Annotated in this window: 56 protein-coding genes, 3 tRNA genes and 3 pseudogenes (2 of these 62 running past the window's edge); 28 read left to right on the top strand and 34 right to left on the bottom strand. The window is 68.6% G+C overall.

Features of this window, described 5'->3' with window-relative positions; all coding sequences use genetic code 11:
* Positions 1-1,798, top strand: partial view of a phosphomethylpyrimidine synthase ThiC gene (thiC, locus tag C4T42_RS22760; RefSeq protein WP_020092827.1) — the 3' portion only. The gene continues 89 nt to the left of window position 1, outside the view; only the last 1,798 of its 1,887 coding nucleotides appear in the window; its start codon lies off the left edge, out of view; it ends in the stop codon at positions 1,796-1,798.
* A gap of 22 nt (positions 1,799-1,820) precedes the next feature.
* Here the strand turns inward: thiC and C4T42_RS22765 are convergent, their stop codons facing one another.
* The gene (locus C4T42_RS22765; protein WP_049961948.1) at positions 1,821-2,357 is read right to left on the bottom strand and encodes a hypothetical protein; all 537 of its coding nucleotides are present in this window, start codon (positions 2,355-2,357) and stop codon (positions 1,821-1,823) included.
* Positions 2,358-2,593: 236 nt separating this feature from the next.
* On the opposite strand from C4T42_RS22765, the gene C4T42_RS22770 reads away from it, so the two are divergent.
* Entirely contained in the window at positions 2,594-2,932 is a 339-nt protein-coding gene (locus tag C4T42_RS22770) for a flagellar protein FlaG (protein WP_020092829.1), read from the top strand.
* Between the two features lie 10 nt (positions 2,933-2,942).
* On the opposite strand, the gene C4T42_RS22775 is transcribed toward C4T42_RS22770, so the two are convergent.
* A complete protein-coding gene (locus C4T42_RS22775; RefSeq protein ID WP_020092830.1) occupies positions 2,943-3,767 on the bottom strand; it encodes a class II glutamine amidotransferase in 825 nt (274 codons plus the stop codon).
* Positions 3,768-3,885: 118 nt separating this feature from the next.
* Positions 3,886-5,655: an N-acetylglutaminylglutamine amidotransferase gene (locus C4T42_RS22780; protein WP_103985899.1), complete on the bottom strand. Its 1,770-nt coding sequence runs from the start codon at positions 5,653-5,655 to the stop codon at positions 3,886-3,888.
* Positions 5,656-5,909: 254 nt separating this feature from the next.
* On the opposite strand from C4T42_RS22780, the gene C4T42_RS22785 reads away from it, so the two are divergent.
* Positions 5,910-5,984 (top strand) — tRNA-Gly (locus tag C4T42_RS22785).
* 183 nt (positions 5,985-6,167) lie between these two features.
* Here C4T42_RS22785 and C4T42_RS22790 read toward each other — a convergent pair.
* The 3 genes and pseudogenes from C4T42_RS22790 to C4T42_RS22800 all read right to left on the bottom strand — a co-directional run bounded on the left by C4T42_RS22790 (position 6,168) and on the right by C4T42_RS22800 (position 8,527).
* Positions 6,168-7,332 (bottom strand): annotated as a pseudogene (locus C4T42_RS22790) (IS3 family transposase).
* Between the two features lie 58 nt (positions 7,333-7,390).
* Positions 7,391-7,783 carry a hypothetical protein gene (locus tag C4T42_RS31555; protein ID WP_128083336.1) on the bottom strand — a complete coding sequence of 131 codons (393 nt, stop codon included), beginning with the start codon at positions 7,781-7,783 and terminating at the stop codon, positions 7,391-7,393.
* Between the two features lie 138 nt (positions 7,784-7,921).
* A complete protein-coding gene (locus C4T42_RS22800) occupies positions 7,922-8,527 on the bottom strand; it encodes a DUF2239 family protein (RefSeq protein ID WP_042672030.1) in 606 nt (201 codons plus the stop codon).
* Positions 8,528-8,645: 118 nt separating this feature from the next.
* Between C4T42_RS22800 and C4T42_RS22805 the strand changes: the two genes are divergently transcribed.
* Together C4T42_RS22805 and C4T42_RS22810 are read left to right on the top strand one after the other, a co-directional pair.
* Positions 8,646-8,981 (top strand): GIY-YIG nuclease family protein, encoded by a 336-nt coding sequence (locus tag C4T42_RS22805; protein WP_026604874.1) that lies wholly within the window; start codon positions 8,646-8,648, stop codon positions 8,979-8,981.
* 23 nt (positions 8,982-9,004) lie between these two features.
* Positions 9,005-9,907 carry an alpha/beta hydrolase gene (locus tag C4T42_RS22810; protein ID WP_234082256.1) on the top strand — a complete coding sequence of 301 codons (903 nt, stop codon included), beginning with the start codon at positions 9,005-9,007 and terminating at the stop codon, positions 9,905-9,907.
* A 215-nt stretch (positions 9,908-10,122) separates the two neighbouring features.
* Here the strand turns inward: C4T42_RS22810 and C4T42_RS22815 are convergent, their stop codons facing one another.
* Positions 10,123-10,761: a TetR/AcrR family transcriptional regulator gene (locus C4T42_RS22815; RefSeq protein ID WP_042672028.1), complete on the bottom strand. Its 639-nt coding sequence runs from the start codon at positions 10,759-10,761 to the stop codon at positions 10,123-10,125.
* Positions 10,762-11,147: 386 nt separating this feature from the next.
* Here C4T42_RS22815 and C4T42_RS22820 point away from each other — a divergent pair, with 386 nt between their 5' ends.
* From C4T42_RS22820 to C4T42_RS22830, 3 genes are all read left to right on the top strand, one after another.
* Positions 11,148-11,996 carry an FAD-dependent monooxygenase gene (locus C4T42_RS22820; protein WP_049961871.1) on the top strand — a complete coding sequence of 283 codons (849 nt, stop codon included), beginning with the start codon at positions 11,148-11,150 and terminating at the stop codon, positions 11,994-11,996.
* Between the two features lie 210 nt (positions 11,997-12,206).
* The gene (locus tag C4T42_RS22825) at positions 12,207-12,428 is read left to right on the top strand and encodes a hypothetical protein (RefSeq protein WP_103985900.1); all 222 of its coding nucleotides are present in this window, start codon (positions 12,207-12,209) and stop codon (positions 12,426-12,428) included.
* Positions 12,425-12,685 (top strand): hypothetical protein, encoded by a 261-nt coding sequence (locus C4T42_RS22830; RefSeq protein ID WP_020092840.1) that lies wholly within the window; start codon positions 12,425-12,427, stop codon positions 12,683-12,685. The genes C4T42_RS22825 and C4T42_RS22830 overlap by 4 nt, the downstream gene beginning before the upstream one ends.
* A gap of 229 nt (positions 12,686-12,914) precedes the next feature.
* On the opposite strand, the gene C4T42_RS32485 is transcribed toward C4T42_RS22830, so the two are convergent.
* Positions 12,915-13,100: a hypothetical protein gene (locus tag C4T42_RS32485; protein ID WP_234082252.1), complete on the bottom strand. Its 186-nt coding sequence runs from the start codon at positions 13,098-13,100 to the stop codon at positions 12,915-12,917.
* Between the two features lie 28 nt (positions 13,101-13,128).
* On the opposite strand from C4T42_RS32485, the gene C4T42_RS32490 reads away from it, so the two are divergent.
* Positions 13,129-13,848: a tyrosine-type recombinase/integrase gene (locus C4T42_RS32490; RefSeq protein ID WP_234082963.1), complete on the top strand. Its 720-nt coding sequence runs from the start codon at positions 13,129-13,131 to the stop codon at positions 13,846-13,848.
* Here C4T42_RS32490 and C4T42_RS22840 read toward each other — a convergent pair.
* Positions 13,808-13,883 (bottom strand) — tRNA-Glu (locus C4T42_RS22840). The genes C4T42_RS32490 and C4T42_RS22840 overlap by 41 nt on opposite strands.
* A gap of 103 nt (positions 13,884-13,986) precedes the next feature.
* Here C4T42_RS22840 and C4T42_RS22845 point away from each other — a divergent pair.
* Both C4T42_RS22845 and rpoH read left to right on the top strand, forming a co-directional pair.
* Complete coding sequence (locus C4T42_RS22845) at positions 13,987-14,991, top strand: RluA family pseudouridine synthase (protein WP_020092841.1); 1,005 nt, start codon at positions 13,987-13,989, stop codon at positions 14,989-14,991.
* Positions 14,992-15,228: 237 nt separating this feature from the next.
* On the top strand, positions 15,229-16,122 hold the full coding sequence (rpoH, locus tag C4T42_RS22850) for an RNA polymerase sigma factor RpoH (RefSeq protein ID WP_042672026.1): 894 nt from the start codon (positions 15,229-15,231) through the stop codon (positions 16,120-16,122).
* A gap of 75 nt (positions 16,123-16,197) precedes the next feature.
* Here the strand turns inward: rpoH and C4T42_RS22855 are convergent, their stop codons facing one another.
* The 9 genes from C4T42_RS22855 to hemB all read right to left on the bottom strand — a co-directional run bounded on the left by C4T42_RS22855 (position 16,198) and on the right by hemB (position 25,103).
* Positions 16,198-17,712, bottom strand: a complete 1,515-nt coding sequence (locus tag C4T42_RS22855) for a histidine kinase (protein ID WP_103985901.1) — start codon at positions 17,710-17,712, stop codon at positions 16,198-16,200.
* A 280-nt stretch (positions 17,713-17,992) separates the two neighbouring features.
* Complete coding sequence (locus C4T42_RS22860) at positions 17,993-19,285, bottom strand: adenylosuccinate synthase (RefSeq protein ID WP_020092844.1); 1,293 nt, start codon at positions 19,283-19,285, stop codon at positions 17,993-17,995.
* 157 nt (positions 19,286-19,442) lie between these two features.
* A complete protein-coding gene (locus tag C4T42_RS22865) occupies positions 19,443-19,745 on the bottom strand; it encodes a hypothetical protein (protein ID WP_020092845.1) in 303 nt (100 codons plus the stop codon).
* A gap of 112 nt (positions 19,746-19,857) precedes the next feature.
* Positions 19,858-20,715 (bottom strand): D-amino-acid transaminase, encoded by an 858-nt coding sequence (locus C4T42_RS22870; protein WP_103985902.1) that lies wholly within the window; start codon positions 20,713-20,715, stop codon positions 19,858-19,860.
* A gap of 79 nt (positions 20,716-20,794) precedes the next feature.
* Entirely contained in the window at positions 20,795-22,102 is a 1,308-nt protein-coding gene (gene purB / locus C4T42_RS22875) for an adenylosuccinate lyase (protein WP_026604876.1), read from the bottom strand.
* Between the two features lie 119 nt (positions 22,103-22,221).
* Positions 22,222-22,968, bottom strand: a complete 747-nt coding sequence (locus C4T42_RS22880) for an arginyltransferase (protein WP_020092848.1) — start codon at positions 22,966-22,968, stop codon at positions 22,222-22,224.
* A gap of 124 nt (positions 22,969-23,092) precedes the next feature.
* A complete protein-coding gene (locus C4T42_RS22885; protein ID WP_042672022.1) occupies positions 23,093-23,581 on the bottom strand; it encodes an RDD family protein in 489 nt (162 codons plus the stop codon).
* 98 nt (positions 23,582-23,679) lie between these two features.
* Entirely contained in the window at positions 23,680-24,048 is a 369-nt protein-coding gene (locus C4T42_RS22890) for a hypothetical protein (protein WP_020092850.1), read from the bottom strand.
* On the bottom strand, positions 24,045-25,103 hold the full coding sequence (hemB, locus tag C4T42_RS22895) for a porphobilinogen synthase (protein WP_026604877.1): 1,059 nt from the start codon (positions 25,101-25,103) through the stop codon (positions 24,045-24,047). Before hemB ends, C4T42_RS22890 begins: the two co-directional genes overlap by 4 nt.
* Positions 25,104-25,362: 259 nt before the next feature.
* Here hemB and C4T42_RS32880 point away from each other — a divergent pair, with 259 nt between their 5' ends.
* Positions 25,363-25,773 carry a DUF6163 family protein gene (locus C4T42_RS32880; protein WP_042672025.1) on the top strand — a complete coding sequence of 137 codons (411 nt, stop codon included), beginning with the start codon at positions 25,363-25,365 and terminating at the stop codon, positions 25,771-25,773.
* A 160-nt stretch (positions 25,774-25,933) separates the two neighbouring features.
* The gene (locus C4T42_RS22905) at positions 25,934-26,446 is read left to right on the top strand and encodes a winged helix DNA-binding protein (RefSeq protein ID WP_020092854.1); all 513 of its coding nucleotides are present in this window, start codon (positions 25,934-25,936) and stop codon (positions 26,444-26,446) included.
* 9 nt (positions 26,447-26,455) lie between these two features.
* Here C4T42_RS22905 and C4T42_RS22910 read toward each other — a convergent pair whose 3' ends face one another.
* Entirely contained in the window at positions 26,456-27,058 is a 603-nt protein-coding gene (locus tag C4T42_RS22910; RefSeq protein WP_267965786.1) for an exopolysaccharide biosynthesis protein, read from the bottom strand.
* 293 nt (positions 27,059-27,351) lie between these two features.
* Here C4T42_RS22910 and bcsS point away from each other — a divergent pair, with 293 nt between their 5' ends.
* A complete protein-coding gene (gene bcsS / locus C4T42_RS22915; protein WP_020092856.1) occupies positions 27,352-28,077 on the top strand; it encodes a cellulose biosynthesis protein BcsS in 726 nt (241 codons plus the stop codon).
* On the opposite strand, the gene C4T42_RS22920 is transcribed toward bcsS, so the two are convergent.
* Positions 28,044-29,642 carry a cryptochrome/photolyase family protein gene (locus C4T42_RS22920; RefSeq protein ID WP_020092857.1) on the bottom strand — a complete coding sequence of 533 codons (1,599 nt, stop codon included), beginning with the start codon at positions 29,640-29,642 and terminating at the stop codon, positions 28,044-28,046. The two genes, bcsS and C4T42_RS22920, sit on opposite strands and share 34 nt — an antisense overlap.
* Before the next feature lie 199 nt (positions 29,643-29,841).
* Here C4T42_RS22920 and C4T42_RS22925 point away from each other — a divergent pair, with 199 nt between their 5' ends.
* Together C4T42_RS22925 and C4T42_RS22930 are read left to right on the top strand one after the other, a co-directional pair.
* A complete protein-coding gene (locus tag C4T42_RS22925) occupies positions 29,842-30,705 on the top strand; it encodes a formyltransferase family protein (protein ID WP_042672019.1) in 864 nt (287 codons plus the stop codon).
* Positions 30,706-30,787: 82 nt separating this feature from the next.
* Positions 30,788-31,129: a hypothetical protein gene (locus C4T42_RS22930; RefSeq protein WP_042672018.1), complete on the top strand. Its 342-nt coding sequence runs from the start codon at positions 30,788-30,790 to the stop codon at positions 31,127-31,129.
* 16 nt (positions 31,130-31,145) lie between these two features.
* Here C4T42_RS22930 and C4T42_RS22935 read toward each other — a convergent pair whose 3' ends face one another.
* A complete protein-coding gene (locus tag C4T42_RS22935; protein ID WP_042672017.1) occupies positions 31,146-32,189 on the bottom strand; it encodes a hypothetical protein in 1,044 nt (347 codons plus the stop codon).
* Positions 32,190-32,596: 407 nt separating this feature from the next.
* Here C4T42_RS22935 and C4T42_RS22940 point away from each other — a divergent pair, with 407 nt between their 5' ends.
* The gene (locus C4T42_RS22940) at positions 32,597-32,887 is read left to right on the top strand and encodes a PilZ domain-containing protein (protein ID WP_020092862.1); all 291 of its coding nucleotides are present in this window, start codon (positions 32,597-32,599) and stop codon (positions 32,885-32,887) included.
* Between the two features lie 18 nt (positions 32,888-32,905).
* Here the strand turns inward: C4T42_RS22940 and C4T42_RS22945 are convergent, their stop codons facing one another.
* On the bottom strand, positions 32,906-33,085 hold the full coding sequence (locus C4T42_RS22945; protein WP_103985903.1) for a hypothetical protein: 180 nt from the start codon (positions 33,083-33,085) through the stop codon (positions 32,906-32,908).
* Positions 33,086-33,347: 262 nt separating this feature from the next.
* On the opposite strand from C4T42_RS22945, the gene C4T42_RS22950 reads away from it, so the two are divergent.
* Complete coding sequence (locus C4T42_RS22950) at positions 33,348-34,286, top strand: hypothetical protein (protein ID WP_244603260.1); 939 nt, start codon at positions 33,348-33,350, stop codon at positions 34,284-34,286.
* A 73-nt stretch (positions 34,287-34,359) separates the two neighbouring features.
* On the opposite strand, the gene C4T42_RS22955 is transcribed toward C4T42_RS22950, so the two are convergent.
* Both C4T42_RS22955 and C4T42_RS32050 read right to left on the bottom strand, forming a co-directional pair.
* Positions 34,360-34,647, bottom strand: a complete 288-nt coding sequence (locus tag C4T42_RS22955; protein ID WP_012322505.1) for a hypothetical protein — start codon at positions 34,645-34,647, stop codon at positions 34,360-34,362.
* Between the two features lie 116 nt (positions 34,648-34,763).
* Positions 34,764-34,825: transfer RNA gene (locus tag C4T42_RS32050), tRNA-Ser, on the bottom strand.
* Between the two features lie 141 nt (positions 34,826-34,966).
* Between C4T42_RS32050 and C4T42_RS22960 the strand changes: the two genes are divergently transcribed.
* On the top strand, positions 34,967-36,232 hold the full coding sequence (locus tag C4T42_RS22960; RefSeq protein WP_103985905.1) for a site-specific integrase: 1,266 nt from the start codon (positions 34,967-34,969) through the stop codon (positions 36,230-36,232).
* A 100-nt stretch (positions 36,233-36,332) separates the two neighbouring features.
* Positions 36,333-36,668, top strand: coding sequence for a helix-turn-helix transcriptional regulator (locus C4T42_RS22965; protein ID WP_103985906.1), 336 nt, complete (start codon positions 36,333-36,335; stop codon positions 36,666-36,668).
* Between the two features lie 650 nt (positions 36,669-37,318).
* On the opposite strand, the gene C4T42_RS22970 is transcribed toward C4T42_RS22965, so the two are convergent.
* The 6 genes from C4T42_RS22970 to C4T42_RS22995 all read right to left on the bottom strand — a co-directional run bounded on the left by C4T42_RS22970 (position 37,319) and on the right by C4T42_RS22995 (position 42,075).
* Entirely contained in the window at positions 37,319-37,615 is a 297-nt protein-coding gene (locus C4T42_RS22970; RefSeq protein WP_103985907.1) for an SH3-like domain-containing protein, read from the bottom strand.
* A gap of 35 nt (positions 37,616-37,650) precedes the next feature.
* Positions 37,651-38,445, bottom strand: coding sequence for an MBL fold metallo-hydrolase (locus C4T42_RS22975; RefSeq protein ID WP_181049203.1), 795 nt, complete (start codon positions 38,443-38,445; stop codon positions 37,651-37,653).
* A 146-nt stretch (positions 38,446-38,591) separates the two neighbouring features.
* On the bottom strand, positions 38,592-39,251 hold the full coding sequence (locus C4T42_RS22980) for a pyridoxamine 5'-phosphate oxidase family protein (RefSeq protein WP_075381795.1): 660 nt from the start codon (positions 39,249-39,251) through the stop codon (positions 38,592-38,594).
* Positions 39,252-39,334: 83 nt separating this feature from the next.
* Positions 39,335-40,303, bottom strand: coding sequence for an MBL fold metallo-hydrolase (locus C4T42_RS22985; protein WP_103985909.1), 969 nt, complete (start codon positions 40,301-40,303; stop codon positions 39,335-39,337).
* Positions 40,304-40,333: 30 nt separating this feature from the next.
* Positions 40,334-41,158, bottom strand: a complete 825-nt coding sequence (locus C4T42_RS22990) for an alpha/beta hydrolase (RefSeq protein ID WP_103985910.1) — start codon at positions 41,156-41,158, stop codon at positions 40,334-40,336.
* A 29-nt stretch (positions 41,159-41,187) separates the two neighbouring features.
* Positions 41,188-42,075 (bottom strand): alpha/beta hydrolase, encoded by an 888-nt coding sequence (locus C4T42_RS22995; protein WP_103985911.1) that lies wholly within the window; start codon positions 42,073-42,075, stop codon positions 41,188-41,190.
* Between the two features lie 100 nt (positions 42,076-42,175).
* Here C4T42_RS22995 and C4T42_RS23000 point away from each other — a divergent pair, with 100 nt between their 5' ends.
* Positions 42,176-43,198 (top strand): LysR family transcriptional regulator, encoded by a 1,023-nt coding sequence (locus C4T42_RS23000; protein WP_170861864.1) that lies wholly within the window; start codon positions 42,176-42,178, stop codon positions 43,196-43,198.
* 36 nt (positions 43,199-43,234) lie between these two features.
* On the opposite strand, the gene C4T42_RS23005 is transcribed toward C4T42_RS23000, so the two are convergent.
* A complete protein-coding gene (locus C4T42_RS23005; RefSeq protein ID WP_103985924.1) occupies positions 43,235-44,737 on the bottom strand; it encodes an aldehyde dehydrogenase family protein in 1,503 nt (500 codons plus the stop codon).
* 214 nt (positions 44,738-44,951) lie between these two features.
* A complete protein-coding gene (locus C4T42_RS23010; RefSeq protein WP_103985912.1) occupies positions 44,952-45,611 on the bottom strand; it encodes a TetR/AcrR family transcriptional regulator in 660 nt (219 codons plus the stop codon).
* A 135-nt stretch (positions 45,612-45,746) separates the two neighbouring features.
* Between C4T42_RS23010 and C4T42_RS23015 the strand changes: the two genes are divergently transcribed.
* The 4 genes and pseudogenes from C4T42_RS23015 to C4T42_RS23030 all read left to right on the top strand — a co-directional run bounded on the left by C4T42_RS23015 (position 45,747) and on the right by C4T42_RS23030 (position 50,229).
* A complete protein-coding gene (locus tag C4T42_RS23015) occupies positions 45,747-46,715 on the top strand; it encodes an SDR family NAD(P)-dependent oxidoreductase (RefSeq protein ID WP_103985913.1) in 969 nt (322 codons plus the stop codon).
* A gap of 372 nt (positions 46,716-47,087) precedes the next feature.
* Positions 47,088-48,983, top strand: a complete 1,896-nt coding sequence (locus C4T42_RS23020; RefSeq protein ID WP_244603261.1) for a heavy metal translocating P-type ATPase — start codon at positions 47,088-47,090, stop codon at positions 48,981-48,983.
* Between the two features lie 107 nt (positions 48,984-49,090).
* A pseudogene (locus C4T42_RS23025) lies at positions 49,091-49,903 on the top strand (universal stress protein).
* Positions 49,903-50,229, top strand: a pseudogene (locus C4T42_RS23030) (c-type cytochrome). The pseudogenes C4T42_RS23025 and C4T42_RS23030 overlap by 1 nt, the downstream one beginning before the upstream one ends.
* Positions 50,230-50,678: 449 nt before the next feature.
* On the opposite strand, the gene C4T42_RS23040 reads toward C4T42_RS23030, so the two are convergent.
* Positions 50,679-51,539, bottom strand: a complete 861-nt coding sequence (locus tag C4T42_RS23040) for a universal stress protein (protein ID WP_103985915.1) — start codon at positions 51,537-51,539, stop codon at positions 50,679-50,681.
* 256 nt (positions 51,540-51,795) lie between these two features.
* Here C4T42_RS23040 and C4T42_RS23045 point away from each other — a divergent pair, with 256 nt between their 5' ends.
* From C4T42_RS23045 to C4T42_RS23055, 3 genes are all read left to right on the top strand, one after another.
* The gene (locus C4T42_RS23045; RefSeq protein ID WP_103985916.1) at positions 51,796-53,346 is read left to right on the top strand and encodes a PAS domain S-box protein; all 1,551 of its coding nucleotides are present in this window, start codon (positions 51,796-51,798) and stop codon (positions 53,344-53,346) included.
* The gene (gene fixJ, locus C4T42_RS23050) at positions 53,336-53,944 is read left to right on the top strand and encodes a response regulator FixJ (protein WP_103985917.1); all 609 of its coding nucleotides are present in this window, start codon (positions 53,336-53,338) and stop codon (positions 53,942-53,944) included. The genes C4T42_RS23045 and fixJ overlap by 11 nt, the downstream gene beginning before the upstream one ends.
* Before the next feature lie 90 nt (positions 53,945-54,034).
* On the top strand, positions 54,035-54,427 hold the full coding sequence (locus tag C4T42_RS23055) for a response regulator (protein ID WP_103985925.1): 393 nt from the start codon (positions 54,035-54,037) through the stop codon (positions 54,425-54,427).
* A 173-nt stretch (positions 54,428-54,600) separates the two neighbouring features.
* Here C4T42_RS23055 and C4T42_RS23060 read toward each other — a convergent pair whose 3' ends face one another.
* Positions 54,601-54,739: the 3' portion of a hypothetical protein gene (locus C4T42_RS23060; protein WP_020095480.1), read on the bottom strand. Its footprint extends 134 nt past the window's final position; only the last 139 of its 273 coding nucleotides appear in the window; the start codon falls outside the window, past its right edge; the stop codon is at positions 54,601-54,603.

Here is a 54,739-nt window from a genome sequence, read left to right on the forward strand (position 1 = left end):
GAACCCGGCCGGGCGGCCGGACATCCGCGTCCCCTATCGCGAGATCGTCCTCTCCGATCCGAAGGAGGAAGCGGTGCGGGTCTACGACCCGTCGGGCCCCTACACCGAGACCGATGCCCGCATCGACCTCAATGCCGGCCTCCCCGGCGTGCGCGAGCCCTGGGTCGCCGCCCGCGGCTACGCGGCCGTCGCGCCGCGCGCGGTGAAGCCCGAGGATAACGGATTCGCGGGCGACAAGCTCGTGGCCCCCTGCCCCGCCGAGCGGACCATCCGCAAGGCGGCCCCGGGCCAGATGGTGACCCAGTACGAGTTCGCCCGCGCGGGGATCATCACCGAGGAGATGATCTACGTCGCCCACCGCGAGAACGTCTGCCGGGAGGCCATGCTCGCGGGCGCCGAGGCCGCGCTCGCGGACGGCCAGAGCTTCGGGGCCTCGGTCCCGCCCTTCATCACCCCGGAATTCGTCCGCGACGAGATCGCCCGCGGCCGGGCGATCATCCCGGCCAACATCAACCACACCGAGCTGGAGCCGATGGCGATCGGCCGGAACTTCCTGGTCAAGATCAACGCCAACATCGGCAACTCCGCCGTGACCTCCTCGGCCGCCGACGAGGTCGAGAAGCTCGTCTGGTCGATCCGCTGGGGCGCCGACACGGTCATGGACCTGTCCACCGGCCGCAACATCCACAACATCCGCTCGTGGATCATCCGCAACAGCCCGGTCCCGATCGGCACGGTGCCGATCTACCAGGCGCTGGAGAAGGTCGGCGGCGACCCGCTCAAGCTCGACTGGGAGGTCTTCAAGGACACGCTGATCGAGCAGGCCGAGCAGGGCATCGACTACTTCACGATCCATGCCGGCGTGCGGCTCGCCCACGTGCCGCTGACCGCCCGGCGCGTCACCGGCATCGTCTCCCGCGGAGGCTCGATCATGGCGCGCTGGTGCCTGGCCGGGCACCGGGAATCGTTCCTCTACGAGCGGTTCGACGAGATCTGCGACATCATGCGGGCCTACGACGTCTCGTTCTCGCTGGGCGACGGCCTGCGCCCGGGCTCGATCGCCGACGCCAACGACGCCGCGCAGTTCGGCGAGCTGGAGACGCTCGGCGAGCTGACCAAGGTCGCCTGGGACAAGGGCTGCCAGGTGATGATCGAAGGCCCCGGCCACGTGCCGATGCACAAGATCAAGGTCAACATGGAGAAGCAGCTGAAGGAGTGCGGCGAGGCGCCGTTCTACACCCTCGGCCCGCTGACCACCGACATCGCCCCGGGCTACGACCACATCACCTCGGGCATCGGCGCCGCCATGATCGGCTGGTTCGGCACCGCGATGCTCTGCTACGTCACCCCGAAGGAGCATCTCGGCCTGCCGGACCGGGACGACGTGAAGACCGGCGTCATCACCTACAAGATCGCCGCCCACGCCGCCGACCTCGCCAAGGGGCATCCCGCCGCGCAGCTCCGGGACGACGCGCTCAGCCGCGCCCGGTTCGACTTCCGCTGGGAGGACCAGTTCAACCTGGGCCTCGATCCGGATACCGCCCGGCGCTTCCACGACGAGACCCTGCCGAAGGACGCCCACAAGGTCGCGCATTTCTGCTCGATGTGCGGGCCGAAATTCTGCTCGATGAAGATCACGCAGGACCTGCGCGCCGAGGTGCTGGCGATGGAGGAGGCCGGCGAAGTCGTGGGCGCGGCGCCCGCGATGTCGAAGGCCGAGGCCGAGGCCGGCATGCGGGCGAAGTCGCAGGAGTTCCTGGCCGAGGGCGGCAAGCTCTACGTCGACGCCGCCGAGTGAGACGGGCGCGCGCCCGGTCCGCTCAGGATTCGGGCGCGCCGCAGCCCCGCCCCGGCGTTCCGCCGTGCGGGGCCTCGATATCGAGAATGTCGCCTGGGCGGGCGCCGTAGGCATCGTGCAGCGCCGCGAGCATCAGATCCGCGGCGATGCCCGTGTCGGGCGGCGATCCCAGCTCCACGAGGCGCGCGAAGTTCTCCGCCGGGTCCGCCTGGACGTATCCGAGCGCCGCCAGAGCCTGCCGTGCCGTCGCATCCAGCCGCAGGCGCCTTCGGCCGGGTGGCCCGTAGGCGCCCGACGCGGCCTCGCAGAACATCCGCGTATCCCGATCCTGGAAGATGCACTGGACGTAGCGCTGCGCCTGTCCGTGCGGCGCGACGACGATGAAGCGGTCGCGCGAGACGTCGACCGGCCCGCGCCTGTGGATGGCGTCGAGACGCTCCACGACGGCGCAGCGGTGCTCGCGGATGAACGGCGCGCGCGTACCCGGATCGCCAGCCGCGGCCGGCGCGGCGAGCGCGGGACTGGTCGCCAAGACGAGCATCGCCGAGATCCTGTACATCGCGTGCTCCACGCTGCGCGGGGTGGGCCGCAGTCCCGTCGCGGGAAGACGAACCGGCTGGGCGCCGAGTCGACCCAGGAGAAAATTCAGCACGGATTTGTGTCGCGCAGGTAACGCGATGTTCATCGCATCTCCGATTCCGCCACATCATCCGGTGGACCGGCGGTCGCCATTAAGGAACGATTAGGCAGGACCGCGCCTCAATCCTTCGATCACAGGATCGCAGGAGACCGGCGATGGAGATCCGAACGCTGACATCCACGACGCCGGGGCCGCAGGGCCTCGACGCGCTCGGAGCGACGGCCGCCGCCGCCGTGACCCAGCAGGCGCCCGAGCCCGAGACGTCCGCCAAGCCGCTCGAGCCCGCGGTGAAGCTCGACATCGGCACGAACGGCGGCAAGGCGCGGTACATCCAGGATCCGGACACCAGCTCGATCGTGTTCCAGGTGGTCGATCCGTCGTCCGGCAACGTGATCGACCAGCTCCCGAGCGAGACCGCCCTGCGCAATCGCGCCTACGATTCCGCCCGCAGCACGCAGGGTTCGCAGAGCGGCAGCCTCTCCCGCGTCGCCTGAGCGGAGTCGCTCAGGCGCGCAGCCGGCGGACCGAGTCATCGACCGGCGGCGCGGCCAGGCCGAACTGCGCCAGCGGCAGGATCTCCACCGGCGCGTCCCGCCGCGCGACGAGCACGCTGTTCTCGGCGACCGTCGTCCAAGTGCCGTGATCCCGGTCGAGCGGCTCCGAGGCGACGACCACGCCGCCCTCCGAAGCGCGGTAGTAGAGCGAGTTCGCCTTGTCGTTCGCGGCGTAGCGGAACGCGTAGAGATCGCGCCCGTCGGCCAGCGCCGCGGTGAACCGGAACGGATGCGGCCCGGCGAGATCCGTGAGGCGCGCGAGCGCGCGCGCCGTCGCCTCGACAGGATCGCGGCGCGGCCCCGGTCCCATCAGGCCGCAGCCCAGAAGCCCGAGGAAGATCGCTTCGGAATCGGTGGTCCCCGCGCGCGACGGGTACAGCTCGTCCGGGATCAGCGCCTCGACCGGGCGCCGCAGGCGGCTCCAGTCGCCGATATAGCCGTTGTGCATGAACAGCCACGGGCCGCAGGCGAAGGGATGGCAGTTCGGCCGGGTGATCGGCGTGCCGGTCGCGGCGCGCACGTGCGCGAAGAACAGGTGCGAGTGCAAGTGCCGGCACAGGTAGCGCAGGTTGTCGTCCGACCAGGCGGGCTGGACCTCGCGGTACCGGCCGGGCTCCGGGTGATCGCCGTACCAGCCGAGCCCGAACCCGTCGCCGTTGGTCGCCGCGGTCGATTCGAGCGCCGCGATGCTCTGCGAGACGAGGCTGTGGGACGGCTCGGTGACGTAGTGCTCCAGCGGGATGGTGCGTCCCGCATAGGCGATCCAGCGGCACATCGACGGGCTTCTCCGGGTGTCTGTCGACCGGCTGATCCGGGACGATCGTGGACAAAGCGCGGCACCTTGAGCGCGCGGTCGATCACGATCCGTCGCGAAAGGCGTGCCGCGGCCCGTCTCAGACGCCGTGCGTCTGGAGCCAGCTCTCCAGGAGGGCCACCTGCCAGAGCTTCGAGTTGCCCTTGGGCGTCAGCGTGCCGTCGGGATCGGCGAGCAGATGATCGACGTAGGCGCGGTTGAAGATGCCACGCGCGCGCGCCTCGGGCCGGTCCAGCACGTCGCGGACGTAGTCGAGGAACGTGCCGCGGATGTGCTTCAGCGCCGGAACGGGGAAATACCCCTTCTCGCGGTCGATCACCTCGGCCGGGACGATCGTCCGCGCGGCCTCCTTGAGGATGTACTTGCCGCCGTCCCGGACCTTGAGCTCCGCCGGGATGCGGGCCGCCAGCTCGACGAGGTCATGGTCGAGGAACGGCACCCGCGCCTCGAGGCCGCAGGCCATCGTCATGTTGTCGACCCGCTTGACCGGATCGTCGACCATCATGACCTCTTGGTCGAGTTGCAGAGTCTTGTCGATGGCGCTGTCGCTCCGCGAGTTCGCGAAGAAGGTCGCGATGTAGTCGGTGCTGTGGTCGCCGCCGACCATGTCGGGCGTCAGGGCCTCCCGCATCTCGGCATGGTCGCGGTCGAAATACGCTTTCGCGTAGTCGGCGACCGGGTCCGTCGAGCCCATCAGCTTCGGATACCAGTGATAGCCGCCGAACACTTCGTCGGCGCCCTGCCCGCTCTGGATCACCGTCACGTGCTTGGCGACCTCCTGCGAGAGCAGGAGGAAGGCCACCGCGTCGTGGCTCATCTGCGGCTCCGACATCGCCGCGATGGCCGCGGGCAGTGCCTCCAGCGTCCGGGTGCCGTCGACCGCGAGCTTCGTGTGGTCGGTGGCGAAGGTCTCGGCGATGATGTCGGAGTACCTGAACTCGTCGCCCTCCACGCCGTTCACCGCGTCGAAGCCCACCGAGAAGGTCTTCAGTCCGCGCTGCCCGCCGCGCGCCAGCAGGGCAACGAGCAGCGAGCTGTCCAGGCCGCCCGAGAGAAGGACACCCGTCGGGACGTCGGCGACCTGACGGCGCTCGACGGCGGTGCCGAGGGCCTCGAGGACGGCCTCGCGCCAGTCCGCCTCGGTCCGGCCACGGTCGGCCGCGCGGGGGCCGATCGCCAGGGTCCAGTAGGTCGACGCGTGCCGCGTCCCGTCCCGCTCGATCGTCAGGATCGTCGCCGGTGGCAGCTTGCGCACGCCCTTAAGGATGGTGAGCGGGGCCGGGACGCCCGCATGCCAGCTCATGTAGTGGTGGAGCGCGACCGGATCGACCGCGGTATCGACGTCTCCGGCGGCGAGCAGGGCCGGGAGCGACGAGGCGAAGCGGAAGCGGCCCTTCGTCTCGCTGTAATAGAGCGGCTTCACGCCGAGCCGGTCGCGCGCCAGCACGACTCGCCCGGAATCCCGCTCCAGGATCGCAAATGCGAACATGCCGGCGAAGCGCTCGACGCAGGCAGTTCCCCAGGCGTGGAAGGCCTTGAGCACCACTTCGGTGTCGCTCGTCGAGAAGAACGCGTAGCCCTTCGCCTCGAGTTCGGCGCGCAGCGCGCGGAAATTGTAGATGCAGCCGTTGAACACGATCGCGAGCCCGAGGGCGGGATCGATCATGGGCTGCTGCCCGGCCTCGGACAGGTCGATGATCTTGAGCCTGCGATGGCCGAAAACGACCCGGCCGGAACCGAAGAGCCCCGCTGCGTCGGGCCCGCGCGGCCGCAGAGATCCCATCATCGCGTCGACGGCGGCGGGGTCCGCCGGCCGGTCGAAGCAGATCTCGCCGCAGATTCCGCACATGGTGTCAGCAGGGTCTCGGTCCGGCGCCACGCGCGCTTCTTGGAGCGAAACGGCTCGCGCGCCGCGGCGTTCCGCCGACCCGGCCGGGACGCTGCGCCGGGCTCACGCGGGGCCGCCCAGGGATCACGACCATGAGATGCCGGACCCGTTTGACGCCATCGCCGTGGAACTGCTAGACCATGGCCGTACATGAGCGCACGGCGCCGTTCGGAGTTCGCGCTCCGCGACAGACCTTATCCGTGCCGACCATGTCGGCGGGCGTAGTTCAGTGGTAGAACGTCAGCTTCCCAAGCTGAATGTCGTCGGTTCGATCCCGATCGCCCGCTCCAATCCTCATAAGCACTTCGTAGGGGACCGTGGTACGCTGACAGGCGAGCGTACCACCAGCGTACCACCGTCAGCCGAATCAACGCTCGCTTCCGCGTTGTCCGAGCGCACGCGAACTGCCACGCTGCCGGGACGACGACCCTCACCTGACTTGGCCGGTATTTTGGCCCGGGCCGAGTGGGAGGCTACTGCATGGTAGCGGCCATGGGTAGCCGGAAGGCCAGATCTGGGAAGCTGACAGGCGCAGGTGGCCGATAGCCAAGCGACGAGCGCGGTCGGACGCGGTTGTAGGTGGATTGCCACAGACCAATCACGACCTGCGCCTCCTTCAGCGAGTCGAAGATCTCTTGGCGTAGGCACTCGTCGCGCAGCCTACCGTTGAAGCTCTCACAGTAGACGTTCTCCCACGGCGATCCCGGTGCGATGTACTGGATCTGCGAGCCAGCTTTGGCGACCCACTGGCGCAGCGCCTTCGAGATCATCTCGGGGCCGCTATCGCAGCGGATGTGCTCCGGGATGCCGTGCAGGCACATGGCGTCGGCCAGTGCCTCGATCACACCGAGGCTGTTGATCCGCCGCGCCACCTTCAGCGCGAGGCACGCCCGGCTGTGCTCGTCGATCAGCGTCAGGATGGGCAAGGTCCGGCCGTCGTGCGTCTGGGCCTGCACGAAGTCGAAGCTCCAGACGTGGTTGCGGCGGAGCGGGCGCAGCCGTTTGCCCGAGCCGTCGTTCAGCCAAAGCCGGCCGCGCGGCCGATGCTTCTGCGGGACCTTCAGCCCCTCGCGACGCCAGATGCCCTCATCCTGAGGTTCTCGAAGGATGAACCCGGTCCTTGCCCACCTGCCACCCTGCCGCCTGCAGCAGCGCGGTGACGCGGCGATAGCCATAGCGCCCGTACTCGGACGCCAGGGCGATGATGGCGCGGGTCAGCTCATCCTCGTCCGCCAACAAGGTCGGCACGTAGCGTTGCGTGCCGCGGTGCTGACCGACGATCCGGCAGGCGTGACGTTCGGAAGAGACCGTACTTCTCCCGGATCCCGTCCACCGCCTGCCGGCGTCGCTCGGGGGCTACAAGTTTCCCGAGGCGACGTCCGCCAGCACCTGATCCTCCAAGGATAGATCGGCTACCAGCCGCCGCAGCCGCGCGTTCTCGCGCTCCAGGCTCTTCATCTTCCTGGCCTGATCGACTTGGAGACCGCCGTACTCCTTGCGCCAGCGGTAATAGCTCTGCTCGGAGATCTCCGCCTCCTTGCACGCCAGCGCCAAGCTCTTGCCCTGGGTCGTCTGCACCTCGATCTGGCGCAGCTTCAGCACCACCTGCTCCGCACTCGTCTTCTGGCCTCGCCCCATGTTCAACTCCCTCGGTCCCAACTGATCCTCTCAATCAGGCCGGTCCAAAGCCAGCCGGTCAGGTCAGTCCAACCGGCAGGCTTCGCTTGGATTCATAGACGTTCGGCCGGGAGATCTGGCCGGCTACCGGGACGTCATGAGGCGCCATATCGGACCCGCCGCCGGCAGGCTCGTCGCGTCCGGCCGGTTCAGAACGTTCCGGGCCATGGAGACGGCTGTCGTGCTGTTTCAGGACCCCGCCCTCAGAACGGGGCGGAACCAGATCCACCTTTGCGAGGTCGATGCCGCCAGCTTCAGGGGGTTTGGCCGAGAATTGGACGCCCTCACCGACAGCGATGCCCCGGAAGGCGGCTTCGCGGGTGTCTTCGCGGATCTCGCTCCGATGCGCACGATCCCCCGGTAAACCTTCAATGACATAGTGGTGGAGGCCGACCTGAGTCTTGCGCGGCAAGCCGCCGGTTCAAGGAGTTGGTGAGAGCCGCAGAGTGGCCGAGGTGGGTGGTTTCCGGAATGTCAGCTTTCTGACGCGGATCTGGAAAAGCTGCCGCTGCACGGGGCGGACCTCAGCCATCGGCCGTCGTTCGCTGGCTCAGGTGAGGGCTGCGAGCTTCAGCGCATGGTCTCGGATGTCCGGTGGCCATGCCGTCATGCGCGCGGCAAAGCCGTTGGCATCCCCGGCGAAAAGCGCCCGGATCACCTCCTCAAACCCGGGCAGATCGCCAGCCAACGCCGAAAGGAAGCGGTAGGCGGCCTCTCTCGCGGCCTTCATCAGGGTCTGCCTACCATCTGCCCGCCGCGCTTCATCAACGAGGCGCCGCAACGCTTGCGATGCACCTCCTGGCTGGGATGCAAGCCACTCCCACTGACGGGGAAGCAGCGTCACCTCGCGGGCGATGACCCCGAGTTTCGGGCGACCTCGGCTTCTTGGCGCACCATCAGGATCCGTTCGGCCCTCAACGGTGCTCGTAGCGTCTCCCGCATTCGCGAGTTCGGCGAACCGTGCGGTGATGTCCGCCTCTGTTCCGCGCAGATCGAGGTCGATGACGGAGCCCGACCTGTCGTCGAAGGTCAGGATCGGATCGCCTTGTTCCGCCGCCCGCGCTTTCACGGCGAGAGCCACGTCGATCAAGCGACCGCTGGCGAGCCGCTTCACACCCGCGAACGCGGTGAACGTCCTGATTGGGTCTTCAGGCATGGCGCCTCCATCCTCTCCACCTTAGCCGGATCGACCACTTGATGTCAATTTTACCCGGGTGATATTGCGTCACCGGGGTGCCTTCGATAGCGTCGCCGCCAAGCTGTGAGGGCACATGATGAGAATGGAAGACCGAAAGGCGGCCGTGAGCGCCTACAAGAAGCGAGACGTCGACAGCGGCATCTACGCTGTCCACTGCATGGCCTCCGGTGAGGTTTGGGTCGGCGGCGCGCCCGACCTGTCCAAGATCCAGAACCGCCTCTGGTTCACGCTCCGGCAGGGCACGAACACGCACCGTTCGCTCCAGACCGCGTGGAATGCGCATGGAGCCGAGGCGTTCAGCTTCGAGATCGTCGAGCGGTTGGACGCTGAAGAGATCGCGTACGTCCGTGACCGGGTGATGAGGGAGCGCCTTATCCAGTGGGCGGAGCAACTCCGGGCCGTCCGGATATGAGCTCGGAACTTAGGTCAGCCCATGTGGCGGCCAACGGCATCACCCTGGCCTACGACAGCTTCGGCGACGGGGCGGCTGAGACGATCCTCCTGATCGCTGGGCTCGGTACGCAGATGATCCGCTGGACGGACGCCTTCTGCCTTGAGTTGGTGACGCGCGGCTTCCGCGTCGTGCGGTTCGACAACCGGGACACGGGACGCTCAACCCACTTCGCTGAGCATGGCGCGATGGACTTTGCGACCTTGGCCTCGGCGCTCACTGAGGGACGGCGGCCGGAACTCGCCTACACGCTCGACGACATGGCCTCGGACGCGCTCGGTCTGCTCGATGCCCTGTCCATCCGCCGAGCCCACATTGTCGGCCGCTCGATGGGCGGCATGATCGCCCAGATCCTGGCGCGCGAGCACCCGTCTCGTGTGCTCTCGGTCGCCTCAATCATGTCGACCACGGGAAATCCTGACCTGCCGTCGGCAGGGCCTGACGTCATGACGATGTTGATGCGCCCCGCCCCCGATCCCGCCTTGGACGAGGCTGGTTTCCTCGATCACGGCGTTGCCTTCGCGCGGCGCATTGCGGGTACGGCACATCCATTCGACGAAGAGGCCCACCGTGCTCTCCTCTGGGAAGAAGTTCGGCGAGGACGTGCGCCGGGTGGGTTCGGACGCCAGATCGCAGCGGTTGGGTTAGCTGGCGACCGCCGGTCAGGGCTCGCCGCGATCACGGCGCCCACCCTTGTTGTTCATGGGACAGAGGATCCTCTGTTCCCGCCTGCCTGCGGCGAGGACACCGCGGCCGCGATCCCGAATGCGGAGATGATGTTGATCCCCGGGATGGGGCACGATCTGCCGCCATTCCTGTACCGGACCATTGCCGATGCAATCGAGCGAACCGCTTGCCGTTCAAGCATCTCGATTTCGGGACTGTAGAAGGGCCTGCATCCACAGGTTCAAGCGACCGCTTTTAAGAAGGCTGTTGTGCCGTCCCTTTGGCGATGGTGGGTCGATAGCCGGCCGTCCACTTATTTGTCAGATCGGCTTCAGGGCAACGGATTCGTTGTAGCGAATATAATCGCGGAAACCGCGCACAGCCCTGAGCAACCCCCCACAATATCTGCTGCCAGTCATTGCGCCTTCAAATATTCTCATCCCGCTTCGGCATAGGGAGTTCCCGCTGCCGCGCCCGCGGCGGCTTGGAAACCACGATCGATCAGACGAAGAAAGACGCGTCCGGCAGCCGCGGCGTCGCCGGGCGTTTCAGCCACCTTGTACCCTTCGAAGAAGGCGACGCTCCACGTCGCCACGAGCAAGCCCGCCACCAGATGCGCGTCGGGATCGTCCGCGGGTCGATCAACCGCCTCTGCCATCATCTCTGCCAAAACGCGCGTGAACTCGCTGCACATCTGGCGGGCGCGCGCCTTCAGCGCCTCGCTGGCCAGTGCCGTCGCCACGAAGCTCAGCGACGCACCGAAAAGCGGGAGGAGAGGGTTCCGGTCCTCGATACAACGATGAGCGAGCAAGCGCAGTGCCGTGACCGGGCTTGCTCCCTCATCCCGCCCGTGGATGGCCGCGGCCACCATTCCGCGTACCTCATCCTCACGATCGAAGAACATGTCCTCCTTGCGAGGGAAGTGATTGAATACAGTCATGCGGCCGACATCGGCGGCCTCCGCGATCTCGTCGACCGTCACCCGGTCGAAGCCGTGCTCCATGAACAGACGCGTGGCTGCATCGGAGATGGCTTGGCGCGTCGCCAGCCGCTTCCGGGTGCGCCTGTCCAGCATGGGGCTTGCCTGATCCTGCACGTCTATATATACTCAGTATATTTTCATATCGAGATCATTCTGAGGTGGCGGCATGCCAGCGTCAACCGTGATATCCGGTGCGTCCTCCACCGAAACGCAAGCCGCACTCGTCAGCGGCGCGAGCTTCGCCGGCTTGGCCACAGCATTCTGGCTGAACCAGCTTGGATACCGCGTCACGGTAGTTGAGGTCGCACCGGGTCTGCGGCGCGGCGGGACGCCCGTCGACATCGAGGGCGAGACAATCGCAATCCTGACACGCATGGGCTTGATGGACGCTGTTAGCGCTCGAACGCTTCCCCCTCGACGCTTCGCCTTCAAGGATGCGGAAAACGCAACGCTGGGCGATATGGCCCACCACCCAGACGATGAGGGGGGGGCCGCGCTACGAGATCCACCGCGACGACCTGTTGGATGTTCTGTGCGGCGCGATCGAGGGGGATGTGGAACTGCGGTTCAACCGTTCGATCGTGGCGATTGAAGAGCGTCCGGAGGCGGTGTCGGCGACGTTCAGCGACGGCAGTCAGCACGAATTCGCACTGATATGTGGTTGCGATGGAAACCGCTCCAATACGCGCAGACTGGTGTTCGGCGACGGTGAGCAGTTCGCCCATTTCATGGGCGGATATTTCTACCTCAAAGTCGTGCCAGACACCGGACTGCTCGAACCGAACAGCTCGGAGCTTTTTGCCGTTCCTGGGCGGATGGCGATGCTGACCGGCTATGACGATCGCACGGATATTGGCTTCGGGTTTCGCACAGCCGGCGAGATCGAATACGACTACCGGAACAAGGATCAGCAACGTCGCCTGATCAGGAAAAATTTTTCCGGTCTGAAGTGGAAAGTACCGGATATGCTCGCTCGTATGGGCGAGGACAACGACTTCTATTTTGATCGTATCAGCCAGATCAGGATGCCGACGTGGTCTCACGGGCGCATCGTTCTTGTCGGCGACGCAGGCTATTGCGTGTCCCCGTTCGCAGGCCTCGGTGGCTCGATGGCCATCATCGGCGCGGGAAGGCTGGCCGACGCCCTGGCGCGGCATCCGGACAACCATGCCGCCGCATTTCAGGATTATGAGGAAGGGCTACGGCCGTTCGTTGAGCAAGTACAAGAACGGGCCGCGATCGACAGCATACAGATGCTATTTCCCGGCGACGATGGCGAAATGGCAGAGCGAGATCGTAAGCTGGCCATCGGTGACATCGGCGTTTGACGGCCGCTTTGGAGAAGCTCCGACGGCAGTCCCACTGGCCCAGTTGGGTCGCATGCGGGCCGTCCGCTCGGGGTCGAAACCGGCTGCCCCTAACCCGGCAAACTGGCCCGAAGGCCATACTTCAGGGCAGACCACTCCAGTGGGGGCGGATCACCCTGGCGCGGTCTGTCGGACGAGACCCAAGACCGGATCGGCGTCGTCGCCACCGATATGGTGTTTCAAGCCTTCGTGTCCGGCGACGCCTTCGGCCCGAAGGATCAGCCGGTGCCGGGCCGTAGCAAGCGGGCGCAGACGATCCGCGGCGAGGCGAGCGATGCTTCCTGCCACCGGCTGACCGAGCTGCACACTGTCATTGAGGACGTGCTGCCGGTCCTGTTCGGCTCAGCCGGCCAGAACCCAGAATGGGCGGTGGCGATGGGTGCGAAGCGATGAGCCTACGCGGCCGCCAGGATGACGCGACACCTCTACCGGCGGCTCGGTTCGAGATCAGCCCCCGGCGCGGCCTGCGCCGCGAAGAATCGGCCCGCTACGTCGGCGTCAGCCCCTCGAAATTCGACGAGATGGTCCGGGACGGCCGAATGCCGAAGCCGAAACGGATCGACGGGTGCGTGGTCTGGGACCTCCGGCGTCTCGACTTGGCGTGGGACGCTCTCGGCGGCGATGATGCAGGCCACAACCCGTGGGACTGAACTCCGTGGTCAGCATCGATCTGCCGTTCGTCGTCGCCGACACCGATCGACACGGCAACGTCCGGTACTACTTCCGCAGACGGCCTGAGAAGAAGGTGCGCCTCCATGGCAAGCCCGGCTCCGCCGAGTTCCAGAAGGCCTACGAGGCAGCTCGCGACCGGGCGTCTGAGGTCACGCCGGCGAAGGGCGGCCGCCCGGCCGCTGGCTCGTTCATCGACGTGTCGCAGCGCTACATCGCAAGCCCGACCTTCAAGAAGCTCGATGCCTCGACACAGGGCTGGCAGAAGCGCGCACTGAACGAGATCGCCGCCAGCGACAAGGGCACGGCATCGGTCGCGCTGATGCAGCCGCGCCATGTGCGGCGCCTGCGCGACGAGAAGGCCGAGACACCGGCCGCCGCCAACACGATGCTCAAGGCGCTCCGGGCCATGTTCCAATGGGCCATGGAGGAGGACATCGTTGACGCAGATCCAACGCGGGATGTGAAGCGCGCTCAGTACGTCACCAAAGGGCACCACACCTGGACACTGGACGAGGTCGACCAGTTTGAGCGTCGGCACCCGCTCGGCTCGAAGCCACGGCTAGCCTTCGCGCTACTGCTCTACACGGCCTGCCGGCGCGAGGACGCGACGCGCCTTGGCCCTCAGCACATCCGCGATGGCCGCCTGCGCTACATCCAGGCCAAGAACGAGCACCGCAAGCCCATCTCGGTCGACGTGCCGGTGTTTCCCGATCTGGCCGAGGCGATCGCCGCCCTGCCCTCCTCGCACCTGACCTTCCTAGTCACGGACTACGGCAAGCCGTTCTCGGTGGCGGGATTCGGCAACCGCTTCCGCGAGTGGTGCGATCAGGCCGGGCTCCCGCACTGCTCGGCACACGGCCTGCGAAAAGCGACAGCGGCGCGACTCGCCGAGCGCGGGTGCACGCCGCACGAGATCATGGCGGTCACGGGCCATCAGACGCTGGAAGAGGTGGAGCGGTACACTCGCGAGGCCCAGCGTGCGGGGCTCGCCGACAGTGCCTGGAAGCGCTTCGCCGCGGGGCGTCGTGGTCCCACCGCGGAGGCGGGTGAAGGTCCCACTTCCGGTAAACCACTGGCAGAGATGAATAAAAATGCGCCGGTGGCGCTCCCAAGGGGAATCGAACCCCTGTTTTCGCCGTGAGAGGGCGACGTCCTAGACCGCTAGACGATGGGAGCTTTCCGGCGGCGCGGGGCTGCTATAGCCACCACTCGGCGGGGGAGCAAGTGCCTTCGTCAGGAAATCCGCCGCGGCGGGTCAGATCGGGGGCGAATAGCGGTCGTGGTGGACAACGTGCAGGACGAGCGGGCCGGGATCGTGGCCGAGGGAGGCGTGCGGCTCGACCGGGCGCTGGTCGCGCTGTTCCCGGATCTATCCCGGGCTCGGCTGCAGGATCTGATCCGCACCGGCAGGGTTCAGCGGGACGGTCTCCCGGCGCTCGACCCGGCCGCCAAGGTCGCCGCGGGCGCGCGCATCGTGCTCACGGTGCCCCCGGCAGCCCCGGCGGAGCCGGTGGCCGAGGCCGCGGATCTGCCGATCGTCCACGAGGACGACGACCTGATCGTCATCGACAAGCCCGCCGGCCTCGTGGTCCATCCCGCCCCGGGCCACGAGAGCGGCACGCTGGTCAACGCCCTGATCGCCCATTGCGGGGCCAGCCTGTCGGGCATCGGCGGCGTCCGCCGGCCCGGCATCGTCCACCGCCTCGACAAGGACACGAGCGGCCTGATCGTCGTCGCCAAGAACGACGTGGCCCACCAGGGCCTCACCGCCCAGTTCGCCGATCACGGCCGGTCCGGACCGCTGGAACGCGCCTACGCCGCCGTGGTCTGGGGCCTGCCCCAGCCGCGGGCCGGGACGATCCAGGCAAGCCTCGCGCGGTCGCGCTTCCACCGGGAGAAGATCGCCGTCGTCTCGGACGCGAGCGGGCGCCACGCCGTCACCCACTACGCCGTAGCCGAGGCGTATCGCGAGGCCGCCCTCGTAAGGTGCCGCCTGGAGACGGGCCGCACCCACCAGATTCGCGTGCATCTCGCCCATCGCGGACACCCCCTGCTCGGGGACACGGTCTACGGCGGCGCCTTCCGGACCAAGGCGGCCCGCCTGACGCCGGAGGCCCGCGCCGCCCTCGCGGCGCTCGGGCGCCAGGCACTCCACGCGGAACTGCTCGGCTTCAGCCACCCGCGGACCGGCGCGACGCTGCGGTTCGAGAGCCCGCTACCGCCCGATATGGCCGCGCTGGTGCAGGCGCTGAGGGCGGAAGAGGACGGGCCGCCGCGCCCGTAACCGCCGCGTCGCGGCGTGCGAAAGATCACGCCGTACCGCGTCACATCGTGACATGGTACGACCAAAATCGCCGGTGGCGCGTTGTTGACGACGTGGGTGTCATCGACCGCGACCGGCTCCCCGGCGTCCCGTACGAGATGGGGGGCCGGCAGGGTCGGCTCAAGAGCGGCCCGAGTGGACGGCACTGTTGTCCGTCGCGTCCGCCCGACAGGGGGACATAAGGTCCAGGAGAATGCCATGGCCGGTACGCTGCCCGTGCTCGCCAACGAAGGTGGCCTCTCGCGCTACCTCGACGAGATTCGCAAGTTCCCGATGCTGGAGCCGTCGGAAGAGTTCACGCTGGCGAAGGCCTGGCGCGACGCCGGCGACCGCGAGGCCGCGCACCGGCTCGTGACGTCGCACCTGCGCCTGGTCGCCAAGATCGCCATGGGCTACCGCGGCTACGGCCTGCCGATCGGCGAAGTCGTGTCGGAGGGCAATGTCGGCCTCATGCAGGCGGTCAAGCGCTTCGATCCCGACAAGGGCTTCCGTCTGGCCACCTACGCGATGTGGTGGATCAAGGCGGCGATCCAGGAATACATCCTGCGCTCGTGGTCGCTCGTGAAGATGGGCACGACCGCGAACCAGAAGAAGCTGTTCTTCAACCTGCGCAAGGCGAAGGGCAAGATCTCGGCCCTCGACGAGGGTGACCTCAAGCCCGATCAGGTGAAGCAGATCGCCACCCGTCTCGGCGTGCCCGAGCAGGACGTGATCGACATGAACCGGCGCCTGTCCGGCGACACGTCGCTCAACGCGCCCCTGCGCGAGGAGGGCGAGGGCGAGTGGCAGGACTGGCTCGTGGACAACAGCCCGAGCCAGGAGACCGTGCTGGCGCGGGAGCAGGAGGGTCAGAACCGCCTCTCCGCGCTCAAGGACGCCCTCGGTGTGCTCAATCCGCGCGAGCGCCGCATCTTCGAGGCCCGGCGCCTCGCCGAGGACCCGATCACCCTGGAGGATCTCTCCGGCGAGTTCGGCGTGTCCCGCGAACGCGTCCGGCAGATCGAGGTCCGCGCCTTCGAGAAGGTGCAGGAAGCGGTCAAGCGCAACATCGCGAGCCGCGAGCTGCCCCGGACCGGCATCGAGGCCCGCTGAGCCGCGCGCCCGGCGAGCGACGCGCCGGGCCCGCCGGTTCGGGTCGGGGCTCGGACGGCGGGTGCCGTCGAGCGATCACTGCCAGGCGTCGAAGGCGTTCTGCATCACCTGGGCGCCGGCGGCGCCCTTCTCGAAGGTCAGGACCGCCCGGCGGCCGGACGTGTAGCGCAGGGCGATGTCGAACCAGTTCCGGTGGAGGAGCAGGTCGGTGTTGCGCTCGACGTCGTTCTGCAGCGACGACAGGCCGATCAGGAACAGGTTGTCGCGTACCCGAACCGGCAGGCCCGAGACCGGCGAGCCGCGGGCGCTCTGCTCGTCCTTGGCCTGGAGCAACCCGACATCTTGGACGGTTCTGGACGCGGCGTTGCTGCCGCTCTGGCTGAAGGCCAAGCTCACCGTGTGGGAGGCCGGCAGGGTCGCGTCGAGATTGCGCTGGATGGTCATCACCAGCGTCAGGCCGGCATCCGGGATGGTCACGGTGGCGACGACGGCGTTCTGGACCGGCTGCCCCTGATCCCCGTTGACGGTCTCGAGCCGCCACGTCACCCGCCCCGGCGTCACGGTCGGCTGACCGCCCTCGGCCCCCGTCGCCTCCTCGACGAGTTCCGCCCTCTGCGCGACCGCGACGCCCGCGTCGGCCGGCGCGGGCGTGGCCGCGGCCCGTGCCGGCGCACCGTTCTCGACGCGCGTCGGGGCCTTGGGGGCCGGGGCGGCGTCGCCGCCGACCCGGTCGCCGAACTTGGTCTCGCCTTCCGGCTGCTGCGTGTCCGCGGTCTCCGTGCCGCTCGACGGCAGGTTCTGCGGCCGGTCGCGCAGCAGGAAGGCCGCGACGGCGATCAGGCCGATCACCACAGCCAGGACACCGCCCACGAAGACGTTGCGCAGCACGCGCGACCGACCGGTGCGCGGGGGGACCACCTCGATCCGCGGACGCTGACGCCCGCCCGCGCCCTCGGCCGCCTCGGCGTCAGGGTCCTCGACGGCGGGCACCTCGGCGCCGGACGTCTCGGCGCCGGACGTCTCGGCGACCAGCGGGGCCGTGTCGGGCGCGGCCGTCTGCGGCGTGCCCGGACGGGGCGGCGCGATCGGGATCGGTGCCTCGCGCGGCCCGTCCGCGGCCTCCCGATCCCCGTCGCGGGCCGCCACCGCGAACGGCAGCTTCGCCGACGGGAGGATGGGCGCCAGCGCGGGACCGGATCCCGGCTCCGGCGGGGACGGCTCCGGGATCTCCGGCTCCGTCGCCGCGGGGACGATCGGCTCTGGGATGGCGGGCTCTGGCGCGGCGGGTGCGGGCACGGCCGGTGCTGATGGCGGCGCCGAAACCGTGGCCGGAGCGGGCGCCCCGGGCGCCTGCGCGGCATCGTTGGCGGGGGCCGGGAGGCCGCCGTGATCGACCTCGAGCCGCTCGATCGCGGCGTCGAGCGCCCGACGCTCGAGATCGATATCGGCCTCCGACAGCGGCGGATCGAGGGAGCGCAGCTGGCTGATCAGGGCGTTGCGCGCGCGGTCGTAGACCGCCTTGCGCAGGGCGGGCGTTCGGTCCGGCAGCGCGTCGAGCGCGCGCGCCAGAAGCGGGTAGTAATCGGCCATGATACTCTGGTCCGCCCCTTCGGCCGCCGTCCGGCAAAGCCGGTCGGAGGCCGGGGACCGAGGTCCGCGCCCGCCCGACAGGTCCGGTCGCGGCCGTCGGCCGGTTTGTCGTATCCCGCCGCGCGGGATCAGGGCCCGCGCGCCGGTTGCCTTCGAGACGGCGGGCGGATCGCGATACGGACCGCCCGGCCGCCAGCCCGTTCTAGATCAAGCCCGCGCGGACTGGATACAGGCAGGGCCGCCGAAAACACGCGTCGTCAACGGGATAGCGCGCGAAGGGTCAATCCTCGAACGGGTTGTGCATGAGGATCGTGTCGTCGCGCTCGGGCGAGGTCGACAGCAGCGCCACCGGCGCCCCGATCAGCTCCTCGATCCGGCGCACGTACTTGATCGCCTGCGCGGGCAGATCCGCCCAGGACCGGGCCCCCGCGGTCGTCTCCGACCAGCCCGGGATCACCTCGTAGACCGGCTCGATCCGGGCCTGCGCGGCCTGGCTCGCCGGCAGATGGTCGATCGGCTGGCCGTCCAGCAGGTAGCCGGTGCAGACGCGGATCTCTTCGAAGCCGTCGAGGATGTCGAGCTTGGTCAGCGCGATGCCGTGGATGCCGGAGGTCCGGACCGTCTGGCGCACCAGCACGGCGTCGAACCAGCCGCAGCGGCGCTTGCGCCCGGTATTGACGCCGAACTCGCGCCCGCGGCTGCCGATGGTCTCGCCGATCTCGTCGAACAGCTCGGTGGGGAACGGTCCCTCGCCGACGCGGGTCGTGTACGCCTTGGCGATGCCCAGGACGTAGCCGATCGCGCCCGGGCCGAGGCCCGAGCCCGTCGCCGCCTGCGCGGCAACGATATTGGAGGAGGTCACGAACGGGTAAGTGCCGTGGTCGACGTCGAGCAGCGCGCCCTGCGCGCCCTCGAACAGGATGCGCTTGCCGGCCCGGCGCTCCTCGTCGAGCAGCGACCACACGGTGTCGGCGAAGGGCAGGATCTTCGGCGCGATCGCCTTCAGCTCGGTCAGCAGCGCCTCGGCGTTGACCTCGTCGATCCCGAGGCCGCGCCGAAGGGCGTTGTGGTGGGTCAGCACGCGCTCGATCTTGGCCGGCAGCGCGTCGGGGTCGGCGAGGTCGACGACCCGGATCGCGCGGCGGCCGACCTTGTCCTCGTAGGCCGGCCCGATGCCGCGCTTGGTCGTGCCGATCTTCAGTCCGGCATTGGCCGTCTCGCGGAAATGATCCAGCTCGCGGTGGAGGGGAAGGATCAGCGTCGCGTTGTCGGCGATCCGCAGGGAGGACGGCGAGACGTCCACGCCCTGCGCCTTGATCCGCTCGATCTCGTCGATCAGGTGCCAGGGATCGACCACGACACCGTTGCCGATGACCGAGAGCTTGCCGCCGCGGACGACGCCCGACGGCAGCAGCGCCAGCTTGTAGGTCACGCCGTCGATGACGAGCGTGTGGCCGGCGTTATGGCCGCCCTGGAAACGGACCACGATGTCGGCCTGCTCGGAGAGCCAGTCGACGATCTTGCCCTTGCCCTCGTCGCCCCACTGGGCGCCCACAACGACGACGTTGGCCATGCCTGCCTGCTTACCCGCGACGGAAACCGGGACGGCGCCGCCCACGGGTGCAGGCAACGTACGTCGTGAGCCGTTTCCGCGATCCGGGCAACGAAATCAAGCAAGGGGCCGCATGTTCGGACCGCATGGCGGTCGGCCGGAGCCGGTCACGACCGGCTTACTTGGCCTCGGTACCGGGGTCGCGACCGGGCAGTTCGTGCGGCTTGATCACCGGCATGGAGCCGGACTGATCGGGCTTCACCACAGTGCCGGTCGTGCCGGAATCCGGCGGCTTGATCACGCCGTCGTTCTTCTGGAGCTTGTCGCTGAGCGACTGGTCCTGCGGCGGCGCGTCCGCGTTCGGGCGAACGCGCTCGGGCGGCGCCGGGGCCGGACTGGTCGTCTGGGCGCCGGCGGGTACTGCCGCGACGGTCGCCGCCAAGGTCGTCGCGAGGGCGGCGAGCAGGGTCTTGTTCGGCACGAGGGCCTCCCCGGTTCGAGACACGAATTCGGGGAGGAACAGTCGGAGACGGGATCCGTTCCTGTCCGCGATCGGGTCCGACGTCCCGTCCTGTGGACCGGATCCGGCGGCCTCAACCCTGGCGGGCGGCCTCGATGTAGAGCTCGCGCAGGCGCCGGGTCAGCGCGCCCGGCCGCCCCTCGCCGATTGACCGCCCGTCGATCTCGACGACCGGCATCACGAAGGCGGAGGCGCTGGTGTAGAAGGCCTCCTGGGCCGCGTAGACCTCGTCCACCGGGATCAGCCGCTCCTCGATGCGCAGGTCGGCCTCCTGCGCGAGGCGCAACACCGAGGCCCGGGTGATGCCCGGCAGGAGCGCCGTGGAGAGCGGCCGGGTCACGAGCACGCGGTCGCGGCCGATGATGAACGCGGTCGAGGAGGAGCCCTCGGTGACCGCGCCGTCCTCGACCATCCAGGCCTCAGCGACGCCGGCCTCGGCCGCCTGCTGCTTGGCGAGCACCTGCGCCAGCAGGGCCACCGACTTGATGTCCCGCCGCTTCCAGCGCAGGTCCTCGACGGTGATCACCCGGGCGCCGCTCTCGGCGAGCGGGTTGGCGAGCACGGTCTTGGCCTGCGTGAACATCACCACGGTGGGCTCGGTGCCGGCCTTAGGGAAGGCGAAGTCGCGCTCGGCCACCCCGCGGGTCACCTGCATGTAGACGAGCCCCTCGCTGACGCCGTTGCGGGCGACGAGCTCGGTCTGCAGGCGCTCCCAGCCCGCCGCGTCGTGCGGGTTGCGGATGCCGATCTCGCCGAGCGAGCGGTCGAGGCGCGCGAGGTGCGCGGCGTTGTCGACGAGCTTGCCGTCGATGATCGCCGAGACCTCGTAGATGCCGTCGGCGAACAGGAAGCCGCGGTCCATGATCGGCACGCGCGCCTCCTCGTAGGGAAGGAACTGGCCGTTGAGGTAGACGATGCGGGGAGCGGTCACGGGGAGCTGTCCTGTGTTCGGCGCGGGCCCGGAAACGCGGGCCCGCGAGCGCGGGTCGAAGCAGGAATCGTGCGGAGTCTCAGCGGTCGCCGAAGACCCGCCCGAAGATCGTGTCCACGTGCTTGAAGTGGTAGCCGAGATCGAAGCACGCCTCGATCTGCTCGGCCGGGAGCGCCGCGGCGACCTCCGGGTCCGCCTTGAGCAGCGCCAGGAAATCGCCCTCGCCGCGCCAGACCGGCATCGCGTTGCGCTGGACCAGCCGGTAGGAATCCTCGCGGGAGACCCCGGCCTGGGTCAGCGCCAGCAGCACGCGCTGCGAGTGGATCAGGCCGCCGAGCCGGTCGAGGTTCTTCTGCATGTTGGCCGGGTAGACCAGCAGCTTCTCCATCACCCCGGTCATCCGCGCCAGGGCGAAGTCGAGGGTGACGGTGGCGTCGGGGCCGATCATCCGCTCCACCGACGAGTGGGAGATGTCGCGCTCGTGCCAGAGGGCGACGTTCTCCAGGGCCGGGGTGACGTAGCCGCGCACCATCCGGGCGAGGCCCGTGATGTTCTCGGTGAGGACCGGGTTGCGCTTGTGCGGCATCGCCGAGGAGCCCTTCTGGCCCTCGGAGAAGAACTCCTCCGCCTCGAGGACCTCGGTGCGCTGGAGGTGCCGGATCTCGATCGCCAGCCGCTCCAGCGACGAGGCGACGACGCCGAGGGTCGCGAAGAACATCGCGTGCCGGTCGCGTGGGATCACCTGGGTCGAGACCGGCTCGGCGGTCAGGCCCATCTTCTCGGCGACGTACTGCTCCACCCGCGGGTCGATGTTGGCGAACGTGCCGACCGCGCCCGAGATCGCGCAGGTGGCGACCTCCTCGCGGGCCGCGACGAGGCGGCGGCGGTTGCGCTCGAACTCGGCGTAGGCCTGGGCGAGCTTCAGACCGAAGGTGACCGGCTCGGCGTGGATGCCGTGCGACCGGCCGATGGTCGGGGTGAGCTTGTGCTCCAGGGCCCGGGTCTTCAGGGCGGAGAGCAGCGAGTCGACGTCGGCGATCAGGATATCGGCGGCCCGCACCAATTGCACGTTGAGGCAGGTGTCGAGCACGTCCGAAGAGGTCATGCCCTGGTGGACGAAGCGCGCCTCGGGACCGACGATCTCGGCGAGGTGGGTCAGGAAGGCGATGACGTCGTGCTTCGTCACCGCCTCGATCGCGTCGATGCGGGCGACGTCGAAGACCGCGTCCTTGCCCTTGGTCCAGATCGTCTCGGCCGCCGCCTTCGGCACGACACCGATCTCGGCGAGCGCCGTGGTGGCGTGGGCCTCGATCTCGAACCAGATCCGGAAGCGGCTCTCGGGCGACCAGATCGCCGTCATCGCGGGGCGGCTATAGCGGGGGATCATGGGGGCCTCGGCACGGTCCGGATTGCGTGCGTGGCCGGTAGCATGCGCCGGGCCGGCCGCTCAATGCGCATCGGGCATGCCGGGACGGCAACCGACGTGAAACGCGCGCCGCACCGGGCTCAGTCGATCCGCACCCAGCCCTGGCCCATCAGCCGTTCCTGCGGCCGGAAGCGGGACTTGTAGTCCATCTTGCGCGAGCCCTCGACCCAGTAGCCGAGATAGAGGTAGGGCAGCCCGAGCGCGCGAGCCCGGCGGATGTGGTCGAGAATCATGAAGGTCCCGGGCGAGCGCGCGGCCTCCGCGGGATCGTAGAACGAGTAGACCATCGACAGGCCGTCCGAGAGGACGTCCGTCAGGCAGAACGCGAGCGGCGGTCCGGAGCCGCGGCCGGTGATCGCCGTGTCCGGCCCGTGCCGGCGATACGACACGAGGTGCGTGTCGACGTGGCTGTCCTCGACCATCATGGCGTAGTCGAGCACGGTCATGTCGACCATGCCGCCGTCGCCGTGCCGGGCGTCGAGGTAGCGGCGGAACAGGGCGTACTGCTCGGAGGCGGGCCGGTTCGGCTCCGGCGTACCGACCCAGTCGGCGCTGCGCGCCAGGATGCGCCGCTGGCTGGCGCTCGGCTCGAACTCGTCGACCACCACGCGGACCGAGACGCAGGCCCGGCACGTCTCGCAGGCCGGCCGGTACGCGATGGTCTGCGAGCGGCGGAAACCGCCCTGGGTCAGGATCTCGTTCAGGTCGCGGGCGCGCCGTCCGACCAGGTGGGTGAAGACCTTCCGCTCCTCCTGCCCCGGCAGGTAGGGGCACGGCGAGGGGGCGGTGAGGTAGAATTGCGGTGTGTCGCGCGGGTGGCTGGTCACGCTTCTCACAGACCCTGCGCCGGGTTCATCCTCGCGGCGCCGGCGTGACAGTGTACAGGCGACCGGCCGGGGCTCAATGGCCCGGCCGGTCGCACCGTCAGATTTTCATCAGCGGAATCGCGGCTCAGCGCGCGTGGACGACGGCGAGGCCGAGGAGCAGGTCGTGCCCGAGGCGGCGGTCGGAGCGCATGAGCCCGAACGCGATGTCGACGCACCAGAGCAGGAAGGTCGAGATCGCCACGTAGAACAGCAGCGCGTGGACCGCGGCCGTGATGACGTCGACCCGCGCGCCGCTCTCGGGCGCGACGGTCCGCAGGCCCATCATCCGCTGGCCGATCGTGCTCTGTTTCGGCCCGCCCACCGTGATCGCGCTGTAGATAATGCCGCTCGCCGGAAGGACCGCGAACAGCGTCCAGCCGAGGCCGAAGGTGACCACCCCGATCACGGTGATCGCGAGGGTCAGCAGGGCCGTGAAGCCGAAGATGAACAGGATGTCGAGGAGATAGGCGACCGTCCGGCCACCCAGGCTCGCCCGCACGAACGGGATCGGCAACGCGGTGGCGTAGCCGGGCGCTTCGAAGCGCTGCGCGTATCCGGGTTGTGGGTTCTGCATGGTGTCGCGTCCTGCAAGCGAGGCTGCGGACGTGAAGGTGGGTGCGCACGCCTGATGCCGCAAGGGGATCCGCGAGGAGACGCGGGCGTGGGCGCGCCTCAGCGCCCGGCCGGGTCTCCGGCCGCGGCGTCGGGCGTGTCGAGGTAGAAGCGCTTGAGCATGTAGAGGGACGGGCCCGACAGGGTGCTCGCCTCGGTGGCGAGGGCGACCAGGGTCGTGCCGGCATCGAAGCGGCAGGTCAGCCAGTGCTGCCGGTTCCCGTCGGCGTAGTCGACGCGCACCGAATTCGCCGACGGCCCCGGCGCCGCCCGAAGGAGCCGGATCCCGTCCTGCGGCGCGACCGCCGGGAGCGCCCGGCGGCAGGTGGCGACGCGATCCCGGCGCAGGGTGTCCTGGCAGGCGACGAGCCCCCCGAGGAAGCCGACCACGACCGCGGCCCCGAGGAGCCAGCGGTGCCCGCGCTTCACGGATGGTTGCGCAGGCGCTCCGCGACCCGCGGCGCGTGATAGGTGAGGACGCCGTCGGCGCCGGCCCGCTTGAAGGCGAGGAGCGCCTCGACCATCGCGCGGTCGCCGTCGAGCCAGCCGTTGCGGGCGGCCGCCTCGATCATCGCGTACTCGCCCGACACTTGGTAGGCGAAGGTCGGCACCTGGAACTCGTCCCGCACCCGGCGGATGATGTCGAGATAGGGCAGGCCCGGCTTCACCATCACCGAATCCGCGCCCTCGTCGAGGTCGAGTCGGACCTCGCGCAGGGCCTCGGCCGAGTTGCCGGGATCCATCTGGTAGGTGCGCTTGTCGCCGACCAGCGCCGCCTTGGTGCCGATCGCGTCCCGGAACGGCCCGTAGAAGGCGCTGGCGTATTTCGCCGCGTAGGCCATGATCTGCACGTCGAGGAAGCCGGCCTTGTCGAGGCCCGCGCGGATCGCGCCGACGCGCCCGTCCATCATGTCGGAGGGCGCGATGATGTCGGTCCCGGCCTCGGCCTGGATCAGGCTCTGCTCGACGAGGACCGCGACCGTCTCGTCGTTGAGGATCGCGCCGTCCCGCATCAGGCCGTCGTGGCCGTGGCTCGTGTAGGGATCGAGCGCCACGTCGGTCATGATCCCGATCTCGGGCACGGCCCGCTTCACGGCGCGGACCGCCCGGCAGACGAGGTTGTTGGCGTTCAGCGCCTCCGAGCCGGTCGGGTCGCGCAGCGACACCTCCGTGTAGGGGAAGAACGACACCGCCGGGATGCCGAGCTTCGCGGCGCGCTCCGCGTCGCGGACGATCTCGTCCACCGAGAGGCGCTCGACGCCCGGCATCGAGGCGACCGGCTCGCGGCGGCCCTCGCCGTCGATCACGAACATCGGCCAGATCAGGTCGTCGACCGTCAGGGTGTGCTCGCGGACGAGGCGGCGCGACCAGTCGGCTTTCCGGTTCCGGCGCGGGCGCTGGGTGATCTTCAGACCCTCCACGCGGGCGCCCTCGCGAGCGGCCTCCACGGCGAGAGGGCGCGGCTCTGGCAGGGTGTCTGACATGCGGCTTCGCTACCGTTCGCGCGGACCACGCCGCGGATCGTGCGGCGCCCGTGCGCCGGAGGCGATCGACTACCACACCGGGCCGGCGCAACGAAACCCGACCGTTGACGCCGGACGGCGGAACCGCTTCAACCCGGCGACCCCCGCCCGATCGATCAGGATCCCGGCCCTTCGCCATGAACCGGCCCCCACCATCCGCGAGCGCTCGATAGTGCCCAGCTACTTTCCGATCCGGCGCAGGACGCCGCGGCCGGGCGGCATCCCGAGCGACCGCATCGAGCGGGCCCAGGGCCCCGCGTCCGGCACGTGGGACACAGTGCTGATCTGGTTCATGCGGCTCACGGCCCTCGTCTGGCTGCTGAAGAGCGTCTTCGCCTGGGCGACCATCCTCGACGTCCTGCCGGGCGTGCGCCCCTTCGAGGCCGAGCCGTTCGGCCGCCAATCCGCGATCGTCTACTTCGCGGTGATCGACGCCGCGGCGGCGATCGGATTGTGGCTGACGAGCGCCTGGGGCGGCGTGATCTGGTTGCTCGCCGTCACGTCGGCGATGACGCTCGCTGTCCTGACACCGCAACTCTTGCCGTTATCGGTGCCGCTGCTCGTATTCGGAGGCTGTGTTGTGACGTTGTACTTCCTGCTGTCCTGGCTGGCCGCGCAGGAAGCACGGTGAACGAACCGTTCTTGTCTTCATTCAGTTTGTCTTTACCGCGAAGAGTAAATCGCGAATTCATCCTGTCGCTTAAATCGCCTTTCATTCCCGAGCCCTAGCTTAGCCATCATCAACGGCGCCGCATCCAACGGGTGCCGGATCATCGGATGGCGAGGCAGAGATGAAGACCCAGAACGCCCGAGTCGCGCAGGTCGAGGCCCCCGAGGAAGCCGCCTCCACCAAGGGCTCCTACCTCGAGGCGCTGCACCTCGTGGAGCGGCTGCATCGCCGGCTGCTCGACGTGATCAAGGACGAGTTCGAGCGCCGCGGCCGCGAGGACGTCAACAGCGTCCAGGCGCTGCTCCTGTACAACATCGGCGACAAGGAGCTGACCGCGAGCGAGCTGCGGACCAAGGGCTACTACCTGGGCTCCAACGTCTCGTACAACGTGAAGAAGCTTGTCGAGGCCGGCTATCTCCACCACGCCCGCTCGAAGACCGACCGGCGCTCCGTCCGGATCAGCCTGACCGACAAGGGCCGCCAGGTTCACGAGATCATCCAGGGGCTCTACGACAAGCATGCCCGGACGATCACGCCGATTGGCGGGATCTCGGAGGAGGACTTCATTCGCCTGAACCAGGCCCTCACCCGCCTGGAGCGCTTCTGGACCGATCAGATCCGCTACCGCCTCTGAGGCGCGCCCTCAGAGGTTCAGCAGGCCGATGATCCCGGCGATCACCGCGTAGGCGAAGCCGGCGTTGATGGCGACGCCGAACATCCCGATCACGAGACCGCCCAGCACGACCAGACCGTCGCGCTCGACGAGACCGAGCCCGACCAGGCAGACGGCGAGACCCAGCGGGATCTGACCGACGATGGGCGCGGCCACGATCAGCGCCAGCGCCAGGGCGAGCAGGACGATCCCCATGCCGCGCATGCCGAGCGCGGTCTCGAACACGCTGACGCGGGGGCGCGACCAGCGCTCCAGGCGGCGCAGGATCGGCACCGCGCGGGTGACGGCGCGCCGGACATCCGTTAGGGCGATCGAGCGGCCGAGGAGCATCCGCGGCAGCCACGGCGCCGACATCCCGGCGGCGATCTGGATCGCCACGAGGAGCAGGAGCAGGCCGCAGATCAGCGGGATCGGCGGCGGCATGGGCAGGCAGTTCGGCAGCCCGAGCAGGACCACGAGCAGCGCGAAGGCACGGTCCCGCAGGACCGCGACGATGTCGCCCACGGTGAGGCGCTCGCCCTCCTGGCTCGCCAGCACGGTGAGGACGTCCGACGTTCGTGCACCGGAGGTCAAGGATCTGCCAACCTTCGCTTTCCCGCGGGGGCTCTAGCCGAGAACATCTGGCACGCCAAGCACGGCAGATTCGCGACAGCGCGATGGCGTCCCGCGGGCGGACGCGCGGCGGACGGCCCGCGAAGTCCCGGCCAGCACAGCGCGCGCGCCGACGCACCTTTCCGAAGCAACCTCGTCCCTGCGACCCGAAGATCGGCGCGCGAATCCGACAATTCCGGGGGATCGCGAGCGGATCGCGATGAAACGCGGTTAATTTTCTCTTACCTTCGTCCGTAAACGTCGGAGGCTCGACTGTGCCGAACCAGCGCCCTCGCCCGAAGATCGCTGGACGCGCGCCCGTTCTCGCGGTTCTGCTCGCGGGACAGGCGGCCGTCTCGCACCCCGCCGGCGGCAGCGAGATCGACACGCTGCTGTTCGGCAGCCTCGACGCCGGCGGCGACACCTTCCTGACCGTCGGGGCGAAGGCCGGCCTCACCTCCCTCGCGCAGGACGGGTTCACCGCGCTGGCGAGCGTCGGTGGCGGGCGGCGCGCGGAGTCCGGTCCGGACGGCCCCCGCACGCGCTACACGGTCGCCGCCGCCGCCCTGGCCGGGTACCAGTGGGTCTTCGACTGGGGCGCGGTCGCGGCCTTTGCCGGGCCCGAGATCGCGCGGGAGATGCTGATCGCGGGGCCGCTCTTCGACGCCCTGCCGACGCGCTTCGGGCTCCGGCTCCACGGCGAGGTCTGGGCACGCCCGAGCGAGGCGACGCTGCTCCAGGCGAGCGCCGTCGCGGGGTCGTCCCGCGACAGCCTGTGGGCGCGCCTCGCCTGGGGCTACCGGCTCTGGGAGACCTATCTGGGGCCCGAGGCCGCCCTCTACACGGACGGGACCGGCTACGCGAAGTGGAGCCTCGGCCTGCACGGGACCGACTTCGCCCTCGGCCGGTACAGCTTCCGCGCGTCGGCGGGCCTCCAGTCCGAGAGCGGCCGGGGCCGCGCCTGCCCCTACCTGAGCCTGTCCGTCTGGTCGCCCCTCTGATCGGCGCTCGGCCGGGCTTCGAGGGCGTCGAGGAACGCGGCCGCGTCGCGGCGGATCTCGGCGCGGCGCCTGTCGCCCAGCCCGCGGAGTGTCCGGTACGGCATGGCCATCCGCTGATTGCCCGCCAGCCGGTCCTCGTTCTCGATGAGGAAGTTCCAGTAGAGATAGTTGAACGGGCACGCCTCCGGCCCGGCCTTGACCTTCACGTCGTACGGGCAGGACGCGCAGTAATCGGACATCCGGTCGATATAGGCGCCCGAGGCCGCGTAGGGCTTGGAGCCCATGACGCCGCCGTCGGCCCACAGCACCATGCCGTGGACGTTGGGCAGCTCGACCCACTCGTAGGCGTCCGCGAACACGATCAGGTACCATTCCTCAACCTGAGCCGGGTCGAGGCCGGCGATGAGGGCGAAGTTGCCGGTCACCATCAGGCGCTGGATGTGGTGGGCGTAGGCGTGGGCGCGCGTCTCGGCGACGACCTGCGCGACGCAGTTCAGCGCCGTCTCGCCGGACCAGTAGAACCACGGCAGGTCGCGGCCCGCGCCGAGGGCGTTGCTGTCGCGGTAGGCGGGCATCCGGGCCCAGTAGAGGCCGCGCACGTATTCCCGCCAGCCGAGGATCTGCCGGATGAAGCCCTCGACGCAGTGGAGCGGCGCCGCGCCGTCGCGGTAGGCGCGCTCGGCGGCCCAGCACACCTCCTCGGCGGTGAGCAGCCCGGCGTTGAGGGCGGGCGACAGGAGCGCGTGGTACAGGAACGGCGCGCCGGTCTTCATCGCGTCCTGATAGTCGCCGAAGGTCGGCAGGGCGTCGGCCAGGAAGTGCCGGAGCGCCGCGAGGGCGTCGGCCCGGGTCACCGGCCAGGAGAAGCCGGTGAGATCACCGAAATGGTCGCCGAACTCGGCCTCCACGAGGGCGATGACCGCGCGCGTGACGGAATCGGGCTGGAAGCCGATCCGGTCCGGCGGACGATGCCCCCTGGGCAGGCGCTTGCGGTTCTCGGGGTCGTAGTTCCAGCGGCCGCCCGCGGGCTCGCCGTCGTCCATCAGGAGGCCGGTCCGGCGCCGCATGCCCCGGTAGAAGGTCTCCATCCGCAGATGATGCCGGCCCTCCGCCCAGCGGGCGAAATCCTCCCGCGGGCACAGGAAGCGGTTGTCGGCACGGATCTCGACCGGGATCGCCAGGGTCTCGCGCCAGTCCTGCATCATCTCCCAGACGCGCCACTCGCCCGGCTCGGTCACCACGACCCGCTCCGGCCGGTGGCGCGCCACGGCGCGCTCCAGCTCGCCGGTGAAGCTGCCGGTGTTGCCCGCGTCGGTGAGGCGCACGTACGCGACCGTGATCCCCTCCGCCTCCAGCTCGGCCGCGAAGTGGCGCATGGCGGCGAACAGGAAGGCGATCTTCTGCTTGTGGTGGCGGACATACGTCGCCTCGTCGCGGACCTCGACGATCAGCACGACGTCGCGCTCGGCGTCGAGGTCGACGAGGCTCGACACCCGGCGGGTCAGCTGATCGCCGAGGACGAAGCGCAGGGTTCCGGACGGCGCGGCGCGGCGTTTCCCAGCCATGCCTAGACCTTCCAGTCCGGAGCGGAGCGTTCGCCATCCGCGGCGCGGCCGAACCCTCCGGTCCCGCCGTCGAAGATCACCCGAACCACGCCGTTCCCCCTTGCCACCGCCGCCGGCCCAATCAAGGTAGGCCCGGGGACGCGGCCGGGCAGGCGGCGGACCCGGGCCCTCCACGTGCACAAGGTCGCAGGCGGCAAGCATGAAGTTCGCGTTCGCCGGCATCGACTTCCTCGGCGGGGTCTTCGAGGGTCTGCTGGACGCCGGCTGGACGCCGGTGAAACTGTTCACGCGCCCCTGCGACGGGGTCTACGACCACAACGAGGTCGTCGTCGCCCGCGCCCGGTCCTTGCGGCTGCCGATTCAGCTCTCGCGGATCCGCGAGCGGGACATCGAGGCGCTCCAGGCCGAGCACGGGCGCGACTGGGCACTCGTGGTCGCGGGCTATCCCTGGCTCATCAAGGGCTGGAAGGGCCGCGCCGCCTACGGCCTCAACTTCCACCCCTCCCCGCTCCCGACGGGCCGCGGCCCCTACCCGCTGTTCCGGGCGATCCTCGACCGCTACGAGACCTGGGGCGTCACCGCCCACGTGCTCGCCGACGGGTTCGACACCGGCGATATCCTGGCGCAGGAGATCTTCGCCCTGAGCCCCCGCGAGAGCCACGAGACGCTGCTCGCCAAGTGCCAGATGGCGGCGCGCCGCCTCGCCGCGGGCCCCCTCGGCCGCGACCTGCCCAACCGCTGGCGGCGCTCCGAGCCGCAGGGTGACGGCTCCTACTGGCCGCGCGCGACCGACGCCGACCGGACGCTCGACTTCCGGCAGGACGTCGAGACGGTCCTGCGCCGGGTGCGGGCCTTCGGCACGGTCGAGACGATCGCGCGGCTCGGCGATGCCCGGGTCTACGTGGCGGAGGCGCAGGGGTGGCAGGAGCGCCACGCGCACACGCCCGGAGCGGTGGTGCACCGCCACCGCCGCCACGTCGTGGTGGCGGCCCTCGACGGGTACGTCCAGCTGACCCGCTGGTCGCCGGTTCCCCTCGCGGAGGCCGGGCAGATCGGCCGCTGACCGGCCCGTCCGGGAACCCGAACGCCGACCCCGATGTTTCCGGCGGCCCGGGCACTCCGCCGGGGCCCCACGGGAGTCCGCCATGTCGACCCGCGCCAGCTTCGCCGCAGCCCTCGGTTTCGCCGCGCTGTTCACCGGCTCCGCCCTCGCGCAGGCGGTGATCGTCACGCCCGACGAGTTCGGCCCCGACGACGACGTGGTGGTGCGCGACTACATCGTGCGCCGGCCGGTGGGTCCGGGCCCGATCGTCGGATCGATCCCGCTGCGACCCGGCAGCATCGTGCCGCCCGACGTGCGGCTCGCGCCCTTCACGGAGGCCCCGAACCCGCGGCTGCGCCGCTTCGGCTACTTCGTGGCGCCGGGCGACAAGATCGTGGTCGTCGATCCCGACACCCGCGCGGTGGTTCGCATCCTCGACCGCTGACGGCGGGCGGCGGCGCTCACCAGTCGCTGAGCACCGCGCGCCTCCAGCGGTCGGGCGCGACGCAGCGGTACTCGTAGGCCTCGTCCCAGGCGTGGTCGCCGGGGGTGCAGGGCGCGCGGCTGCTCGCGGGCGGCCGCGGCAGGCTCTCGCGGATGGAAGCGGCCTCGATCTGCCCGTTGTCGCTCACGCGCATGACCGGCCCGGCCGCCGTGCCGTAGACCAGATCGCGCCCGTCGAAGCCGAGGCTGCGGGAGAAGCCGCCCTCGCGGTTGCCGTCGAGCCCGATCGCCTGCCCGGCCGCGAGCAGCATCGGGACGCCGGTGAAGCGCGCGGCGGCGGCGTCGATGCCGATGCCGTAGGTCCCCTCCCCCTGGAACGAGATCGCCCGGTCGGTGATGGAGCCGGTGAGGTTGCCCATCAGGATCCCGTAGCCGGTATGGGCGCCCGGAACGCCGCCGGTGGAGATCTGCAGTCCGACCCGCTGGCGGTTGCGGTCGGTGGTCGGCGACTGCGCCGAGACGTCGATCTCGGCGCCGATGCAGGAGGCGACCGGATCGGCCTCGTCGGTCATGTCGACACAGTTGAAATTGCCGGCCCAGGAGGGCCCGACCGGCCCCAGCCCGTTGGGCTCCTTGAAGATCGTGCCGTTGACCGCGACGTTCTGCGCGCCGGTGCTCGCGAGGGCGTGGTTGTGCAGCTCGCCCGTGATCGTCCACTCGTAGCCGGCATTGTGCGGGCCGGTGGATCCGAGCGCCCAGAGCGCCTTGTAGGTGTGGGTGGCCTCGCCCGACCCCTCCGGCACGTGCCGGTCGACCCGCAGCGTCGAGACCGGATCGAAGCCTTGGGGCCGGTTCCAGAGGAAGACGTGGCCGCCATCGAGGCCCATCACCCCGGTACCCTGCACGCTGCGGGAGAAATTCGGCGGCCACGGCTGCGGTGCGGACGCCGGATCCGTCGCCGGCGCGGCGCGCGGCGGCTGTCCGGGCGCCTCGGCGGCCGCGACCGTCGGAACGCCGATCGCGAAGCACGCCATCAGGGCGGTGCCGGGGCGGATGCGCATGATCGTCTCCGGATATCCTCTCGGCGCGGCCTCGCCCAGGATCGCACTGGCAGAACCCGCCCACAAGACCAGATAGGTTACAGCATCGCATCGGCGACGCCGGCCACGGGCGCCCGCGGATGCGGCACCCGCCGCGCCATGGGAGCGAGCCGATGACCGCCCTGCGATTCCTGCGCAATTGGTTCCTGGTGTCGATCCCGCTCGGCCTCCTGATCGGCCGGTTCATCAAGGCCGGCGAAGGGCCGCCGAGACGAGACCGGCGGTGATTACCGGAGACCGGTCCGATAGACAGGGCGCGACTTGCTATTCTGACGCTCGGATGTCGATCATCAATAACATGTTAGCGAATCCGGCGCATTTTTACTGATATCGCGCCATACCGGCCGACCAGGGCAGGAACTTCGGCCGTGTCCCGCAACGCCAGCACCCCTGCCGCCGTCGCGGAACGCCGGGCGACCGAGCGGAGACCCACCGCCCTGCTGGCCTTCGCCCAGCAACGGGACGGCGCGCGCTATCCCTGCCAGGTCATGAACATCTCCGATCGCGGCGCGATGCTGGAGTTCCTGGGTTCGCAGGCGGTGCTGCTGGAGGACGTGTTCGACCTCGTGCTGGCGAGCGCCGAGATGCGCTACGCGGTCCAGCTCGTCTGGCGGAAGGAGCGGACGGTCGGCGTCCTGTTCTGCGGCGAGGCCGTGTGAGAGGTCGACCCTGCGGGCTCAGACCGCGAGCGTCGCCATCAGCGTGAGCCCGACGGCCGACAGCGCCAGCGCCAGGACCGCGAGGGTGTCGAGGGGTGCGGGCCGGCTCGCCGCGAGCCAGCGACGCTCGGCGAACTTCTCGGCCGCGAACCCGGACAGGACCAGGCCGCAGCCGACGAACGTGACAAGCGCGGACATGGGTCGACCCTTCTTCGCAACGCCGCGCCGTGTGATGCGCCTGACGGGAGTACCCGCGGCGCGGCCATAAAGTTTCACCGCGGCGCGGATACGCGGGCGAAAGCGGCGGCGCGCCGGGAAAGCCGCCGGCGCGCTCCCGCCTCTCCCGGGGACGAAGGGGTTGCAATCCCGCGCGGATCCATCGAGGCGGAAGCCCAGCGTCATCGACGGGATTGTGGCGGGCGGCGGGAGGCCGGAAGCTTTGAAGACGAGCGGCAACGGCGTGGCCGTCGGACACGATGGCTGGCTGTACTGGGTCGGACGCGCCCGCGAGGTCGAAGCCTTCTACGGCGACACCGCGACCTCGCGGCGGATCCTGAAGCGCTGGACGCGGCTCATCGGGCGGCGCGCGCGGCGCCTCGACGACCTCGGGATCCGGCACGTGCACACCGTCGTCCCCGACAAGCTCGCGATCTATCCGGACCTGCTCGGCCGCCCCTTCCCGGGGCTCGACGACCCGCCCGGGGTTCGGCTCGCCCGGCTCGTCGCCGGGGACAGCGGGGCCCCGATGGTCGACCTGCAAGCACCGCTGCTGGCGGCGCGGGCCGAGGAGCCCGTCTACCTGCGGACGGACACGCATTGGACCTACCGCGGCTACCTGACGGCGTACCGCGCGCTTTGCGAGGCCCTGGACGCGCCGGTGGCGGCGCACGTCTTCGCGGGGACCGGCGCGACCGAGTGCTTCACCTTCGACCTCGGCGAGAAGCTCGTCCCGCCGGTCGACGAGGCGTACGTCGCCTACGATTTCGCGCGCCGCGCGGCTCGGATCGACGCGAACGCCCTGGTGGCCGTGCGGGAATCCGGCCGGGCGGTGCGGCCGCGCGGATTGTTCGTCGGATCCCGCGTCGTCCTGAGGAACCCGGAGGCGCCAGATCGGCGCCGCGTGGTGCTGTTCGGCGATTCCTACATCTACAGCCCGGGCGCCCGGCTCACGGCGATGCTGGCGGAGACCTTCGCCGAGGTGCACGCGATCTGGTCGGCGAACATCGACTGGGCCTACGTCGAGGACGTCCGGCCCGACATCGTCGTCTTCGAGATCGCCGAGCGGTTCCTGCGGCAGCTCCCGAACGACCGGATCCGCATCGATCGCTTCGCGGCGGCGCGCGCGCGGCGGGCCGTCCGCCCGACGCTCCGGGAGCGGATCCGGCGCTGGCTGCGCTGAGGCCGGCCGCTTCAGAAAGCGAGAGCCCCGCCGCGGTGGCGGCGGGGCTCTGCTCCCTCAGGTGCGCGGCGGCTCAGTAACCGCGGCCGTAATAGCCCGGACCCCGGTCGAAGGCGCCCGCCGCGGCGGCGCCGGCGGCCGCGCCCGCGATGCCGAGACCGATGGCGGCCCCGGTCGACAGGCCGCGGTGACGGCGGTAGCCGAAATCGCGCCGGTGGCCGTAGCCGCGATCGTAGCCGCGGCCATAGCCGTAGCCGTGGTGGCCGCCGTAGCCGTAGCCATAACCCTGCGCCTGGGCGCCGGTGGCGCCGAGCGCGCCGAGGGACAGGGTGACGGCGGAGATGAGAGCGAGCTTGCGCATCGGTGACTCCTTCGCAGTTGCGTTGGGACCCCAACCCAAAGCGCAACCAGGGGTTCCGATTTTCGTGTGGGCAGGGCGCCGACCGCGCCGGATGTCAAAAGTGAGGATCGAGGATGTGGTGAGCGCGCTGGGACTCGAACCCAGGACCTACAGATTAAAAGTCAGACTGAACGCGATCTGAAAAATCAGGCACTTAGCGCGTAAGGGGCTGAAATTGCTCCGCAACATGTTATAGGATAAGCCCAAGCTTGGCCAGCAAGAGCCGGTCAGACCGATACACCGTGCGCACGGCGTGCGCACGGGACTGCGCGGGACGGGTATGACGAACGTTGCGAAGCTCACGATCGGGCGGATCGGCGCATTAGAGCCCGAGGCGAAAGATTACATCCTCTACGAAGACGCAACGCCCGGCTTCGGCGTGCGCATCTACCCGACCGGGCAGCGCCGATACGTGTTCCGTTATCGGGCGGGGAACAGCCGCGGGGCCCCAACCCGGATGGTCACGATCGCTGACGCTCGGAAGGTCGGGCTCGAAGATGCGCGCCGCATCGCCCGAGAGTTGGCAGGGAAGGTCGCGCGCGGCGACGACCCCTCGAAGGCCAAGAAACAAGCCGAGGCCGAGCGTGCTCGGGCGAAGACGTTTGGCGAAGTCCGAGACGAGTTCCTAACGAAGCACGTGGACGCCCGCCTGAGGACGCGGAGTGCGGCTGAGTACCGAAGGGTGCTGGAAAAGGAGTTCCGAGCGATCGAGAGCAAGGCGTTCGCCGAGATCACGCGAGCCGATATTTCGGGCGCGCTTCAGGCGATTGCGGGCCGCGGGAAAGTGCGCAGTTCGAACCTTGCTCGTGCTTACGTGCGGAAGCTCTTCTCGTGGGCGCAGGCGAGCGGCCTATGCGAGACGAACCCCGTTGCCGATACGGCTCGGGCGGGACCTGACGCTCGCCGCGAGCGGGTCCTTTCTCGCGAAGAGCTAGGCGATATTTATCGGGCCGCCGTCGCTTCCGGCGATACGTTCGGCGCTCTCGTGCGATTCCTCATGCTTACCGGCCAGAGGCGCGGTGAGGTCTTCGAGATGACCGACGCGGAGATCGACGAAGACGGCCGTATGTGGAACCTTCCCGGCGCTCGCACTAAGAACAAGCGCGCTCACGAAGTGCCGCTCTGCGAAACCTGTCTGCGGATCATAACCGCGCGCCCCCGCTATAGCAGGCTTGTGTTCTCGACGAGACACGGGACTGTCTTCGGTTATGCCGACAAGGCGAAAAAAAACCTCGACAAGTCAATTTTGGCGGCGCGGCGCGAGACAAACCCGAAGGCGAAACCTTTACCTCATTGGACGTTACACGACCTCAGAAGAAGCTTCGTGACGCACGCTCACGGTGAACTAGGCGTGCCTCTTCCCGTACTTGAGCGAGCGATCAATCACGTTTCAGGGAGCTTCGGCGGCGTCGTCGGCATCTACAATCGAGCCCCCTTGCTCAAAGAGCGGGTCGCGGCTTTTGCTGAGTGGGAAGCGTATGTGCTAAGCGCGGCCGGTTTTGAGCGCGGGCATCCCGAGCCGTCGGCAAAGGGAGAAACGGCTTAATGGTCGATAGGCGTCGAAGCTCGCCCCCGCCCCACTGCCGCATACGGCCGACAAGGAAAGCCGCGCGGCCAACGAGATCCTGAGAGCCATATTCTCGGCCATGATCGACGCAGGCATGTCGCAGGCTGAGTTCGCCGAGAAGATCGACCTGAGCGAGCGGACGATCGAAAAATGGCGTTCGTCGTCGGCGCTGACGGGAGACGCGAAGGGGCCGGGCCTCGTGCTGATCATCCGGGCGCTTCACGCTCTCGGGCTTGAGCTTGATGTGCGCAAGATCGGCGAGGACTCGAAACGCTTTCCCTTATCGGTCCGCACTGACCTCGCGGAGCTTGAGCGGCACCGGGCTCGATCAAAGCTGACGGACAAAGAGTGGCAGGAGCGCAACGCCCGCGAGATTGAGGATGCGCGACGCAAAGGATTGCTGACGGACGATTAGGACGCCGACGGATAGGCGGCGGATATGACGGATACCGAATCTAAGTTCGGCTAATTGTGACAAACCGGCGTGATCAAACGGCTTATCGAAACAAGCCTATCGAGGCCGGCAAAGATGAACAAAACCAAAGCAACCGCACATACCTCTGACTCCCTTCTCACGACCGAACAGGTAGCATATCGTCTCGGCATCGTCCCCAAGACCGTCGTTTGGTGGCGAAGTCAGTTGAGAGGGCCAAAATACATCCGCCTCGGGAACGGTAGGCGAGCCCCAGTCCGCTATAAGCCTCAGGCGGTTGACGACTTCATTGAACAAATGGAAGGCGAGACTATTAGGTAAACGAAGCTACATCCGTCCGGACCGTCAAGCTCACCGGATCAGCGCGACTTGCGAGCTTAATTCGAGCGTACTTTAGTTCGGATATTAGGCTATCCCTGCGCCGAAACTCCGGTTCCGCCCGGAATATTTATCAATACTGATTATCGTTGCCCAAGCATTCCGCCGGGGACAACACCGACATAGGCAAGTGCACCGAAGGAGAACCTATGACCATTTCCAAGGACGTTCTTTCGGTCGTCCCGAGTGGACGATCTCCGCGAGGGGTTGATCGTGCCCGTGATGATCGTCGTGCGGCTCCGCGTGTGCGCTCATTACCCGATCCTCTCAAGCCAGGTCTCGAACACCTCGATACGCAGGCTGTCACGCGATGCGGCCGCATAACCGGGCCAGAGCTGCGCCATTGCGAAGGCGACGCGGTAGTAGTGCAGCTTCGAACCGGCGTTGCGTCCGTACGCTTCCTCCTCGTTGTCGATCCCGGCCGGCTCGATGACCCTCTCGACCACGCCGTCATGGCCGCGCAGGTAGAGCGGGACGCGATAGTGCCCGACCGGGTGGCGCTGAGAGATCCTGACCCGCGCCCCGACTTCGAAGGTGGGCATCTCACCCATCGCCCTTACGACCCTCTCGCCTCACGCGATGATGGTCATTCGACAGTGTCCGGCCGGTCGTGCCCCTGAAGGTAATGGTACCCTGCGCCGTCTCGCTCGGCGTAGCCCACGCCCGGGTAGGGCCAGTGATAACCGAGCAGTATCGTGCGCTCACGCGCCGCGCGGTCGAGCAGGCGAACACGACTGTCGATGGCCTGCCCGTCGTCGGCGTCGAAGCCGAACGTCCACTTCGGATTCGGGAAGTATACGGATGGCGTCGTGACGACGTCGCCGACGATGATCAGCCCGTCGCCTCCAGACACCTCAAAGGACAGGTGGCCCGGCGTGTGGCCTGGGGTCGCGATGGCTCGGATACCGGAGATCACCTCGTCTCCCGAGCGCATCATGATCACCCGGTCGCGCACGGCAGCGTACTGACGCCGGGCCCCGATCGCGAATGGTCGCTGCGCATCGGGCAGCTTCGTCCAGACGTCGTCGTGGTTCCAGAAGTCCCATTCGGCCGCGCCGGCGTAGTAGGTGGCATTGGGGAAGCGCAAAGCACCGTCTGCCAGAACGGTCCCCCAGATGTGGTCCGGGTGACCGTGGGTGAGGACCACCTTCGTGATGCTGCCGGCGTCGATGCCCGAAGTCGTGAGGTGTCGCGAGAGCCAGCCAAGACCTGGCTGGAAATCCACTCCGCCGGTATCGAACAGGATCAAGTCCTCACCGCTGCGGATCAGGGGGATGTTGGCCGCGGGTTCGTAATTCTCCGAGACAAGACCGGCGATCTCCAGCGCCGCTCTCCGGTCGGCTGCTGGCGCCTGAGGCGCCAACAGCGTCGTGGGTAGCATCAGTTGCCCGTCGCTGAAGACAGTGACTTCATGGGGACCATGCCTGAACCGATAAGGTGCCCGCGTCCCCACATTCGGGGGAGCGGGCGGGGTGGGCGCCGCTGCGGCGCGCACGGACCGGCTATCTGTCGGGTCTTCTGACCCGATCATGCCGTTGTCTCCTGGCTCAGACCGGGCACTTTGGTGGCGCTGGCTCCGGGCGATCCAGGTTGCCCTGTTCGCTCCTGCGCCTCGGCACAGATCCATTCGCGGAGCGCCGGTTCGGCAGCGATCTCACCGCTGGTAAAGCGAGGCGTGATGTGTTGCGGGCAGTTCCAATCGAATGCCTCGACCCTGATCAGGAAGGCACGTTCGATCACGGCCCGGTAGCCGGGCGGGGCGAAGCGGTTGACGTGTTCGGGGTCGACGCTCCCGTCGACGGCACGCATGCGGCCAAACACTTTCAGGCGGCGCCGGCCCGGATAGTCCATCATGAACAGGGAGACACGGTCTTCGACCGAAACATTTCCGGCCGTCACGTACTGCCGATTGCCGCGAAAATCGGCAAAGCCCAGGTCAGCCTCGCCGAGGACCTTCAGGAAGCCTGGAGGACCGCCGCGGAACTGAACGTAAGGCCAGCCGGTCTGCGAGACCGTGGCGATGTAGAAACCATCGCGTGCCGCGATGAAAGCGCGCTCGCCGGGACCGAGCCGAGCGTCAGGTTCATCGAGCGCGTCGTACCGGGCGTAGTGATTTCGGCTTCCCTGCGCCTCTTGGAGCGCCCTCACCGCCGGCGTGAAAGCGACGTCCGAGTACCTGCGACTCATATTGCCACTCCTTCCGCCAAATCGTGCCCGGTCGGATCGTTCGGCGCTGTCGGCAACTCATTTATTGAGTTGGCCGTACCCGCTCAGACACCTTCGTGAACCAGTCGAGTGAAGAGAGCCGGCGTAATGACGAACCGGCCCCAGACTTCGTCGAAGGCTGCCGTAGGTCTCGCCGCCACGATCTCTTCCAGTGATCGTCCCTGCGCCTTCAGCGCGGCGACCTTGTCCCGCACCGTGACGAGCATGTCGCGGAACCGCTGCAGCCCCGCGCGGTCGCTGACTGGATAGCCGTGGCCGGGGATGACGATGGTGCTTTCGGTCGCCTGGGCAAGATTGGCTTCCGCAGCACGGATGCTCCCGTCGATGCCACCGCCGGTCGAATAGTCGATGAAGGGGTAGACGCCGTTCCAGTACGTGTCGGCGACATGCAGGACGTCGGGCTCCTCGAAGTGAACCGAGATGTCACTGTCCGTGTGGGCGGGCCCATAGTAGCGCAACGCCAGGTTCGCGCCGTCGAGGCTCAGGCGGTGATCTGTTGCGAACACCTCGGTCGGCAGTGCCGCATCCGGAAGCGGCACGAAGTCGAAGTCCCAGTCCTCGACGCGCTGCGTGGTCGATAGGTGCCGGCGCGTGTTCACATGGGCAATGATTGTCGGAGACAGCTCGTGAAGCCAAGCGTTCCCGTCGGCGTGATCGAAGTGCCAATGCGTGTTGATAAGATGCGTGATCGGTTCTGGACCGAGCGTCGCGAGCGCTGAGGCGACCTGCGGGCGCGACACGGCGATACCGGCATCGACGAGCACCTTGCCGGCGCGGCCCGCCTGTACCGCGATGTTGCCGCCAGATCCCTCCAAGACCGCGATGTTGCCGCGGAGATGGTGGACCTTGATGGCAGCCGTTGCCGCCTTGGACTTGATCGTCTCGACGATCCCGCGCGCTTTAGCGAAGGATTGCCTCGGGGAGAGCCACGTGCCGTTTGCCCCGAATGTCGTATCCGGCGTGCCACAGAGGCAGAGTCCGCTGTGGGAGAGCTGAAACTGAGATGACGGCATCACGCGGCTCTCCTTTTGGCGGACGGGCCGTTATGGCGTCGACAAGAAATCGAGAAGATCTGCGTTCACGCGGTCCTTGTGGGTGGTGCACAATCCGTGGGGGGCGCCGTCGTAGACCAAGAGCTTCGCATCCTTGATCATCTTTGAAGACCGCATCGCCGAAGCCTTGATCGGCACGATCTGATCGTCGCTCCCGTGAATGACCAGCGTCGGGACATCGAAGCGGGCGAGATCTTGCGTCAGGTCCGTCTCTGAGAACGCCTTGATGCAGAAATACGAAGCGGGGAAGCCTGCCATCATACCCTGCAGCCAGAACGCCTCGCGTACGCCCTCCGAAATGGCTGCCCCTGGACGGTTGTAGCCGTAGAACGGCAGGCTCAGGTCTTTCCAGAACCGCGACCGGTCAGCCTGCACGGCGGAGCGGAGAGCGTCGAACGCCTCGATGGGCGTCCCGTCTGGATTTTTGACGCCCTTGAGCATCAGCGGCGGGATGGCGCCGATCAGGACGGCCTTCGCGACCTGATCCGTGCCGTGCCTGCCGATGTAGCGGGCGACTTCGCCCCCTCCCGTCGAGTGGCCGACATGCACGACCTCCCGAAGGTCGAGAGCCCGGACCAGCGCGGCCAGGTCGTCCGCGTAGGTATCGAGGTCGTTGCCGGTCCAGGGCTGGCTGGAGCGGCCGTGCCCGCGCCTGTCATGCGCGATGCAGCGGTACCCCGCGCTGGCGAGGAAGAACATCTGATCCTCGAAGGCGTCGGCGCTGAGAGGCCAGCCGTGGCTGAAGACCACGGGTTGCCCCTCGCCCCAGTCCTTGAAAAAGATCTCGGCGCCGTCCTCGACCTTGATCGTGCCCATGCGCCGTCCCCTCGCGTGCCATCCGCATGTCAGCCGCCGCCATCGTTACGGTCGAGGAAGTCCCGAATCATCGGCGCCATGACGTCGAGCTTGTCTTCGAGGGCGAAGTGCCCGGTATCGAGCAGATGCAGCTCGGCATCTGGTAGGTCCCGCAGGTACGGATGCGCGCCGTCGGCCGGGAAGATGGTGTCGTTCTTGCCCCAGACGATCAGCGTCGGGGGCCTGCGCGCGCGGAAGAAGGCCTGGAATTGCGGGTAGAGCGGTACATTGGTGCCGTAGTCGCGGAAGAGGTCGAGCTGGATGTCCTTGTTGCCCGGCCTGTCGAGGAGCACCTGGTCGTGCAGCCAGTTGTCCGGATCGATCCGGGTCACGTCGGCCACGCCGTCGACGTACTGAAACTTTGTCGTTTCCGGCGCGACCAAGAAGGCGAGAGCCTCGCGCCGCTCCGGGGTATCCTCCCGCCAGTAGGCCTTGATGGGATCCCAGAACGCCTTCAGCCCCTCCTCGTACGCGTTGCCGTTCTGGACGATTAACGCGCTGACGCGTTCGGGATGCTTGAGGGCGAGCCGATAGCCAACCGGGGCACCGTAATCCATCACGTACATCGCGTAGCGGTCCGCCCCCAGTTGGGAGAGAAGCCCATCGACGAGGTCGGCATAGTGCGCGAACGTATAAGCGAACGTCCGGTGATCGGGCGCGTCGCTGCCGCCGAAGCCTGGATAGTCGGGGGCGATGACGCGGTAGCGGTCCGCGAGGAGCGGGATCAGGTTGCGGAACATGTGCGATGAGGTCGGGAAGCCGTGCAACAGCAACACGACCGGAGCGCTCGCGGGGCCGGCTTCCCGGTAGAAGACGTTCACGTCCTCGACCTTGGCGGTGCGGTAATGGGTGACCGGAATGCTGCCGGGATCAGTCACATGGCCCCCTTCGCATCGAAGCAGTTGATCGAAGTTAGCGTATTGTGATCGATGACAGAATGCCTAAGCTACGGAATCCTTGATTTCGCGGGGCGGAACAATGATCGACCGTCTCGACGCGATGCGGGTGTTCGTCGCCGCCCTCGACGAAGGTAGTCTCGCATCCGCTGGCCGACGTCTCAATCGCTCGCCCGCCGCCGTGACGCGGGCCATCGCCGCTCTTGAGAACCATGTCGGTGTTCAGCTCCTGCACCGGACGACACGACGGCTGCAATTGACCGAGGCCGGCGAGCAGTACGCGGCCGTCTGCCGCAGGGTGCTGACGGACTTGGATGATGCCGACCTCGCCGCTGCCGGACATCGGGCTGCCCCGCGGGGCGTCCTGACCGTCACAGCGCCGGTGATGTTCGGGACACGGGTCCTGCGCCCGGTCGTGGGTGAGTTCCTGAAGGCATATCCTGCGATGCAGGTCCGCTACCTGCTGCTCAATCGGATCACGAACCTCCTCGATGAGGGCATCGACGTCGCGCTCCGGATCGCCCCGCTTCAGGAGTCTAACCTGATAGCGGTACGCATCGGCGAAGTTCGACACGTTCTGTGTGCATCGCCGAAGTACCTGGATGGCCGGCCGCCAATCGCGTCCCTGTCCGATCTGGCGCAGCACGACTTCATCGGCATCGAGCCCACGAGCCCGAACGACATCTGGAGTTTTCCGCCCTTGGCCGGAGGCAGAGTGCCCCGCACGGTCCGGGTCAAGCCGCGCCTGATGGTCAACACCGACGAGGCCGCCGTCAGCGCGGCGGTCGACGGCGAGGGCATCGCCCGGATCTTCTCCTACAAGATCCAGCAGGAAGTCTCCGGCGGCAGCCTAGTCGTCCTACTTCCAGAGGACGAGCCGCCGCCCGTGCCCGTACATCTCATCACGCTACCGGACCGACTGTCGCTCGCCAAAGTGCGGACCTTCATGGACTTCGCCGCCGTCCGCCTGAAGGCCGACTTCGACCGCACCCCGCCGCATCCCGAGGACCAACCGTCCTGCCGGGAAAGGCTCGATGGCGAGGTCTCGCGCCGGCGATTGATGCCGAATGAGGATGGCGCCGGCTGGCCATCGGGAACTTCATGACCGGTCGCCGCGTGGATCCCGCGGCGTGCCGCCCCTTCAACGCCTCAACCGCGGATCATCCTGGGTGACGCGGCTGCGCACAGTGAAGACGCCGCTTCCAGACAGGATGGCGCTCCGGGAGAGGAGACGGCCGCTCTGCCAGTTGGACAGCCCGAGTTCGGGCTGGTTCAGGGCGTATTGCCCGTCGACCCACCGGGTGAACCCGTCGCCCACGAAGGGCGCGTTCACCGTGTCGTAGAAGCGGCGATGCGCCTCCGGGTCCTGACTGATCAACGATGCGGCGAAACGCGGGCTGTGGCGATTGAACAGCGTGACCGCGTGATCGAGATCATCAACGATCTTCAGGCTGACCTCGGGCGTGTCCTCCCACTCCCACTCGTGGCCGAGATCACCCTCCGATTGGATCTCCGTCAGCGGCTCGGTGCGTTCGCTCTCGGCGCGCCGGACCCGGACGGTGGCGGTACGCCAGGCCTCCGGCAGAACGGTCTCGTCGCCCACGACCACGTGAAGCTTGCATCCGAAGCCGCGCGCTCGGCCGGCGGCCTCCAGGGCCGCCAGGAAGGCCGGCACCAGGTCTGTCACCCGGGCGCGATGGATGCAGCACACGTTCAGCGTATTGCAGACCTTCCGGTCCAAGGAGGCTTCGACAGTCGCGGAGAAGCGCCCCGCATCCGCGTCGCGGTCGGCAACCATCCAAGCGCCTCCGGTTCCGTGAAGGCTGACCGCCGTGCCGGCCTGCCGGGCGACGCTCCCAAGCTGGGCTACGGCACGACCCGATCCGCGTGCCACCGCCAGCGAGAGCCGGCGGTCCGCGAAGAGCGCCCAGCCAGTCGACCGTTCCGGGCTCTCGACGAGCGAGATGGCTCCGGGCGGGAGGCCGGCCTCATCGAGCGCGGGCACGAGGGCGTGCCGCATGATTGCCTGTGCGGTGCCGAGCGCGTCGCTACCGATGCGGAAGACGGCCGTGTTGCCGCTGCGCAGGACACCCGCTGCATCGGCGAGCACGTTCGGGCGTCCCTCGAAGACGAAGCCGACCACCCCGAGCGGTGCCGCCACCTGCTCGACCGTCCAGCCAGTATGGACGATGCGTTCGACCACGCGGCCGCGCAACGTCTCGCTGTCACGCCACGCCCGAAGGCCCGCGATCATGTCCTGCCGCATCCGATCGGTGGCGACGAGCCGGGTCGTCGAACGGCCACTGCCCTGGGCGCGCTCGACATCCTGCCGGTTCGCCTCGGCGATGGCACGCCAAGCCGAAGGATCTTCGAGGAGCGCAGCGAAACGGTCGAAGAACCGCTCGACGGCCCGATCCGGTATGGCCGACATCGCCATGAAGGCGGCATGCGCCCGGTCCACCGCGGAAGCGGCCAAGGCGATCTGAGCCGCGGGGATGTGGAGCAGGTCTCCGGTCTCCTGCAGGACCAGCAGATGATCGCCGGGCTGGAAGGCCTCCGCGAGTTCCGGCGTGATCACGGTCAGACGGTCCCCGCCGAAAGGCACAGGAGTTCCCGATACGAGGCGCGCGATGGTGGTCGTCATGGGAGCGGGCATAGGGCGATCTCGGTGTTGAAACCAAGCCGAGCCGTCGTGGAAAGCGACCACCCATTCGAACGGTGTGCCGACGGTCGGCGCGATAAGGGCTTCTCTGCCGCTCCGGAGGGATCCGGTCGGCGAGATGAGCACGGTGTCCGCATCACCATACCCGGAAGGCGGTGACCCAACTGCAGCACACCTCTTGCCGAAACCCACGCGCTCACGGCGTTGACCAGCGAGATTGCTGACTGGGCGCGCCCTTGGCGCGAGCCGCAATCGAGCGTCCCGCTTCGTCGCGAGCGGACTTTTCGAGACCCGTGACCAGGATATCGACGAGGCGCATGGCCGATTGCCTCCGGTCCGGGCCGGAGCTGATGTTGGCCACGCTTGCCACCGCCCGCAGCAGGTCGAGCGGCTCCATGCCGAGTTGGATCTCCCCCGCGGCGACCGCGCGGTCGCACAACATGGCCATGGACTGCTTAATTTGGGCGCCGGACGCGGCGTACAGGCCGGCCGGTCCGTCCGTCATCGCATTGAGGGCCTCCGACATGCCCTGCTTCGTCGCCATGTAGTCGACGAACACCAGCATCCATTCCCGCAGGGCCTCCGTCGGGGAACGGGTGGCTGTGAGCCGCTCCGCGGCCTCTGCGAGATGCGCGGTCTCGTTCCTGTAGACCGCCTCGATCAGGGCGTCGCGGGTCGGGAAATGGCGGTAGAGCGTGCCAACACCCACGCCTGCCGCGCGCGCGATCTCCTCCAAGCCGGCGGCCGCGCCCTTCTCGGCGAAGGTCACCTTGGCCGTGTCGAGCAGCCGGGCGCGATTGCGCTGGGCGTCGGCACGCGGCCTGCGGGCTGCCGGACGAGGCTCCTCTTCGGCCACGGGCTACCACCTCTTGCTAAACGGAGGATCCCTCCGTATTTAAACGGAGGCAACCTCCTCTTATCGACTTGTAGGCCGGCGAACAATGGTTTCGCGGGCGGCGGGCGAGGTGTGTCCACTGGCAAGGAGAGCAACATGGCCGCATCATTCGGGGCGACCTCGACCACCGACGAGGTGCTCGCGGGCGTCGATCTCAACAAAAAGCGCGTGCTCGTCACCGGCGTCTCTGCGGGGCTTGGCGTCGAGACGGCCCGCGCCCTTGTTGCGCACGGGGCGCAGGTCGTCGGCACGGCGCGGGATCTCGCCAAGGCCGAGGCGGCGACTACCGTGGTGCGCGATCAGGCGGCGCATGGCGGAAGTCTTGAATTGGTCGCGCTCGATCTCGCCTCCCTGGCGAGCGTCCGAGCCTGCGCCGACGCGCTGCTGGCGGACGGCAGGCCGTTCGACGTCGTCATCGCCAACGCCGGCGTCATGGCCACGCCGATGGGTCGCACGACCGACGGCTTCGAGACGCAGTTCGGCACGAACCACCTCGGGCACTTCGTCCTCGTGAACCGGATCGCGTCCTTGATCCGGGACGGCGGCCGGCTGGTCATGGTCGCCTCGGCCGGTCATCGCTACGCGGAACCGGATCTCGACGACCCGGGCTTCAAGCACACGCCCTACGACCCGATGGTGGCGTACGGGCGCTCGAAGACGGCCAACATCCAGTTCGCGGTGGAGTTCGACCGGCGGCACAGGACGCGCGACGTGCGGGCGACGGCCCTGCACCCCGGCGGCATCCAGACCGAGCTCGGTCGGCATGTGGGCCAGGGCGCCGTCGCCCAGTCGGTCGAGCGGATCAACGCCGACCTCGCTGCGGCCGGCAAGCCTGCTTTTGCCTGGAAGACCATTCCCGAAGGAGCTGCCACGTCGGTTTGGGCGGCCTTCGTGGCGTCGGCGGAGGCAGTCGGCGGCCGCTATTGCGAGAACTGCCACGTGTCCGGGATCACCGACGGGTTGATCACTCCCGTCAGCGAGGGCGTGCGCTCCTATGCGCTGGATCCCGAGCGCGCGCGTGCGCTTTGGGCGAAGAGCGAGGACTTGGTTGGCGAGCGCTACTGAGCGCGTCTTGCTCGGCGCGGCCCGGCTCCACGTGCTTGATGTGTCCCAACGTCAGAATAGCGTAGCCGCCGGCTTGGACGATGTCCGTTTCGGGGACGCACATAATGGACATCTAGTGACTGGAATGGGCGCCAAGTCGAATGTCCGGTTCTGCGCGCGACGTCGATCCAGCGTGACAAATCTGGCCGTTTGCAGCTCGTCTGCTTCCGAGCTTGGGACGTAGATAAGCGGACCCTGGTGCGGCTTTGATCATGACCTCACGGAGGCGTTGATCCAGCGCATGGTCCTTCAAACAGCCCAGATGCAGTCAGGAGGTGCGCTAGATCAAGAGTGACCCAAACGATGATGACAGCGGTCGCACCCTCACGCGAAATGGGATGCTCACAGGTTGCGGGTTGGATGCCGTGGCTTCGGGGACGGCTGGCTCTTTTGCCACTGGCCTGCTTGTGCGCAGGACTTTTGGGACGAGGGCTAGGTCATCCTGAGGTCGCCACGTGGGCGTGGACGATTGCGACCCTAACCGTCATCGGAGTTCTACTGGCCCAAGTCGGGACGAGCTTGAAGAAGGGAGACGTCGGCCTGGACCTCGTCGCTCTGCTCTCGATGGGCGGCGCGCTTGTCCTGTCGCAGCCGCTGGCCGGCGCCGTCATCGCCCTGATGTACGCGGGCGGCCAGTCACTGGAAGCGTACGCATCCGGCCGCGCCGGCAGGGCGATGACGGCGCTGATTGCGCGCCAGCCGCGCACCGCCCTGCGCGAGGACGAGGGCGCATTGAAGGAGGCGCCCATCGCGGCGCTAGTCCCAGGAGACCGCATCCTGGTGCGCGTGGGAGACGTCCTGCCGGTGGACGGTCGCGTCGCCGCGGGCCGCGCCGTGCTCGACCGGTCGAGCCTGACCGGCGAGGCGCTGCCCTTCACCGCCCTCGCGAACGAGTCCGTGCTGAGCGGGACTGTGAACGTGGGCACGCCGTTCACCCTGATCACGGAGCGGCCCGCGGCCGAGAGCACGTATGCCGGGATCGTTCGGCTCGTGGAGGCAGCGCGATCCCAAAAGGCGCCGATGGCGCGCCTGGCCGACCGTTACGGGCTCGCCTTCCTTGTCCTCACGCTACTGCTGGCCGGAAGCGCCTGGCTCGCCACCGACGACCCCCTTCGGGCGCTGGCCGTGCTGGTCGTCGCAACGCCGTGCCCGCTGATCCTGGCGGTACCTGTGGCACTCGTCTCGGGTCTCTCCCGTGCGGCCGGCATCGGCGTGCTCATCAAGGGCGGCGGGGCTTTGGAGACGCTGGCCAAGGTCCGCGTCCTTGTGGTCGACAAGACGGGCACCCTGACCCACGGCGCTGCTCGGCTGACCTCTGCACGGATTCTCGGCATCCTCGACGAAGGCGAGGTCCTGGGGCTCGCGGCATCCCTCGAACAAGCCTCCGGCCACCCGCTCGGTCGAGCCTTGATCGAGGAGGCGGCGAGGCGAGGCCTGACGCTCTCGCAACCCGAGGACGTCGAGGAGATGCCAGGGGAAGGCGTGACAGGACTGGTGGATGGGCGGCCCGTCGTCGTCGGGGGGCCGAATATCATGCGGATGCACGGGATCCGCTTCCCGCCACCGGCCATGGCAGGGACCGGCGCGGCGGTCGCGTCAACGGTGCTGGTCGCCGTCGACGGCGCCACGGCCGCCGCATTGGAGTTTGCCGACCCACTGCGGGCGGACGGCGGCAACGCCCTCCTGGAACTGCGCGCGTGCGGCATCGAGCGCGTGGTCCTCGCAACTGGGGATCGACGCGCCGTCGCGGATGCGCTCGTCGCCGGTCTGCCCATCGATGCCGTCGCCGCCGACCTAGACCCGGCGGCGAAGACCGACGCCGTGGTGGCTGAGCGGCGGAACGGCCCCGTGATGATGGTAGGCGACGGGGTCAACGACGCGCCCGCCCTTGCGGCCGCCGACCTCGGCGTGGCGCTCGGCGCCCGAGGCGCGGCGGCGGCGGCCGAGGCAGCGGACGTCGTCCTGCTGGTGGACAGTCTTGCGCCGCTACCCCGCGCCATCCGCATCGCCAGGCGTGCCCGCGCCATCGCACTCCAGAGCGTATGGGTCGGCCTCGGGCTTTCGCTGGCCGGCATGGTCGCGGCGGCGCTCGGCTACCTCTCGCCCCTCCAAGGGGCCTTGTTGCAGGAAGCCATCGACGTCGCCGTGATCCTCAACGCCATGCGCGTGCTCGGCGGCCCAGAGGGCGGACGCGAGCCGGAGGCGCGCGGCGTTCCGCGCCGCGCGTGAGGCCAGGGACGACGGGCGCGCCCTTCGGGCTTGCGATGGATCAAGGTGGGCCGCCCTCGGCAAGGCCAGGCTCTCCCCGTCGGCATCGACGCATCTGGGAGGCTGCATTGGGCTACGCGAACATCCTCGTTCCCGCCGACCTTGGCGAGGCCGCCCCGGACCGGATACGGCTCGCCGCCGGCCTTGCCCGACGCTTCGACGCGACCCTGACGGGGGCGGCCGCCCACGAGGTGCCGGCCCCGATCCTGGTGCGGGACGTCTACGATGCCATCGATCAGGAGGGCCGCAACAAGGCGCAGGTGCAAGCAATCCTGGAGCAGGCACGCGCGTCGTTCGAGCGCTTCGCCGGAGATGGCATCTGCACCGACTGGCGCTGGCGGTTCGCCGACCCCGTCGCCCATCTCGTCGAGCAGGCGCGCGCCGCGGACCTCGTCGTCGTGAGCCGTCGCTGACCGGGCGACGAGGATCCGGGGCCGCTCGGCGTGCCGCCCGGGCCCGTCCTGATGGAGGCCGGCAGGCCGGTGCTGGTCATACCGCCACGGACTGTACACCTGAGTGCGGCCCGCATCGTCGTCGCGTGGAAGGACGTTCCGGAGGCGCGACGAGCCGTGTCGGCCGCGCTGCCCTTCATGCGCGATGCGGACCAGGTTTGGGTCGCGACCGTCGGCGCGGACGCACGTCACGAGGGTGCGGAGGACGTGGCCCACCACCTCGCACGCCATGGTGCCCACGTCACCGCTCACCCCCTGCACACGGTGGACGACACCGGATCGGAGCTCTTGCGCTTCGCGCTGCTGCAGGACGCGGACCTGATCATCCTGGGCGCCTACGGCCATTCCAGGCTCCGGGAGTGGATGTTCGGCGGCATCACGCGCGACCTCCTGGACCGCTCGCCCCTCTGCTGCCTGATGTGCCACTGATGTCCGGCAGGGGCGTCCTCCTCGGCGCGACCGTCGCGCTCCACCTGCTCACCGGACCCGTCGCCGCGGGGGAGGCCTCGGCAGCGCGCGGCCGGGCCCTTGCGGGCATTGTCTAAGCGCGCTGTCACGCGGTGCGCACGACAGGGGCAAGCCCGATGCGCGAGGCGCCGCGGTTCCGCACGCTCGCCGAACGCTTTCCCATAGGCGACCTTGTCGACGTCCTGGACGAAGGCGTCGAACGCCGGCATCCGGCCATGCCGGACTTCCGGCTCGATCCGAGCGATGCGGCCGACCTAACGGCCTATATGCGGACGCTGAGGCGGTGAGACGGACGTCAAGGCGCCGACAGCCGGACACCAAGGACGAGGGTTCGCCGGGACACCGAACCCCGAAGGGGACGAGCACCGGGGAAGGGTCGCTTCTCTACGTCAGCCGGCGGACGTCCTCCGACGCTGAGGTCCGGAATACAATCGAGACGTCGCTGGCCGCGCGCACGAATTTGACGGCCCGGCAGGCCCGGGTCGCCGCAGGCCGTGCGCGGCCGCTTCACTCGACGAAGCTCCAGCCGGCCTTCAGGGCGGCGCGCTCCTCCTCGTTCATCTGGCCGGGCCACTCCGGCCTGTTCGGTGCCCGCACCTGAGGCGGCACCTCCCCGACATCGAGCTTTGCCGATGCGGATTGGCTGCGCGCGTGCGGGGTACCGCGTTTCCGGGCGACCCGACTGGTCGTGCCGCTCCCTGAAGATCCACGCTTGATCACGGTCGGCCTCCAGAACTCAATGGGCGAGGAACAGCGGTGCCGGGCTGCCCCTCAGGAAGGAGCGGGTCACCCCACCGAAGAAGTATTCACGCGTGGGGGAATGCCGGTAGGCGCCCATCACGATCATGTCGGCCCGGAACAGGCCGGCCTGGGCGCGCAGGGTGTCGGCGACGCTCTCGCCCCTCGGCAGGTCGTTGACGCTGACGTTCACCCCGTGCCGGGCGAAATGGGGCGCGAATTCGGCGCCTGGCACGGCTTCGTGGATCTCCGCCTCGTCGCCGACGAAGACGATCTCGACCGCCTCGGCCGCGCGCAGGAACGGCAACGCGTCGTTGGCCGCCCGGGCGGCCTGGGCGCTGCCGTCCCAGGCGACCATGATCCGGCGCGCGGTAAAGGCATCGCGTCCTGGCGGGACCGCGATGACCGGGCGACCGCTTTGGAACAGCGCCTTCTCGATCATCTCGCGGTCGAGGTCGTAGGTCCGCGGGCCGATGTCCAGGACCGTCAGGTCGTGCAGGCGGGCTCGTCCGGCGAGCCGGCTCACGATCTTCGGGTAGGGCAGGCTCGGCGCCTCCGTCGTGCAGACCACGCCGGCCTGCGCGGCATCCCCGGCCGAGCGCTCCGCGATGGAGCGGGCCAACGTGGCGAGCCGGCGGTCGATGACCGAGACGCCCTCGTGGTCGAAGTCGCCGAGCCACGCGTCGTCGCCCGAGAGGCGCCACGAGGCCGATTGGACGGTGAGGTGCGCGCCGGCGGCCTTGGCCAGCGTCAGGCCATAGCCGATGGCCGACGAGGCTTCCTCACGCTCTCCCTCGACGGCGGTACCGACGAGAACGTCGCGGATGGCCGCGAGCGGGGATGGGGAGTGGCTGGACATGGGGCGTCTCCGAATTGAGCCGACCCCATGGTTCCTCCCATCGTTGATGTGCGGCCTTGATCCACCTCAAGCGGCATGGGCAATGCGGCATCGGCTCGGACCAAGGAACTACTCGGCGCGAATTGCGGATACGGGCCGACGGCTGTTCCCGAGACCGGAATCGCAGTAATGACCTGACGCGCGACGCAGCCGACAAGAAGGCGGGCACAGGCGAGTTCCGCGACCGCCGCGCGCATGATTTTCACGGGTGCGGTTGATGACGGACCCCGTCGACATGCCCAGCGTCGATCTTCGTCGTGACGTCGCGCAGGCGAACGATGAACTTCGGCAGACCCTCGACGAGGTCGGCATATGTGTCTGGTCGCTGGACATCCCGACCGGACGGGCCACCGTCTCACCTACCTGCGCCCACCTGTTCGGAGTGCCGCCCGAGCGGCTGACCACCTTCGCCGCCTCCCAGGCCTTGGTGCACCCGGACGACCGGCAGGCTCGGTCGGACGCCATCCAACGGGCTTTGCGGGATGGCGGCAGCTACGAGGTCGACTACCGCGTCGTGCGGCCCGACGGGCACGTCTGCTGGCTGCGCTCGCGCGGGCGGGTGAGCCTGGACGCGGACGGTCGGCCGGCACGGCATCGCGGGGTCGTCCTGAGCATCGACGGGCAGAAGCGGGCCGAGGAGGACATCCGGGCGCGCGAGGCGCACCTGCGCTCGATCCTCGACACCGTGCCCGAAGCGATGGTCGTCATCGACGAGGCCGGCCTCATCCATTCGTTCAGCGCTGCGGCCGAGCGGCTGTTCGGCTACGCGGCCGGCGAAGCTGTCGGACAAAACGTCCGCATCCTGATGCCGGAGCCAATGCGGGGCGAGCACGACGGCTACCTCGACCACTACAGGCGGACGCGGGAGCGGCGCATCATCGGCACCAACCGGGTCGTGACCGGCCGGCGGGCTGACGGCACGACGTTCCCGATGGAGCTCGCCATCGGCGAGATGCGCTCGGGCGAGCAAGTCTACTTCACCGGCTTCATCAACGACCTCACCGAGCACCAGAAGACGCAGCAGCGGCTCCAGGAACTCCAGTCCGAGCTTGTCCACGTTTCCCGCCTGAGCGCGATGGGCGAGATGGCGTCGACCCTGGCGCACGAGCTGAACCAGCCGCTCGGTGCCATCGCGAACTACACCAAGGGTTGCCGTCGGCTGCTCGCGCGGGCTGGCCCGGAAGCCATCGCCAAGTCGCTGGAAATTCTCGACAAGACCGCCGAGCAGGCCCTGCGGGCCGGCCAGATCATTCGCCGTCTCCGGGAGTTCGTGACCCGCGGGGAGACGGAGCGACGGCTGGAGCCGGTCTCGCGGCTGATCGAGGAGGCGAGCGCCCTCGCCCTGGTCGGCGCCCGGGAGCAGGGCGTGGTCGCCAAGATCCGAGTGGGGCCCGGCCTGAACGCTGTACTGGCCGACCGGGTCCAGATCCAGCAAGTCCTGGTCAACCTCATGCGGAACGCGCGCGAGGCCATGCAGCAGAGCGAACGGCGCGAGATGACCGTCGACGCCCATGCGTTATCCGCGAAGATGGTCGAGATCACGGTGTCGGACACCGGCCCTGGCATCGCGGATGAGGTCGCCGACCGCCTCTTCCAGCCGTTCGTGACCACCAAGGCCAGCGGGATGGGCGTCGGCCTCTCGATCTGCCGCACCATCATCGAGGCGCATGGCGGCCACCTGACGGTCGAGCGCAACGCAGCCGGAGGTGCCACCTTCCGGCTGACGCTCCAGGCCGCCGACGAGGGGAACCCGCCCAATGGCAACTGACCTCGTGCACGTCGTGGATGACGACCCGGCCATGCGGGACTCCGTCGGCTTCCTGCTCGGGACCGAGGGGTTTGAGGTGCGGCTTTACGAGGCCGGGACGGACCTGCTCGACAGGCTGACGAGGCCGGCCGCGGGATGCGTCCTGACCGACATCCGCATGCCGGGCATCGACGGGCTAGAACTACTGCGGCGTCTTCGGGCGGCGGGCCACACCTTGCCGGTGGTGATGATGACGGGGCACGGGGACGTGCCGCTCGCGGTCGAAGCAATGAAGCTCGGCGCCTGCGACTTCATCGAGAAGCCGTTCGGCGACGAGTCCCTCCTCCAGGCACTGCGCTCCGCCCTGGAACGCGGCGGTCCCGTGGCCGCGGCCGACCCGAGCCTGCAGGAGTTCATCCGGCGGGTCGGCACCTTGAGCGCACGCGAGCGGCAGGTGCTGGACCAACTGGTCGCCGGCGGCACGAGCAAGGAGATCGGCCGCGCGCTCGACATCAGTCCCCGGACCGTTGAGATCTACCGGGCCAAGCTGATGGCCAAGACGCAGGCGGAAAACCTGCAGGAGCTGGTGCGCTGGTCGGTGCTGGCTGGCCTAGCGTGAGACGGGCTTGAGGCAGGTCAAGGCACGCGACACGGATCTTTCGCTAGGCTGCCGGCCTTGTCCCCGCACGCCACGCCGCCAGCGACCACCATGCCGTTAGACCCCTCGAACCTTATCTACGTCGTGGACGACGACCCGGCCGTCCTGCACTCGACCCGCTTCCTCCTGGAAAGCGAGGGCCACGAGGTCGAGACCTTCGTCAGCGGCTCCGAACTGCTGGCGGCCTTCCCAGGTCCACACCCCGACCTCGTTCTGATCGACCAGGTCATGGCGAGGATGGACGGGCTTGAGGTGTTCACCCGGTTGCGTGACCTCGATGCCCGCGTGCCCGTCGTGCTGATCACCGGACATCCCGACCCGGGCATCCGGACGCGGGCCCGCGCGGCCGGCGTACCCGTGGTCGAGAAGCCGCTCGCGTTCGACGCACTGCTGGGCATGCTCGCCGCCAACAGGGTCACCGAGGGCGTCACCCCGCAGCCTTGAGGATCCCTGACATCAGCCCGCCGCGGGACTTCGCGGGCGGGGCGGCTTGCGCGGAACGGCCCAGGGCCCACGTCGCGGGGACCGCGTGCGCCTTCCCCGTTCCGGCTGGCTTCCAGGTTGGCGGAGGGGATGCCGGGTGATCTTGATCTGGCGCAAGCCTCCCGCAAGTGAGCTCAAGCCCAGCGGCGGGAATACCTCGGTTCCAGGGTCTCGCAGGGATGGTGGAAGAAGTAGTAACCGAACGCCGCCGTGGCATCACGTGCCGGGGCGGGCTGGAAGCCGAACGGCAGGCTCTCGCCCTCGCGGACGTCC

The sequence above is a fragment of the Methylobacterium sp. 190mf genome (assembly GCF_900107945.1).
GTDB lineage: Bacteria > Pseudomonadota > Alphaproteobacteria > Rhizobiales > Beijerinckiaceae > Methylobacterium.

Bases quoted from the DNA above. Each gene is read 5' to 3' on its own strand.
- C4T42_RS22765 (WP_049961948.1), bottom strand. From the start codon at position 2,357: ATGTACAGGATCTCGGCGATGCTCGTCTTGGCGACCAGTCCCGCGCTC.
- C4T42_RS22770 (WP_020092829.1), top strand. From the start codon at position 2,594: ATGGAGATCCGAACGCTGACATCCACGACGCCGGGGCCGCAGGGCCTC.
- C4T42_RS22775 (WP_020092830.1), bottom strand. From the start codon at position 3,767: ATGTGCCGCTGGATCGCCTATGCGGGACGCACCATCCCGCTGGAGCAC.
- C4T42_RS22780 (WP_103985899.1), bottom strand. From the start codon at position 5,655: ATGTGCGGAATCTGCGGCGAGATCTGCTTCGACCGGCCGGCGGACCCC.
- C4T42_RS22800 (WP_042672030.1), bottom strand. From the start codon at position 8,527: ATGCCTGAAGACCCAATCAGGACGTTCACCGCGTTCGCGGGTGTGAAG.
- C4T42_RS22805 (WP_026604874.1), top strand. From the start codon at position 8,646: ATGAGAATGGAAGACCGAAAGGCGGCCGTGAGCGCCTACAAGAAGCGA.
- C4T42_RS22815 (WP_042672028.1), bottom strand. From the start codon at position 10,761: ATGCTGGACAGGCGCACCCGGAAGCGGCTGGCGACGCGCCAAGCCATC.
- C4T42_RS22820 (WP_049961871.1), top strand. From the start codon at position 11,148: ATGAGGGGGGGGCCGCGCTACGAGATCCACCGCGACGACCTGTTGGAT.
- C4T42_RS22825 (WP_103985900.1), top strand. From the start codon at position 12,207: ATGGTGTTTCAAGCCTTCGTGTCCGGCGACGCCTTCGGCCCGAAGGAT.
- C4T42_RS22830 (WP_020092840.1), top strand. From the start codon at position 12,425: ATGAGCCTACGCGGCCGCCAGGATGACGCGACACCTCTACCGGCGGCT.
- C4T42_RS32490 (WP_234082963.1), top strand. From the start codon at position 13,129: ATGGAGGAGGACATCGTTGACGCAGATCCAACGCGGGATGTGAAGCGC.
- rpoH (WP_042672026.1), top strand. From the start codon at position 15,229: ATGGCCGGTACGCTGCCCGTGCTCGCCAACGAAGGTGGCCTCTCGCGC.
- C4T42_RS22855 (WP_103985901.1), bottom strand. From the start codon at position 17,712: ATGGCCGATTACTACCCGCTTCTGGCGCGCGCGCTCGACGCGCTGCCG.
- C4T42_RS22860 (WP_020092844.1), bottom strand. From the start codon at position 19,285: ATGGCCAACGTCGTCGTTGTGGGCGCCCAGTGGGGCGACGAGGGCAAG.
- purB (WP_026604876.1), bottom strand. From the start codon at position 22,102: ATGATCCCCCGCTATAGCCGCCCCGCGATGACGGCGATCTGGTCGCCC.
- C4T42_RS22885 (WP_042672022.1), bottom strand. From the start codon at position 23,581: ATGCAGAACCCACAACCCGGATACGCGCAGCGCTTCGAAGCGCCCGGC.
- hemB (WP_026604877.1), bottom strand. From the start codon at position 25,103: ATGTCAGACACCCTGCCAGAGCCGCGCCCTCTCGCCGTGGAGGCCGCT.
- C4T42_RS22905 (WP_020092854.1), top strand. From the start codon at position 25,934: ATGAAGACCCAGAACGCCCGAGTCGCGCAGGTCGAGGCCCCCGAGGAA.
- C4T42_RS22920 (WP_020092857.1), bottom strand. From the start codon at position 29,642: ATGGCTGGGAAACGCCGCGCCGCGCCGTCCGGAACCCTGCGCTTCGTC.
- C4T42_RS22925 (WP_042672019.1), top strand. From the start codon at position 29,842: ATGAAGTTCGCGTTCGCCGGCATCGACTTCCTCGGCGGGGTCTTCGAG.
- C4T42_RS22930 (WP_042672018.1), top strand. From the start codon at position 30,788: ATGTCGACCCGCGCCAGCTTCGCCGCAGCCCTCGGTTTCGCCGCGCTG.
- C4T42_RS22935 (WP_042672017.1), bottom strand. From the start codon at position 32,189: ATGCGCATCCGCCCCGGCACCGCCCTGATGGCGTGCTTCGCGATCGGC.
- C4T42_RS22945 (WP_103985903.1), bottom strand. From the start codon at position 33,085: ATGTCCGCGCTTGTCACGTTCGTCGGCTGCGGCCTGGTCCTGTCCGGG.
- C4T42_RS22955 (WP_012322505.1), bottom strand. From the start codon at position 34,647: ATGCGCAAGCTCGCTCTCATCTCCGCCGTCACCCTGTCCCTCGGCGCG.
- C4T42_RS22960 (WP_103985905.1), top strand. From the start codon at position 34,967: ATGACGAACGTTGCGAAGCTCACGATCGGGCGGATCGGCGCATTAGAG.
- C4T42_RS22965 (WP_103985906.1), top strand. From the start codon at position 36,333: ATGATCGACGCAGGCATGTCGCAGGCTGAGTTCGCCGAGAAGATCGAC.
- C4T42_RS22970 (WP_103985907.1), bottom strand. From the start codon at position 37,615: ATGGGTGAGATGCCCACCTTCGAAGTCGGGGCGCGGGTCAGGATCTCT.
- C4T42_RS22975 (WP_181049203.1), bottom strand. From the start codon at position 38,445: ATGCTACCCACGACGCTGTTGGCGCCTCAGGCGCCAGCAGCCGACCGG.
- C4T42_RS22980 (WP_075381795.1), bottom strand. From the start codon at position 39,251: ATGAGTCGCAGGTACTCGGACGTCGCTTTCACGCCGGCGGTGAGGGCG.
- C4T42_RS22985 (WP_103985909.1), bottom strand. From the start codon at position 40,303: ATGCCGTCATCTCAGTTTCAGCTCTCCCACAGCGGACTCTGCCTCTGT.
- C4T42_RS22990 (WP_103985910.1), bottom strand. From the start codon at position 41,158: ATGGGCACGATCAAGGTCGAGGACGGCGCCGAGATCTTTTTCAAGGAC.
- C4T42_RS23000 (WP_170861864.1), top strand. From the start codon at position 42,176: ATGATCGACCGTCTCGACGCGATGCGGGTGTTCGTCGCCGCCCTCGAC.
- C4T42_RS23005 (WP_103985924.1), bottom strand. From the start codon at position 44,737: ATGACGACCACCATCGCGCGCCTCGTATCGGGAACTCCTGTGCCTTTC.
- C4T42_RS23015 (WP_103985913.1), top strand. From the start codon at position 45,747: ATGGCCGCATCATTCGGGGCGACCTCGACCACCGACGAGGTGCTCGCG.
- C4T42_RS23020 (WP_244603261.1), top strand. From the start codon at position 47,088: ATGGGATGCTCACAGGTTGCGGGTTGGATGCCGTGGCTTCGGGGACGG.
- C4T42_RS23040 (WP_103985915.1), bottom strand. From the start codon at position 51,539: ATGTCCAGCCACTCCCCATCCCCGCTCGCGGCCATCCGCGACGTTCTC.
- C4T42_RS23045 (WP_103985916.1), top strand. From the start codon at position 51,796: ATGACGGACCCCGTCGACATGCCCAGCGTCGATCTTCGTCGTGACGTC.
- fixJ (WP_103985917.1), top strand. From the start codon at position 53,336: ATGGCAACTGACCTCGTGCACGTCGTGGATGACGACCCGGCCATGCGG.
- C4T42_RS23055 (WP_103985925.1), top strand. From the start codon at position 54,035: ATGCCGTTAGACCCCTCGAACCTTATCTACGTCGTGGACGACGACCCG.